Source organism: Streptomyces sp. NPDC051109, assembly GCF_044455885.1.
In the GTDB taxonomy this organism is placed as follows: Bacteria; Actinomycetota; Actinomycetes; order Streptomycetales; family Streptomycetaceae; genus Streptomyces.
This window is the reverse complement of the sequence record NZ_JBITFF010000018.1, coordinates 115,344-157,242: the sequence shown is the minus strand read 5'-3', so window position 1 is coordinate 157,242 and position 41,899 is coordinate 115,344. Positions and strand designations below refer to the sequence as shown.

Below are 41,899 nucleotides of genomic sequence, written 5' to 3'. Positions count from 1 at the left end.
CCTCGAATACTCGCCTCACTCGACCGGCCGTTCGTCATCGAGCGCCCCGATGAACTACGCGACCTCGTCATCGCGCTCGCCGATCGCCTCACGTCTTACGCCCGCCAAGCTGACAGCGAGGAACCGATGTCATGAGACGGCACAGCTAGACCATGCTGGCCAGCACCGCGGCAGCACCAGCACTACGGCTGCTCTGTTGATCCCCGAGGCCGGAGTTAGGCCAAGGTGGGGGCGAGTTTGAGTCTTTGGGTGCGGCACGCGGGGGTCCGCCCCGCTTCGCCGGCCCGGGTCGTAAAGGCCCGTACGGCGGCCGCGGAGCCGGGCACGACCACCACGTCCGGGCGGGGCCCGGAAGCCTTCCACAAAGGTATCCAAGCCCTCACCCAGTACCTCGAACGCGAAGGCAGCGGCACTCCCGGACGGGCCCACGTCGAGCACCTCCCAGACGGGACCGCCCACCGGACCGGGGTATGGATCGACAACCAGAAACAACGCCGCGACAGGCTCGACGCGGCCCAGCTCGCCGCCCTCGCACGGCTCGGCATCGAGTTGGCACCGACCACGACTGCCACGCCTGGTGGGCACTCCTCGACCCCCAACCCCATCCGAAGAAGCATCTGGCATAGCGACACCAGCCGGCAACGGCGGGACTACGGCCGGCTCTGAGGCTGTCCGTCCTGCCCCGAGAGTGGGGCCGGTGTCAGGCGTAGAGCTCGGTGGCCGACCCGGTGCGGTGCGGTCGGGCGGTGGGAGTGGTGTAGGCGAAGTTCAAGACGGTGCGGCGCAGGCCCGTCCGACTGAGCGGGGTGACGCGGTGTGCGGTGGTGTCGCAGCGCAGGAGGTAGGCGTCGCCGGCGCGGTGGTGGGCCGTGCGGGCGCGGTCGGCGGCGTCCAGGTCGTACAGGGAGCTGGCGTGGGGGAGGAAGTGGAGGAGGCCGCCGTCGGCGGGATCGTCGGGGGCTTCGAGGAAGAGGACCAGGGCGTAGGGGTAGTCGTCAGTGTGCGCGCCGTGGGTGTCGCCGACGCGGTGCAGGATGTTCAGCACGTGCCGCTCGACAGGGTCGTCGATCTCGGTGACCGGCTCGCCCGCCGCCCGCGTGAGCAGCCCGACCAGGTCAGGGTCCCGGTAGAGGGCCGGGATCATGTCGGAAGCTTCGACGATCACCTGCCCGCCGAGGGTCGTCATGTGACGGGGTGAGTCGTCCATGCACTTCATCGCGAAATCACGACGCCGCGCCAACGCCTCCATGCCGGCCGCTTCCTGGTGCAGCAGCACCAGACCGTCGGCGGTAAGCAGACCCGGCAGGGGCAGGTACCCGTCCGCCGCGAGCGGGCCGGCACTGTCCGGTTCCGGAGGGAGGTCATTGGTCTCGAAGAGCCGGGGCACAGGGACCTCCTGTTGGTCGCGGACCGGTCCGCCCTTGGATCCCCGGCACTGTCGCGCCCCACTCCCCCACAGGGCCGGACAGCCCAACATCACCTCCCCCAACGGCGGGCAGGGACGGGAGGGGCCGGCAGGATGCAGGCCGGGCTGCGGTAGGTAAGTGCGGCGGCACCGGGACCACCCGATGCCGCCGTCCCCGACCCGAAGCAGGCCGCAGACGAGCCGCGCGGCGCACGGCGCAGCCTGCTGCACGGGCTTTCAGACAAAGGCCCAGGGCTCGCATTCACGGTACGCAGCAGGCAAGCCGCCGTACCCCGCCACTGGCCTACGGCCAACGGCGAGACAAGTGGCAGCCTCGGCTGGCGAGCAGGTCTACGGGGCCGGGGCGAACTCCACCTCCGCTCCGCCCCATCCACCGCAAGACCCACAGCATGCTGCGCCCGAGCCGTCCGGACGGCTCGGGCGCACTGCCTGGTACTCAGAGGTGGGCATCGAGGAAAGCCGCCAGCTGGCTCTTGGACAGAGCCCCGACCTTCGTCGCCTCTACGATTCCGTGTCGGCCAGGACCAGGTGAGGGCCATCGAGCCGGAACCGAGACGTACGGCGCCCGGCACCGACCACGACCAGCGAAGCCGACGGCATGCACGGAGCCGGGCAAGCCCGATAGGGCGCCTGCGCGGCCTGGTCAGGCGGAGCCGACCAGGCCGCGCCATCGCTGGCGACGTCTACGCGGCGGACGAAGTTTCGAGTGGACGTCCGCTCAAGCATTTACCGCAGGCATAGCGTCGGCCAAAGAGGGGTTCGTGACGGTTGCTGCGGTGCGGCCTGATGGATTTGGGCGCCTTCGGTGGGCAGATTCAAAGTCCTGTCGATAGACGGGCGGAACCTCATGACCACACCTGCGGGCGCCGCGGCCGCGCTGAAAGCCACCTCGGCGCTGCTCACGGCAGCATGCGCCCTGATGGGGCAGGCGCCGTCGGCGGAGGCTGCAAATCAGGCCCCCACCACGGACCCGGTGCTCGACCCTGGTGGGCTCCTGAGCCAGGCGCGTCAAGCCAAGCGCAGCTACCAGGCCACAAGCCGATGGATTCTCGCCGCCTTCGCGACCGTCGGTCTCGTCCTCTTCGGCTCGCTGCCTTTCTCGAACATCAACAAGATCAGCGGGTTCGACGTCGTCCTCATGGGCATCGGGCTCGGCTGCGCGGCGGCTGGCATCGCCCTGGCGATCTGGGCAGTGTCGCTCGTCGCCGAACCCCTAGACGCGAGTCTCGGCGCGCTGGAACAGCGGCTAGAGCAAGCTATGAAGGACCTGAATAAGAACCCGAACACTCACTGGTACACGCACCCCGCCGTCGTGCCGAGATCCAGCTGGCAAAGATGCTCAGCGGCGATGAGAAGGAGGCCCATCTCGGCCCCGGCATGACAAGCATCTCGCACCTCATCAGAGAGCTGGGCGAACTGGGGCGAACCCTGCTGCGGCAGGAGACCGAAGCAGCTCGGCGCGACGACGTACTCAAAGCACTGGACGGTGCGGTGTCGGCGCATCTGGCCACGCTGGTCGAACTCCGCCAGCAGGCGGACGATGTAGGCCGGCTCGCCAACACCAACGCCAACAAGCCGCGACTGATCGACGAGCTCGACCGGCGGATCCAGCGCGAATCAGCCGCCTACGCCGCCGCGGTGAACGAACGCGCCCGGCGAGCCCGCCAGCTTGAAGAGGACGAACGCGTCGCCCGGCAGGCCCCCCAGCTTGATGCGGCGGCGCAGGGCGCCACCGCCGCGAGCAACACTCCGCCTGCCGGAGCGGTCCCCCAGGGCTCCCCGCCTGATGACGACACTCTCAGCGCCACGCAGACACGACTCAACACCTACTACGCGCACCGGGCGATGGTCCTCGTCCAGTCCGCGATGATGCAGATGCGTGGAACCTTCCGCCTCGCACGTATCCTGATGGTTATCGGTGCCCTTCTGACCCTCGGCGGCGGCAGCCTCTACGCTTACGTCCTGCCGGCCGAAGCGTCCGAGAAGAGTTCGACACAAGGCACCGAACGGCAGCCAGCCACGGCAGCAGCGGTAACCGTCAACCCGGGCACGGATACCGCCGCCCAACTCCCCGCGACCTGTGTCGGGCGTCCCCTGAAGGCTCTGCGGCTCGATCCGAAAGTCCCTCCCCGCAACGGGCCCTTCGAAGTGGTCGTCATCGACCCCGAATGCCCTGGAGCCCTTACAGTCCCGAGAGACCAAGGCTCCATCGACTCTCCCGCCGCTACCTGAGCCCGCGAACAACCCGCCATCAGGAGGTAGCGGGGCAAGCAGTTTCGCCACCGCCCTGAACGGCGTAGCGAGTGCGGCGCAGACCAGGTTGTCAGTCATCAGGGCGCCGACCTTCGTGTGACTTCGTTGTCACGCCTTCTGATCGAGCGTCCCAACGGTGTGGATTCCCGCGTTAGCGTTCCAGGCATGCGGCACGCCCGATCCGGGCCCGGCCGGGCCAAGTCCACGCCGGCGGCTCCAGGTAGCGGTCGGAGAGCATCGCTCGATGTGGTGTGGGCGCTACACCTGTTGCGCCCGCCATGGTCGTCCATACCGGCGCTGAGCTGTCTGAAGACATCTAACTTTGCCTCGCGCCGCACCTCCCACCCCAGAGAACCCGCTGTGCGCGTCGTGCAAGGCCGCGCGGCAGGCGCAGTACGGGAGCTGAGCGTGTCCGTCCTGCCGCCCGACCTCCCCCGGCTGCGGACCCTGGTCACCTACCTGCGCGGCGAACTCAGCCGCACGGAGCAGGCCCTGGCCGCCGCGGAGGAGCTCGAGGCCGCCACCACCCGGCAGCAGCCTGCGCCCGAGCCTCCGGCGTGGCTGGTCGAGCGCGGGATAGGCGCGGGCCGGCTCCCGGTCCGCCTCCACACCGGGGACTGCTGGGACACCGGCAAGCGCTGCGTCCCGGCCGCGGCCGAGCAGGTGCGCCGGCTGCTGGCCGAGGGTGTGCCGGCCTGTGTCCACTGCCGCCCGGACACCGCCCTCGGAGTGCTCGAATGACCGGGTACCGGCACGGTGGAGGGATGAGCCCTGGACTGCGCGTCATCGTCTACCCGCCGGACGCCCAGGGCGGGCGCCGCGTCCGCGTAGACGGCGAGATCCTCGGCCGCGCCCTCGGCCCCGGCGATCTCCTGGAGTTCCTGCGCCGGGCCGGCCTGGACCCCGACGACGTCCGCCTGGACGACGCCCTGCTCATTGAGTGGCGCGGCGGTGGGCCGGCCGTGTGGAGTCCGGATACCGACGGAGCCTGAGCGCAGCAGTGCGGGCCGCCACCCAGCGAGGGTGGCGGCCCGCACTTGGCTCTGTTCATGAGATTGGGTTCTGGCTCAAGTTCCGTGATCTGCGCACGCTGAGTGACGGTTCGTGGTCGTGTTGGGCTCCTGAAAGTCGCCCGAAAGTGGTCAGTGGTGACCTCGGGTACCTGACAGTTCGGGACCGTGGAAGAAGTGGTCCTCCGGCTGGAGGAGTTGCTGTTCCCGTCGATCGCGGACGTGTCGGTGGTGTCGGTGGACGTGAGCAATGAGACGATACGAGTCGAGGCCCGCAGCACAACGACGGGTTCGGCATGTTCGGGCTGTGGGAACTGGTCGATCCGCGTTCATAGCTCCTACCTGCGGTTTCCTGCGGATGTTCCCAGCGCGGGGCGCCGGGTGGTGCTCTGTCTGCGGGTCCGTCGCTTCGCCTGCCCGGTCGCTGCGTGCGGGCGACGGACGTTCGTTGAGCAGGTGCCCGAATTGACCCGGAAGTACGGCCGGTGGACCGAGCGTCTGCGTTCGACGCTGGCGGCGGTCGGCCTCGCCCTGGCAGGCCGGGCGGGAGCTCGGATGGCCGGCGTCTTTGGGGTGTCCGTCAGCCGCAGCACGGTACTGCGGCTCGTCGAGGCTCTGCCCGAGCGGGATCTACCAGCCCCGAGAGTGGTCGGCGTCGATGAGTACGCGACGCGCAAAGGCCGGCACTACGGCACGGTGCTGGTCGACGTCGAAACTCGACGGCCGGTGGACCTGCTTCCAGACCGAGAGGCATCGAGCCTGGCCGCATGGCTGGCCATGAGGCCAGGGATCGAGGTTGTCTGCCGGGACCGGGCTCCCTTCTTTGCCGAAGGCGCCACCGTCGGGGCACCGCAGGCAGTGCAGGTCGCGGACCGCTGGCATCTGTGGCACAACCTCAGCGTAGCCGCCGAACGGTGCGTCGCCGACCATCGGGGGTGCCTGCGAGGCACCGCACCCGAGCCATCCCAACAGGTCAAGGAACCAGAAGAACCAGCTGCCCCCGCTGGCTCGCCGTGGCCCACCGGCCACCGGTTCGCCGACAGGACCCCGTCCAACCATGCCGCCGTCCACGCCCTGCTGTCGGCCGGCCACAGCCGCCGCGCGATCCAACGCCAGCTCGGCATGACCTACCGCACGGTCAAGCTCCTCGCCGACGCCACCACCCCGGAGGCCCTCTTCCACGGCCAGTGGCAGGGCCGCCCCTCCGTCCTCGACGAGTACAAGCCCTACCTGGACGACCGCTGGAGCCAGGGCTGCACCAACGCATGGAAGGCATGGGAGGAGATCGTGCCGCTCGGCTACAAAGGCAGCTACCAGCGACTTCGCGCCTACTTCCGCATCAAACGCCTTTCGGTCGATCCGGTCACCGCACCCCCGCCCTCACCCCGCACCGTCGCCGGCTGGATCCTGCGCCACCCCGACTCTCTCTCCGAGGTCGAACAGCTCCGGCTCAAGGCCGTCCTGACCCACTGCCCGGAACTGGAAGCCCTCACCGGACATGTCCGCTCCTTCGCCCAGATCCTCACCGAGCGACAGAGCCAACGGCTGCCCGAGTGGCTCGACGCAGTCCGCCAAGACGACCTGCCCGGTCTCCACACACTCGCCGCCGGCATCGATCGCGACCGGGCCGCGGTCATCGCCGGGCTCACGCTGCCCTGAACTCGGGGGTCGTGGAAGGGCACGTCAACCGCATCAAGATGCTCAAACGCCAGATGTTCGGCCGAGCCAGCTTCGCACTCCTGAGGAAACGAGTACTCCTCGCTCCATGACCAATACACGTGAAACGCTTCCGACATCGACCAACCCACCACAGGAGCCGCGAATGTCCAGGACCGCCGACATCGACCTCGTCTTCGCACGAGCCGTCACAGTGGACGCCGTGGTGCGAGCTCTGGCCGGGGAGGGGTGGTCGCTGCAGGAACCGCTTGGAATCTCCTACATGGTCAACAACGACGACCTGTTGCCCCAGCACTGACTGACATGGCGTGGTATCTGAACGCCCTGGTACCGCCCCTGCTTGCAATGGGGCTGGCCAGCTACGAAGCGAGGGACCTTGCCGCCTGAGACTCGTTCGTCAGCAGCTCGGTCGACATGCGGCAGCACGCATGCTCAGACCGATCCTCGCTGCCTGCCCAGCCGATGTCACTCACGGCTACGCGATCACGGAAGTTGTGCCAGAGCCCCTTCTCGTGAAAGAGCGAACCAACCGCAACTACAGCAGCCAGCGCAGGAACTTCGCCGAATGGTGCGAGGCGATGGGCCGGATCGCGCGGCCCTGCACGACGGCGACGTACGTGGAGTGGGTCGCCGGCCTGATCGCCCGCGAGATGGCTCCGAACACGATCCGGACGTACATGTCGGGCGTCCGTACGTGGATGCCGGAGGACCAGCGGCCGGGGACGACCGAGGCGCGCGGAATGCTGGCCGAGTACCGCAAGGAATGGGGCAAACGGAACCGTGTCCGCAGGGCCCAGGCCATCACCGAGCCGATGCTGCGCGCCATGGTCGACGCCTGTGATCTGCGGACACCGGCAGGGCTGCGGGACCGGTGCGCGCTGCTGGTGGGCCGCGGCGCCCTCAACCGCCGTATCGAGCTGGCCGACCTGGACATCGACGACGTCGAGGTCGAGGACACCGGGGTCGACCTCTGGATCGCCTACTCCAAGACCGACCAGGAAGGAAAGGGAGAAAGCACGTTCATCCCGGCCAACCTGGCCGGCTCTCCCCTCTACGATCCGGTGTCGGCCGTACGGGACTGGCTGAGCTGCCTCCACCGGATGGGCATCCACGAGGGCCCGTTCATGCGCGCGCTCACCTCGAAAGGCCGCCTCCAGAACCGGGCAGCCGCAACCGTCCGGGGCGAATACGTCACGGGTGACGCCCTCAACGACTGGATCCGCCACCGCGCTTATCTGGCCCGGCTGCCCGGCTGGCACCTGATCACCTCGCACGGCCTGCGCCGCGGTGGCGCCCAGGAAATCGCGGACGCCAGCGGCGACCCCACCCACCAGGGCCGCTGGAAGCCCGGCTCGGCAACGGTAAAACGCGAATACCTCGACCGCGCCCAGTCCCGCTCCCAAAACCCCTGGCACGAAGTCCAGGCCGCACGCCGCAGCGCACGGGAAGAGACACAATGAACGTGATCGGGCGGTCGCCCGGCACAGCAACGGTCCTCGCACTTCACCAGCTCGTGGCGCAGACGCGAAGGGTGGGGGAGGGCTGGCACCCCCCGAGCCCCAGCCCCTCACACCGGACGGACCTGCTTCGGCAGCTCATACGAGAAGCCCAGACGGTACTCCATTAGCGTCTGAGAGCCCGCGCCCAGGATGATCCTGCGCTCATGAGTCGAGGGTTCGCACACCACTCTCAACGGCACGCGATCCTCGCGGGTTGGGGGCGTCGCCCAATTCCTGGATGACGCTGCGCTGCCCTTCTCACCTACGCAACGACCGTCCACCTCGACTACAGAACTCGAAGGCCAGGTGTACGAAGAAAGTGGTCCATGCCCGCCCACTCGAACAGACATGCGCCAAGGATGGCATGTGCAGTTGGAGTGGGGAGTTCCCAACTTCCGGCTCTCCGTACACCTTTGAGCTCACCGCTATCCGACAATTCGATACGCAATCCATTGACCGAGAAGGCCAAATCAACCACCTCCCCAAAAAGTCGGACTGAGCGTTTCGACCGGGAAAGAGCCGAGTGAGTTGCAATTTGGCACGCCTTGCCATCCAAGACGGCCACAACACCTCTCCGGAGCAACTTGCGCGAAAGGAACCCAGGAGATGCAAGTCCGCAGACATTCAATCTAGGACCCCCCGCAAGAGAAAGGACCCAGTCCTCCCATGCGTCGGCGGCGGACTCAGGATTGCTGCGATCGCCTGGGCCCCGAGCCAAGGAGACCCGACCAAGAGGCGTGCTCGCGCTGGCATAGAAACCCTCTCGGTGGGCTGGCGCAAGCCAAACAGCCGAAGAGACTTCCCGTATGAATTGCAATTTCCTCAGCCTCCGCTATATCCGCGCCTCACGGACGCCACGGCTCGTGAGGCGCCCCGGCCGGCGGCACTCACTCCCTGACTGATCCCACGACCGGCAGCCGTGGCCCCTCTCCAGGCCAAGAGTCCGCCGACAACGAGAGGACTCCTCCCCTCATTCTTGTACCGGAAGGCGCCTTGGAAGGCTCCACTGGACGCCGATTTGACAAGGTACCCGACTGCTTCCCCGCCTGTTGTCTCATGACCCATCGCCTTATCTGCAATCAGATGGGCCGGAGTTCCAACCATCGCCCCCACTACCGCACCCGCGACGATGCACCCAAGTCCCGCCGTACCAGCACATATCGCAATAGCGGCAGTACCCGCAATAAATGCGACACCGAAGTTGATGGCCTGATGGATTATAGCGCTCTTATGTTTCTCCCACCAGCTCTTCTTACTGTCTGTCGCACGTTGGACGGCTTTCGCCTTGGCTTGCGCTACGGCTTTCGCATTGTAGTGATAGACCTTGTAGTGAGCCGGGTTTGCCCGGTAGGCCCGATACCGCTGTTGAGAGTCGTAGTCCTTGCGCGGACTCTGATGCCAGATCCAGGTGCCGCTCTTGTAGGTGTAGCCGGCGCTCATACCACGGTCATTTGCCCAGCGTGCATCGTTGTACGAGGCGCCGCCGGCCGGGCCGTCGGGGCGGAGGCCGTCGGGGTCCGACTTGGTGACCGGGTTGTTGTGGGCGTAGCTGTAGGCGTTCATCTGGGCGGGGTCGCCGATGTCGATGACGGGGTCGACGGAGAGGAAGCGGCCCAGGGTGGGGTCGTACTCGCGGGCTCCGAGGTGGGTGAGGCCGGTGGGGTCATTGGTGCCGCCGACGAAGCCGCGGGGCCCGAAGGCTGAGGACTGGCTGGTGCGGAGTTCGCCGAACGGAAGCTGCTTGCGGCGGGTGACGGCGAGCGTGGTCAGAGCGATCGCCGTCATCGCCGTGCCCTGGTGATCGGAGATGAGGTAGGAGACCTCGGATCCGGCGCGGACCGCGACGGTCTGGCCGGCGTGGGTGTAGTAGCGGGTGCCTGTCTTGGCTCCGGTCGCCGACGCCTTGAGCTCGTCGCCGTTCGGCAGGGAGAGGATGCTGCTGCCGTCCGGGTTCTTGGCCACGAGCCGGTCGCCGTCACTGTCGTAGAGGTAGCTGGTGGTCTTGCCCGCTTCGACGAGGGTGTTGAGGTGGCCTTCGGTGTCCCAGGTGAGGTCCTGGGTCTTCGTGCCGATGACGCGCTGGGTCGTGTTGCCGACCTCGTCGTACTTGAAGGTCGACGTGCGGCCGTTCTCGGGGCCGCCCGTGACGGTCGCCTGCTGGACACCATGGGGGAGGCCCGTATTGGGGGCCGGGTGGGTGTACGTAGTGGCAGCGCCGGCGAGCTGGTCGGTTTGGGTGGTGCGGTTGCCCAGCTTGTCGTAGCCGTAGGAGAGCCAGTAGGCATCCGGGCCGCCGACGGTTCCGGTGGCCGGGGCGGACGCGCAGTCGGTCTTGGCAGTCCACGCCGAGGTCAGGCGCCCGAGTACGTCGTTGGTGAAGCACTGTCGGTCGGTCGAGGCGTCGGCGTCCTGGCCGCTGACCGTGGTCGTACCGGTGATGTTCCCGGCCGGATCGTAGGTCCAGGTGGTGTCGTCGACCCGTTGCGGCGCCATGTCACGGTCCACGGTCTGACCCGTGGGCCGCCCCGTGTGCTCGTCGTAGGTCTGAGTCTTGTAGACCTTCTTGCCCAGGGTTGCGCCGAACTCGGTACGGGTGGGGCGGTCGAAGGTGTCGTACTGGGTGGAGTTGACCAGCGTCAGGGCACCGGCGGTCGTCTTGTACGGCAGACGTCCGTCGACGAACACCGTGGTCACACGCTCACTGGGCACGTCACCGACGGCCGGGTTGAGGGTCCATTCCAGCGCCCCGGTCTCCTCGTCGTAGCCGTAGCTCCAGGAGTAGGTGCCTGCCAGGGGGCCAGCTGCCGAGGGAACCGTCAAAGTGCTGGACGTGGGCTGGTAGCGATCGGTGTACCCGTTGGTACTGGTGGTGTAGGCAGCGCCGCCGTCATAGCGGGTGGTGGAGCTGAGCTGCCCCTTGGCGACGGTGTCGTAGGTCCAGTCGGTCAGGGTGGTGCTGCCGTTCTTGACGGCGGTCTTCCGGCCGAGCTTGTCGTAGACGGTGGTGAGGGTGATGCCGCGAGCGTCCTTGGCCGAGGTAGCGCGCCCCTCGTCGTCATAGGTGAGGCTGGTCAGCCCCTTGTCGGGGTCGTTGACGGCAACCTGCTGGCCGCGGTTGTCGAAGGTGTAGGTCCAGATGTTGCCGGCGGGGTCGGTGACAGTGGCCGGCTCGTCGTACTTGCCGTAGGCGTACTTCGTCGACTGGTAGGCGGTGCGCGCAGCATCGGTGTACTGCCGCAGTTCGGTCTTGCGGCCCTGGGCGTCCGTGATCGTGGTGGACGCGGTGCCGCCCTTGGGCGGTATGACCGTGGTGCGGTCACCGTCGTACTGGGTGACCGTGCGCCACTGCTCGGTGCCCTTCTTCAGGGAGAGGGCGTCGGTGACCCGGCCCGTTCCGTCGAAGAGGTTCTGTGCGGCGGACGGGATCTGGTTGACGGAGGTCGCCGTGTAGAGGGTGGCGGAAGGGGCGACGGCGGCGTAGTAGCTGCCGTAGCTCTTCCAGGCCCAACCCCGGGTGTCGTAGTGGGTCTCGGTCAGGACGCTGTTCGCCGTGCCGGTGGCAGGTGCCTGCGTCTGGCGGGTGCGCAGCAGACCGTCGTAGAGGCTGAACGTGGTGCGGTAGGTGCCGTCCTGTTGGAGGGCCTTGGTGGTGACGGCGTTGGCCTCGGTCTGGGAGATCTTGTACGCGTATTCGGCCGAGGGCTGGGTGGCATGGTCGGCCTTGGACCAGCCCGGCTGCCACACCTTGAGGGTGCGGCCGAGGCCGTCGTAGACCGCCTCGGTGCGCTTGCCGTTGGCGTCCGCCTTGGCGAGGGCGATGCCCCGGAGGGGGTCGTACTCGGTGGTCGCAGTGTGCTGGAGCGCGTTGGTCACGGTCTGGGAGGCGGGCGGCGCGCCGGTGGCCGGGGTGTAGGCCGTGGTGGTCGTGTTCCCGAGGGCGTCGGTCTCGGTCAGCTCCCGGCCGTACTGGTCGTACGTGTGCTGGGCCGTGGTCAGGAAGCCGGTTCCGGCAGCGTCCTGCTCCTCCAGCCGGGTGACATCTCCCTTGGTCGGGGCGGCCGTGAGCGTGCTGGCGCCGTCGTAGTAGCGACGCTCGGTGGAGATGAGGTCGTTCGGCAGGGACGGCGTGGTCCCGCACGGCTTGGCAACGGTCTTGATCTCGGCCGGCAGTGCGATGAGATTCAGGGCAGTGTTGGCCACGTAGGTGGTGGTGGTGCACTCCTCATCGCCGGTCAGCGCCGTATCGCCGAGGCGGGACTCGGTCAGGACGTGGCCGAAGTTGTCGAAGGTGCGGACCGTCTCGGTGGTGCGCCATCCAGAGCCGACTGCGGTACGGGTCTGCTCGACCTTGCCCGCGGTGCTGAGAGCCTGGCGGTCCGGCAGTCCCTCGGAGCGCTTCTGGATCGCAGTGGGCGCGGAGAGTCCGGGCTCGAAGCTGGTCGCGGTCTTCAGGGGGCCGCCGTCACCGTCGTAGGTGGCTTCCTCCCTGGTCATGCCTGCGAAGGCCTGGTTGTCGGCGACAGCCTTGCCGGTGCCGTCCTTGACGGTGGATCCGTCGATGCCCCGGAAGTAGCGGTACTCCTTCAGCGTGGCCTTGTCGGGGGCTGCACCGGTACGGACCTGGACTCGGGCGTAGCCCTTGCGGTCGCTGTAGGTGAGGTGCTTGGCCTCGGTGAACTCGTCGTCCTTGGCCATGGCCCATGCCATGCCGTCGAGGTAGGCGTAGTCGGTCTCCTTGGCGGGAGCGCCGCCGGTGTTGTCGCTCTCCAGGATCTGGGTGACCACGTACGAGTGGAACCAGTCCAGGTAGGGCTCGTAGTTGGCTTGGGGTGCGTCTGGCGGGGACCACTTGACCGGGTAGCAGCGGCGGGTGTTGGACGCCGGTGACGGGACGTCGCCAGCCTTGCAGTCCTGCGGCGAGTAGGTGATGCCGAGGGTGCCGCCGGTCTCGGTGGTGATTCCGTAGACGCGGTATCGCCACATCGCCGGGACCGGATCCGGGCTTCCTCCGGTGGTGGCGCCCTCAACGCGGTTGGGCAGGGTCCGGCCCTGGAAGGTGACGGCAGGGAGAGAGGTCTCGCCGGTGCCGGTGTAGCCGGTACGGGTGATCGAGGCCAGCCAGAGCGGGGAGCTGAGACTGTCACCGGTCGGCGGGAACTGGTGGGTGAGGGACCAGGAGTCGACCGGCTTGAAAGCGCCGCCGGAGAAGACCGCGGTGTCGATCTTCGTCAGGCGCACCTTGGTCCAGAATGAGGGCGAGTAGAGGTTCTTGCACTCGCTGCCGTTGGCGCAGTACTGGTCGAACGGAACGTCGGGCCAGTTCTTGGCGTGGGCCGCGTCGAAAGTGCCGCAGTCGCTGAGGCAGCGTTCGGCGTAGGTGAAGTCGACCTTGGCCGTGGGCTGGGCGTAGTGGTTGTCGGAGCGCAGGCCGTACTCGATGCGCTTGAGGTAGCCGCTGCGGTCGTAGCTGGTAGCGGTTGCCTTCCCCGTGTTCGGGTCGACGTTGCGGCCGTAGTTGTTGGTCTCTTCGGCCCAGTAGTAGGTCATGGCGTCGCCGTGCGGGTCGACCACGGCATCGAGGTTCCACCGCCAGGCCTGCTGGCACCATGCGTCCTTGAAGGCGCTCTTGTAGCAGGGTTCGCCGGAGTGGTTACCGAAGACCGGAACGGTCCAAGTGGAGCGGGTCTCCTCCTTTCCCGCGGTCCAGCCGGGTGGACGGTTGAGGCCGAAGAAGTACTGCGTCCCGTCGGGGGTGGTGACCTTCCAGTGCTCGCCGTCGTTGTCGCCGTTGTTGTTGGTGGTGCTGTTGATCCGGACGATCTGGGTACCGTCGTCGGACTCCAGGTGCCAGGCGCCGGTGGCCGTGTCGCGGATCAGCTGGTTGGTGCGGCCTCCGAGATTGATGACGGCGTTGTCCGTCTTCCAGCAACGGTCGCCGACCTTGGCCGTGGTGTTGTTGCTGCCCGCCTTGTCGTCGGTGCACGAGGCGTACTGGCGCTCGATGTAGCCCGGCTCCATCGACCAGCCGTCGCCAAAGGCGTTGGCCTGGTTGTTGGTGGTGGCGGTGCGTCCGTCGATGGACTGGGAGCTGTAACCCAGTTGGAGTTTGGGGCCGACGTCACCCGGTACGTCGGGGGTGGCGATGTCGTAGTTCCAGGTGAATCCGCCATTGGAGCCGCCGGCTGCCCAGGCACCGGATGGTGCGAGCGAGGTCGCCTTGAAGTCGCCTGCGGACCCGGCTGCTGCGGCGGTGGCGGCCAGCAGGGTCGGGGCCCCCGAGGCCTGGAGCGGAACCGTAGCCGCGAGCGTGGCGGAGGCCGCGTCGTTGGTGGTGGGAAGTTCCCGGGAAACCGCACAGCCCGGAGCCTGAGGTGTCGTCTGGGCACAGGCCGGGAGTTCACGAAGGTGCAGCCTTGACGCCCAGTCACCACCGTAGGCGTGACGGAAGCCCTGGTAGTCCAGCTCGACCCTGACGTCACCCGCGTTCTGCTGCGGCTGGACCGCCAGGACCACGCCCTCTACCCCGAGGTCCCGGGTCGCCTTGCGGTCGAGGACGCGCACCTGGACCTGGTCCCCGGCGCCAACCGTGTGACTGCTCTTGGAGACGCGGACCGGGCCGGCGCCGAAGCCTCCGGCAGCAGGCGATGTCTGGGCTCCTTTGAGCAACGACGTCTTAGGTGCGCCAAGCGGCTGCCTTGTGGTTCCGGGCTGAGGCCAGGTCACATCCGGGGCCTTGGCCGGGACAGTACGCGGCTTCCCCTTCGAAGGCTTGGGCGAGTCCACCGCTCTGGAGGGCACGCGCTCCACCGGTACGGGATCCGGCTTTTCCAGTTTCGCCAGCGCAAGTTGTGCGGCAGCAGCCATCGGTGCACCTAAGAGCCCAGCAAACAGAAAGCTCGTCAGCAAAACACCAATCGCTTTGAACCAGATCTTTTTGCGCACCACCGGCGCGCGCCCACTTCGAACCATGGATATCCCCCCAGAGATCGCACGAATTTTCGGACAATAGCATCGCCCACCGACAGGAGTAGACCTCAAAGCCCCTTCACCTCACACCAATCCGGCCGACAGGTACGCGAGAATCCCTATCCAGATGACCCATCTGTCCGAATATCAGCCTTTTACATCCAGATAAATCCAGCCAATTCCGATCACCAGAACGATCGGCGTGGCGCGACAACTACACGTCTCGCAGCGCGCAGCAACCCCGATCGCGACGTCCACCCAGCAGGCCCCCATCCGACAGAACCTGGTCGCCGAAACAGCAGGAGCCGGGCTACATTGCCCCTTCGAAGGTTCATGTCCGCCAGACCAGGACGTGCACCACGCCCCTGCAAGGCCGTCGGGGAGGAAGTGCGGTCACGTGGGGGAAGCAACGCCGCTTTAAAACGGCTAGCAATCCGGCAGCTCCTACTGCCATCGGGGGGATCCGCATCAAAACGAAGCCATCCATTGCGGGCGGATTCCTTTCCACACAAATCGAAATAAGATTTGCGAAAGGGAATCTAGTGGCAAACAAATCCAAGCAGCCCTTGCGAGGGGGCGGAAATCGCCGCCAAACGCTCGGCCTGACGATCATCTCGGTCGCAGCCGTGCTCGCTCCGGCCTTCTGCGCCATACCGGGTTCAGCGGCTACTGCAACCGAACGGCCTGCGGCCCCACAGAAGGAAGAAGCTCGCGCTGTCGCCTCGGCCGCGGCCACTGGCCAGCGAGTGGAGGTCCTCTCCCAGCGCAGCGAAAGGGCTCAGACCTTTGCCAATCCGGACGGCTCCTTCACCCGCGACAGCTTCGCGGTGGCCCAGTTCGTCCGGCAGGACGGCAAGCTGCTCCGGTTCGACACCCGACTGAAAACGAACAGCGACGGCTCCCTGTCACCTCGGGTCGCCGCCGTCAAAGTAGCCTTCTCCGGCGGTGGCACCGGGCCCCTGGTGTCGGTGGAGCGCGACGGCCGCAGCATGTCCTGGAGCTGGCCGAAGCCGCTCCCGAAGCCGACCGTCGAGGGCGACAGCATCACCTATGCGAACGTCCTTCCGGATGTTGACCTGAAGCTACGTGCGGGCACGGCCGGGTTCAGCCAACTGCTCGTCGTCCGCACGGCCAAAGCCGCGGCCCTCCCCGATCTCGCCATCGTCAAGTTCCCGTTAACCACGAAGGGGCTGAACGTCCGTACCGACGACGGTGGCAACATGCGAGCCACCGACCCCGCCGGCCACGAGGTGTTCACCGCCCCCACCCCGCTGATGTGGGACAGCACCCCACAGCCGTCGGCCGCCGCGCTCGGCGCGAAGTCGGCCCCCGCTCTGGCACCATCACAAAATGAGTTCGAGGCTCCGCCCGGCGCCCGTGACTCCTCGATGGCGGTGAAGGTCGGCGGCGGCGAACTCACACTGACTCCGAACCCCGAGGTACTGAAAGGGGCGGGGACCACCTACCCCGTCTATATCGACCCTGCGGTATCCGGAGCCCGCGAGGCCTGGGCGATGGTCAGCAACCAGTACCCGAACGGGTCCTTCTACAACGGCAACGGCTGGCAGGAGGGCGACGGCGACAGTGTCACCGACTACGCCCGGGTCGGCTCGCCGGGCGACACGCTGTCCCGAGCGTTCTTCCAAATGGACACCAACAACCTCTGGGACACCAACAAGACCATCACCAGCTCGGTCTTCCGCATCCAGAACAGCTACTCCTACTCCTGCCAGGCTCGATCGGTCGACGTCTGGCGCACCGGCGGCATCAGTTCCTCCACCACGTGGAACAGGCAGCCCAACTGGGAGATGTACCTGTCCAGCGTCAACGAGTCGAAGGGCTGGAGCTCTTCCTGTCCAGGCGGCAACCTCGCGTTCGACGTCACCGCCGGCGCCCGAGACGCCATTGCGTACCGGTGGAACGCGCTCACCCTCGGCCTTCGCGCCGGCAACGAGAGCGACGCCTACGCCTACAAGCGCTTCGATGCGCGCACGGCCGTGATGTCCACGACCTACAACACTGCGCCCAACACTCCCACCTCTCTGGACACGGTTCCGAGCACGGGATGCAAGACGACGGCACCCTTCGGTCTGGTCGGGGACACCGACGTCTACCTGACCGCCTTGGTCTCGGATGACGACGGCGGCACCGTGAACGCGCAGTTCCGCCTGTGGGGCGACAACGACACCGGCTGGGGCGGGATCATCGTCGACCAAACGGTCGCGGCGACGTCGGGTACCGTCGCCGCACTCAAAATCCCCAAAGCCACCTTGGAGGCGAAGGAGGCCCTTGCCAAGGGCGTCTTCCGCTGGTCGGTCCAGGCCGGCGACGGAATCACCACAAGCGCCTGGGCACCCAGCGGGACCTGCGGGTTCCTGTTCGACTCCCACCGTCCGTCCAACCCGCCTTCCGTGAGCTCCGCCCAGTTTCCCAGCGGATCCGGTGGGTGGCCGCTTAACACCGCCCAGATCCGTACAGCGGGCACGTTCACCTTCGCCGCCAACGGCGTTGAAGACGTGACCCGGTACGAGTACTGGACCGACACTGACACCACGCACCGGTTCGTCTCACCCACCGCCCTCGGTGGCAGTGCCACTGCGAAGATCACTCCCACGGTCGTCGGAGCCAATCGCCTCTACGCGGCCAGCCGGGACAAGGCCGACAACATCTCCGATCAGCAGGTCTACCTCTTCTACGCCAATGGCCTGACCGTGCCCGACAAGCCGCGTGACATCAACGGCAGCGGCGGCGCAGACCTGTGGGCGATCAGCGGCTCAGGTCAGCTGACCCGCCACTTCGGAGCCTCGGACGGCAGCCTCACCAAAGCAGCAGAACCTGCAGCCGCAGGCGACTGGAGCGGTGCACAGATCACCCACTACGACGACTGGACAGGCGACGCATTCGTCGACCTCATCGCACTCCAGAAGGACACTGCTTCCGGCACCCAGCGCTTGTGGCTATACGAGAACGACGGAAGCGGCGGCGTCTGCGCCACCAGCTGCCCCGCACACCCCCGCACCGAGCTCTCGGTCTACAACCAGGCCAACAACCACTGGAAGAACGGGGTCAAGCAGATCCTCGCCATCGGTGACATCGATGGCCCGCTCGACACGGACGGCAACGGCACTCCCGACGTCCCCGGCTATCCTGACCTGGTCGTGAACGACGGCACCAACCTGTGGCTCTACTACGGCGCTCCCGGCAACCGGCTCGACTCCACCCGTGATCCGCTGCTGCTCGCCGGGCCGAACGACCCGATCGGGGCCGGCTCCACCTCCCTCAGCGAAGTCACGCTCATGGCCGTCGGGGACTTCGACAGTAACGGGCGCAACGATCTCGGCGTCCGCTTCGAGTCCGCCGGCATCGGCAAGCTCTTCGTCTACTGGGGCGGCGACAAGACCGGCGCGGGCATGGCTGACCCGGCCCACCGCGGCCAGTACGCCGCGCACCTCAATTGGAGCATCGAAGCGGCTCCGCTGATCACCGCGGCTCCCGCGGCCAGCAGCCTGGGGAAGATCGGATACTGGGTCACCACGCCCGCCTCGGGAAATCTCCGCTTCCTGACCAACTTCACCCAGCCCACGAGCGCCTTCACCGTCGCCGCGACGGACTTCGCCGGCTACCAGCGCCTCAGCTGACAACCCGGGCACGGGGCCGGGGCCTGCCGCGTTCTCGTAGCCCCGGACCCCCTCCCTTTCTCGCACCACAGGAAACCCCAATCACATGTCCAAGATCATCGGGTACGCATCCGGAGTGTTCGACCTCTTCCACGTCGGCCACCTCAACCTCCTCAGACAAGCCCGATCGCACTGCGACCACCTCGTTGCCGGGGTCCTCACTGACGCGGCTGCAGGCCACAAGGGTCACGCCCCTGTTGTCCCGCTCCCCGAGCGTCTTGAAATCGTCCGTGCCATCGCGTACGTGGACGAGGCCGTAGTCGACACCACGCTGGAGAAGATGGAAGCCTGGCGGCAGATCGGCTTCCATCGCCTCTTCAAGGGTGACGACTGGAAAGGGACGCCCCGAGGCAAACAATGGGAGCGGGACTTCGCAAGCGTCGGAGTCGACGTCGTCTACCTCCCCTACACTGCACACGTTTCGAGCACCAGCCTGCGCCGCATCGTCGATGTACTTGCCATCTCCCGGCGGTGACCGCTCTTCAATACAGTCAGCCCCTGCACAGGCTCTTCCGGGCCGTGCAGGGGCTGACAAGGGTCCCCAGACATGCGCGTCCAGGTTGCCTAACACCCACTTGAGTACGGTGGCTTCGTTCACGTCTAACCGCAGCGTTTGTCCACGGGTTTCGGCAGCGGTTGGTCATCAGTCGGCTCGTGGATGCTCACGAGAAGTGACTTTGGCTCACTTTCCGTGGAGGTCTGACTGATTCCCGCTCGTTCTTGTCAAGGTTATGGAGACCTGCGCGGACGTTGAGAGGGTCTGAGCGGCTGAGTGCGTGGCTGCCACGAACGCCGTTGTCAGAGGCTTGTTGGACAATCCGTTCCGTGACCGCCGCAGGGAGACCCGCAGTGCCGGGTTCGGTGTGGTCTGAAAGTTCACAAGGAGGACGGATTGGAAGACCAACGGGCAGCGGATGATCTCACCCTGCGCCTTGATGAGCTGGCGGCCGGACTCACGGATCCGGACTGCGACCTCGACGACCTTGCAGAAATCGAAGAGGAGCTCGTAGCCGCCCGGTGGGGGGAGCTGATTCCGCACCTGGAACGGCATCTCTCGGCAGCCGTGGAGGCGGGCAACTGGTACGCCCGTCATGTGCTCGCCCGGATTCTGGCCGAGACCGCCGGCCGCACGTCCCTTGCCGCCCTGTTGCGGGCCTACTCCCGCAATCTGGGTGACGACCAGGACTCTCTCTCGACGAGGCTCCATGTACTCGCGCAGGAGGACCCGGCCGCCGCGCGCGAAATCCTCCTGCCGTGCGCCGTTGGCAACGATGAGGACCTTCGCAGGACGGCAATCTGGCTGCTCGGCTTCGTCCCCGAACCAGCCGATCTCGACCTGCTTGCCCACGCTGCGCAGGACTCGGACGAAAGGGTCCGCAGCGTCGTCGTGGGCACGCTCGGCAGCCACGGGACAGAGCCAGCGGCCATCGACATGCTGTTGAACCTGCTGGACGACCCTTCCCCGCAGGTGCGCATCTCCACCCTCAGCTCCCTCGGGTTCCTTCAGCAACCCAGAGCCCTGCCGAAGATCCGCTTGCTTGCGAACGACGACAACCCCCGCGTTCGAGCCTGGGTCGCGATCACCTTGGGCCGATATCCCTCCCTAGAGCCCGCAGACCCCGCAACCTCGGCCGTACTCGACCAGCTGGCAGCAGACGCTGACCCGTACGTTCGTGACCAGGCAACCGAGGCACGTCAACGCAAGCCCCTCCGCGGCTGACGAGGCGTGCGCTTCATGCGGCGCCAGCCAGGTCCGGTTGCGGTGGCTGGGCTGTCCATTGACGTTGGTCGCGGATGAGTGCCCACAGAACGTCGAGGCGTCGGCGGGCGAGCGCGAGGATCGCCTGCTTGTGGCTCTTGCCCTCGGCTCGCTTGCAGTCGTAGAAGGTCTTCGACGTAGGACAGAAACGGGCAGCGATCTGGGCGGAGAGACAGAAGACGCGCAAGAGTCGGCGGTGGTAGCGGTGTGGCCAGCGCATGTTGTTGCCGCTGATGCGACCGGAGTCCCGTGGGACCGGAGCGAGGCCGGCGACACCAGCGAGGCGGTTGATGGCGCGGGTTCGGTCTGCGGCGAGGTCGTAGCGGCGGCCGGTGAGGATCTTCAGGTCCACCGCGATCTCGTCCGACTCCTGCAAGGGCTGCAGATCCCGACGCATCCGTGCCTGGTCGGCGATGACGTAGGCATCCTTCGCGTCGGTCGTGCCGTCTCCGCGCTAGCCGCGTGAGGCGTGGTGGGCAGTTCGGCCAGGAATGTAGAGCAGCCGCTGACCATGGCTGGTGAGGAGGGCGATCAGAAGTGCGCCCCCGCCGGCGTTCAGGTCGACAGCCCAGGTCACCGAGCCGTCCTCGGCCAGTGCCAGGACGTCGCCTATTAGCTCCAAGAGCTCCGGCTAGTTGTTGGGCACCCGACGCGAGAGCACCTTCGTTCCGTCCGTGTCGATCACCGTGCAGTGATGCGCGGCCTTGCCGGCATCCGTCCCCGCCCAGAGCTCGGGCACCCGAGCTGGGGCTGAGGTGATCGACCGGATCATCAGTCGCGGCGACGTCGTCATTCCCGCGCCGACGATGGCCGAGGCGTTGGGTGTGTGCGGGCGCCGGGGCTACCGGCGTCCGATCGAAGACCTGGAGGCCGACCTGGTCCAGCTCGGTGTGAAGGTCGAGGCCTTCACCGAGGCCGACACCATCCGGGCGGCCGAACTGTGGCACCTCCCGCCGGACCGCCGCCGTGACTCGCTCTCGTTCGGCGACGCGCAGTGCCTTGCGGTCGGCGAGCGCCTCGGTCACATGATCGTGACCGGGGACGGGTACTGGGAGCTTCTGCACAAGGACGGACAGATCCGCGTCCCCGTGCTCCTCTTCCGCTGACCCTGGCCGATCCCGGAGTGCCCCGCCCCCTTCTGGGGGCGGGGCACTCCCGCATTCCCAACATGGCCCGGTGGGTGGCGGCGTGCTCGGCCCGCGTTCACCGCGGTGCCTCGGCTTCGACCCGTCGGCCCCGCCGTTGCGCGCGGACCCGGAGTGGGTCACTGGATGGGGGCGGCAGGCAGCGCTCCATCCGGATGCCGCAGTCAGGCTCGAATCCGGCGGATTGCCGGCGCCTCCGCTCCCTGAACTTCCATGAACGCTTTGATCAGATCTTCAGCGAACCGGTCCGCGTCCTGATCCGGTAGCGCCCTCCACATGCTGTACGTGCGTCGTACGACAGCAGCCGCACCTTCCGCGTTCCAGGTTCTGCCCATGCCTGGGGGGGGCAGGAATGGGCGCGTTACACACATCGGGGAGCGTGCAGGCTGCCGTGGAGCATGCTGAGCACGCCCCGCAAGAGCCCCGGGGAGTTTCAAATGGCGTTACCCGTATGGCTAACGATGTTGAACCAGCATCGCTCCCGCACTGGACGTTCGTTTCCCTCCGGCGGTGTCGGCGGCTCCTGGTGCTGCTCGCCGTCACCCCGGGCACGCTCGTGATGTTTTCGTCGAGTGGCTGTGGACCCAACCCGCGGGGGAAGACGGGGACGTGCACCGCACCGTCGACCATCGACCGGCGGATCTCCGGCACCGTCGTGTCCGCCCGCGCCGAGCACGGGGTGCGGATGGAGGACGGCGTCGGCCGCCTGGCCCGCAACCGGCTCGAGCAGCTCGTGAAGGAGATGGAGGAGCAGGGGGAGACCCGCGGCCGCGGGCAGGCCCCGCCGCTGCTCGTCGAGCACCTGGTGAAGATCAGCGCGGCCTGCCCGGACAACCTCAGTACCGCCATCGCCGCCGACGGCACCCACCACACCGGCGCACCCAACTACCCCACCAGCACCGCTCAGCCCGCACCGCGCGAGCCGAGCAACGGGACGACGCCCACCGCCAGGACCAGCTCGCCACGATCACGGAGTTCGCCGCCGCCCTCGACGCCCACCGGTCGGCCATGTTCCACCGCGAGCACGTCACCCTGACCGGCGCCGGACCGGAACCGGAGCTGGAGGCGCAGACCCGGTCCCACGAGACCCGCACCGCCATTACCGCGCCCCACATCCGCCTGCAGATCCTCGTCCCCGAACTGACGGGACCCGCCCAGCACGCCGCAGACGCCACCTACGCCCTGCGCAAGGCCACCGACCAGGCCGACTTGGACGACCGGCGCCGCGCCGCCAAGGAGGCCGCCACCGTTTTCGTCGCCGCGGCCGCCGCGCGGCTCAGCCCCGGCAGTCGCTGAACGGGCAGCAGGTACAGCTCCGAACTCCGGTGCCTCGCCGCCCGGGGAAGACGTGGCGCGGAGAACGAGAAGAGCCGGTACCTGCAACAGGTACCGGCTCTTGAGCGGTCGTGCGCCAACACCGGCCCGCGTTTTCCCTGCTCATGCTGTGGTCGGAGCCAATAGCGATCAGGGTTTCCTCCACGCAGGCCGTGAGGCCCGTGCCAGGGTTCGCATGGTTGCAGGCACCCTTGCTCGCAAGCAAGGTGCACTGGGGCGCCCGCGCATCAACCCTCCGCTACCACGAAACGGCGACATTGGGAGAACCCAGGCGCGCGGCGCGTCGCGGCAGCTCAAAGAGCTGCACTCGAACGATGGGCGAACGGGTGGGACGGTCTTCACGATTCGACACGCGAGCCCGGCATGCATCAAAGGGCGTCGACATAAGGTCTGTGTGACGGAGCTCCTTCGCAGGGCTGCCACCATGTATGTCCACAGACCACGCCGAGGGTGGCGCCAACCACCACAGTCCGTGATCAGCGGGGCAGGAAGCCTCCTACGACCGCCAGTGATGTGCCCAGGCCGAGGTGCGCAACGATCAGCAGCACCCACTCCACGGGAGGCATACGCCACCGGCTGAGGGCTGTCAGTCGCCACTCGTACGTCGCGGAGCCGACGGCAAAGCCGAGCAAGGGAACCCAGAGAAAGGTCCACCATGACCAGGTGTCAGTGAGGCGGAGCAGCAGGGACAGTGCGCCGATGAGCGTCGCAGTCAGGAACCATCCCGGCTTCTGCTCCCTTTGGCCGGCGCGCGGCACGGCTGAGGAGGTGTTCAACGTCGCATGTCCTCTCGGGTTCGCGGATGAGGTGCCGCAAGGGCGTGCTGCAACCGCAGTTGCAGCACTCCCTCCGATCAATCGGAGATCAGCTTGTTCGTCAGTGGAACATCTCCCAGATGGTGTAGAGATTGCCGGCGGCGTTCATGGCGGCCAGCGGAGCCTTCCAGTACCAAGACAGGCCGTTGTACCAGGCCTGGAAGTCGCTGAACTTTCCGCCGACGGCCTTGGCGAAGCCAGGCACCTTCTTGAGCAGCTTGACATGACCACTGGTCGCGTGAACGCCGACGAGGTCAACGTGACGTCTCCTTCGCCGCCCATCTCCAGACCATATGTGGCCGTCATCTCCCCGCCGGCCCGCACTGACCGCAGGATGCGGTTGGACCGCTCCAGCCGACCGGTTGCTCGATCATGGGCCCCGGTGACCACCCGGCGATGGCCGGGAGCGTTGACGCGCCCGGCCATTGCCATACATGTAGCGCCACTCTCACCGCGAGTCCGGGCCTCGTCAGCTCCAGGGCGATGCGGTGAGCCAACTGCTGTCCTGGGCCCACGAGGAGGTGGAGTCCCAGGCGTTGGAGCCGCCATTGCCGGCCAGGTAGGCCGCGAAGTTGTAATGGCGGATGTATTTCGTCGGGTAGTTGACGGACCGGAAGGAGTTGCCGACCCCGCTGTTGCCCGGGGTGGGGCAGAAGGTGGCGTCCTGTGCGAACGCGCCGCCGCCGTCATCGGCGCTCACGTTGAGCTCGTAGGCATAGTGGCGCAGGAAGCGGCCGGGAACATTGGCGGACTCGAAGGTCAGACAGGAGGTGTTGGCCAGGCCGGCCCGCACGATCCAGGTGGCGTCGGCCTTGTCGGTGGCCGGGCTGGAGGAGTTGATGGCGGAGATGACGACCTTGTTGTCGGCGTCGTCGTGGCGCAGGTAGTGGGAGGTGCAGCACCCCGTCGTGGCCTGCAGGGAGACCCGGGAGCCAGGGGTGAGGGTCCCGGTGCCCGTCGGGGCGCTGCTGTAACCGACGGCGGTGATGTTGGCCTGCACGGCGTTCTCGGTGGCGTCCGAGGGGTAGCCCGAGGTCATGACTCCTTCATAGAAGGTGCCGGCGCCGGAGATGCTGTTGTCACCGCCGATGCCGAGGATGATCGCGCCCTGCTTCTTCATCGGGTTGTAGCCTGGGACGTTGGGGCGTACGCCGCTGTAGTAGGTGGACAGGGGGCCCGACTGGGCGTTGCCGCCGCGGATGGCCCACTGGTTGGAGCCACCCTTGACCATGGCGGTCAGGAACCGGTTGTCGACGCTCGGGTCGTTGGCGTTGAAGTGCTGGTTCACTCCTGAGAACAGGCCGTTCTCCAGGTCGGCCATGACCCAGGGGCCGTTGCCGCTGCCGTAGCCCCAGCCCTTGTTGTTGCCGAAGTAGATGGCCTCCATGGTGCCGTTGCCGTCGTCGTTGCCGGTCGTCTCGGCGTTTCCGTAGTCGAAGCAGCAGCCGCCGTTGAAGTGGGTGCCGTCGAGGATCGCGTACATCCCCTCCGGTTGGTCGCCGGTCGCGATGCCCGAGGTGTGGTTGTTCCGGTAGCCGGTGCCGGGGGCCACGTAGACGCCGTATGCCTTGTGCCCGCCGGCGGTGACAGGCGCCTCGAAGGCGTTGGCGAGGTTGTCGCTCCCACCCGCCGCCGGCCCGGGAAAGTGGCCCCTCGGCGCCTGGGCAAGGTGATTGCCCTTTCCGGACTCGTCATAGATGACGGTGATGACGCAGCTGGTGCCGGCGCAGAAGGAGTCTTGCGCGGCGGCGTTGGCGTATCCGCCGGTGCTCAGTACGCCGATGTCCTTGACCGTGTTGTCCGAGGCGCGCCTGACCTGGTACAGCGGACCGTCGTACGCCGCGTACAGGGCGCGCGTGGTGCTGTGCGCGGCAACGCAGGGAGTGCCGCCCGCGGCGTAGATGTCGCACGGCCCCTGGCCTGCGGCCTGCGAGGCGGTGGCCGTGGCCGTGGCGCTGAGCAGGCCGGCGGCGAGCGCGACGGTGCCACCGGCCGCGAAGAGCGCGCGTCTGACGCGGCGGGTCCACGGTTGCTCGATCATGAATGACTCCTTCGCTGGGGGTGGAGCTGGATGTGAGCGTCGACGACCCGACCGCGCCGCGGCGGCCGGACGGTGTGGGTGATTCGACGCCTCCGGGTTCGGTGTGGCTTCGGACGTCTCCGGCCGGCCTGCTGGTCAGCTCCGGGGCGGCGGGGCTGGCTGCTGTCCTGGCGCCGCGGCGCCGTGGAGTCTGAGGCGTTGGTGCCGCCATCACGTTTGTTAGCGCTAACAATTTTGGTTAACCGCCGCTCACCGCGATGCTGTTCGGATGGGGTCATCACTTTCGACGAACTCCGGAATGACGTCAAGACATCGAACCGATTCGCCTTCGTCCACTACGTCCCGGGCGCCGGCGCCGGCAGGGCCTTGCCGTCATCGAACGTCAAGTCGGCGGCCCGATAGCCAGGCCCTGCAGGGACCAGGGCGCCCGGGACGTCGGTGTCGGTGTCGGTGTCGGTGTCGGGGTAGTCGTCGTGCACGTCGGTGGGTAGCCAGCCGAAGGCCCGCACATCCGCCGGTGGCCGTGGGCGACGGACCTGCCGTGACGGCCGGGCTGGTCGCGCAGAGCTTCCGTTCGGGGAGCGGTTACTGTGACCGCTCCCCGAACGCGTCTCGTAGCGGGTCCGGGCCCCGTTTCACCCCCTACCCCTGTCCTTCCGGCTCCGCCTCCAGGACCAGTCCGCTCCGCGGGCGGATAGCGGGAGAGGGGTGCGCGTGGAGGAGATGGCGCAGGGGTTGCCGCACCCTCCTGCACAAGACTCAGGCCGGTATCGCCACAGTCGCATTCGGAGGGTGGGGCGGGTTAAGTTGCTTAATCCGTGTCCCTTCGGAAGCAGCTGGAAGAGGTGTACTTGGGGAGGTCGTTGCGGAAAAAGCGGATCGTCTGATCGGGTGGCTGTGGATTTGTCAGCTCATTGACTGCGGCCTCGGAAATGATCAGACAGAACTTCTTAACCAAGGGCTTTTGGGACCCTGAACGAATGAGCTCCAGAGAACCTTCGTACCGGCCCGCCTGGTACATCCAATCGTTAGCCCGGAACTCGAATGAAGGCTGTTGAGGTTTATCCTGACTAACAATGAAAGGGGCCGGATCGCCACTCCAGCGGTTATTGACCGTATCCGTGGATGGGTCGTAATACCATACGACGCTCTCTCGCCAGTAGAAGACTGGATGCTTCGAACGAGAGATGGAGGCAGTTGGGGTGAGCTGTAGGCGCGCGTCACGGACTACTTCTACATCCTCGCTCTTGACTCTGGTGGACATCGTCGGCTGGACATAGAAACGCACACCATTTCCGAGCTTCTCAAGACGCAAGAGGTGAGGAAGCGCCAGCTCGACGTCCGGCTGACGCTGCAGCTCGGCGAAGTTAAAGCACGAAATAGCCAGGGCCACGACAGCAGTAGCCGTAGCAGACCACTTGTGCACGGCCTCGAATTGTGTCCTCCTACGAGACCTCGCCGGCCTCCTCACAGCCTCTTCCATTCCCCCACTCTGCCCGCAGGGCCCAGAATTTAGTCTTCTACGTTACTCCGGATGGTCGGCTGCCCCTCCATCCGACCGTCGGTCTGACTTGTCCGGTCGCGACGTCCTCGCCGCTACTTCTGCCCCTGGGTATTCCGCGACGACCGCGTCGGATGGCGCCTCATCAGCACGCGTGGGTGAAGGTCGCCCGGTCACAGCCGTGCCTCAGACTCCGACTTCCGGAACAGTTCCGTCTCTATGCTTACGCTTAATTCCCAAGCTAGATTCACTTTGGGATCGAGGTACCTTTGCAGCACCCTGGCTCGCTGTGCTCTCATATCGCAAACCCTGAACCTGCGCAGCACGCAGAAGCATGGCGACAGCTCAACTGCAGTGCGTCAGCTCGGAGGACGAAGCTCACGCAGGCCGTAGTCCGGAGCCCTCCGCTTCCGCACCGCACCCAGCGCTTCACCCGGCCGGCATGGGCCGGCCTGGGGCGGCCACAGGCGCCTGGCACGTTCATCGAGGACGTGGCCACGCCGCGGTGCGTCAATGCCTGCAGGACGGCCGGACGCTGAGCAGCTCGGTCCGCAGCACGGGTGTGCCGTCGACCGGTGCCGGGTCCTCCGCGGTCGGCTCGATGCCTCCGGCGGCGGCTTTGTCGAGTGTCGTCAGGCCGTCGGCGCCGACCGTGCCGAAAACCGTGTAGTTCGGTCGCAGCGCGGAGTCGCCGTAAACGACGAAGAACTGTGAACCGTTGGTGTCCGGACCGGCGTTGGCCATCGCCAGCAGGCCGCGCCCGTAGAGGCGGCGCGCGCCGGTCGGGTCGGTCGGTGCCGGCGGCAGGTCCACCGGCAGCTCGTCCTTGTACTTGTACCCCGGCCCGCCCTCTCCGGTGCCGGTCGGGTCGCCGCACTGCAGGACCTTCAGCGTCGGATACGCCGTCAGACGATGGCACACCGTGCGGTCGTAGAACCCATGTCGTGCCAGGTGCAGGAAACTCTGGACCGTGCACGGCGCCTTGGCCCGGTCCAAGTGCAGCGGGAGCGGGCCCTGGCTGGTCGGAACAGCCATGTCGACCGTGCCACGACTGGGGGTGCGCCGCGGGTCGGGCGGTAGCGGAACAGAGCGCGCCGGCGGCTCGTCCGGGGTCTGCGTGTACTGGCAAGGGCCGTGCGTGGTGCGCGGCGGAGCGCCGTCGGAAGCGGTGGCGACACTCCCCCCAGCCACGACTAACGCCACGGCCGCGAATGCGCTGATCAGTACTCGGTTCATCTCGCACGCCCTCCCGATGATCGCCAGGTCTTGGAGCGGTCGCAGTCTAGGGCGTGGGTTGGTCCACGGGAATGCTCAACGGCAGGAGGCCGGCACGGCCAACCCCGACATCCTCGCCCTCCAGCCGACGTCCCCGAGCCAGGAGGGTGGGGGCTCCACCCTGTCCCCCATACGGTCATCCGACCCAGAAGGAGACGAACCGATGCCTCCGACGTGGTTGCATCGCCGACGAAGCGGCCGACAAAGAAGCGCCGCGTACGCCTTCTCGGCCTCGGCGGGCGGCCGGGGGGCCGGTGGCGGTCAGAGCCAGCCGCGTTGGGCTGCCTTGAGGGTCCGCAGCGACCTCGCCTAGTCCATGAGGTGCGCTGGGGAACGGCGGCGGCGGGACTGAGCGGGTCTCAGACGTCCTGGCACCGCACGGCGTTCGTCGAGGAGTTCGCCACCGCCCGGATCACGCCCCCCGGGATGGAGTGGGGGGCGGCGCCGGCCGCACTCTCCGGGCGTGCTCTCGGGGGCTCTGGGGGCTCCTGGGCCAGCACACATGTCCTCCGCGCGCGAAGGCTGGCCAAGAGGCGCGGGCTGTGCCAGCCTCGGGCTCGCCTCTCCATCATGTGGCCGACATTCGGGAGTTTCCGTGTCGTTTCTGAGTGAGCCGAAGGCCATGATCATCGCAGCCGTTATCGGGGCGGCCGCCATCCTGATAGCCGCCCTGATAGCCCTCACTGGAGCCAAGGGCGGGTCCAGCAACGCATGCACGGCAGACAACAGCGCCCACCAACAGTGCTCCAACACGAACACCGGCACGGACAAGGGCCCCGGCCGGTGACAGTGGTCGTGTCTCGGCGCGGCCGGCACCTCGCGGCCCTCTTCACCGCGTTGGTCCTGCTGGCCGCGCCCCTGACCGCGTGCACCACCAACACCTGCGAGGGCGACCGGGGCGGCTCCACCGTCTGCGTGAACAGCGGCTCCGCCCCCGACGCGGACGCCAAGTACAAGCAGCAGGTGGTGGCGGCCTGCGGCCAGCTGCGTGCGGCCTCCCAGTGGGACCCGCCCGCGGACCGGGAGAGCGGCCGGCTGGCCTACAACAAGAAGAAGGTCCTCGCGACCCTCCGCAACACCTACGCCGAATATCAGGGGGCGCTCGACACACTATGGCGGCAGGCGACGCCGGGACCGTTCAAGGAACGTCAGTTGACCGCGAAAGCAGCGGGCGACGCATGGCTCGCGGACGTGGACCGGTTGTTCAAGAGAGCGGAGGTCGAGCTCCCTGACCCGATACCGATCGACGGCTACTACGTACTCTCCGACGCCAAGGAGACCGCCAGCCGACAGGAATTCCTACAAGCCATGACAGCGCTCGGCGAGAAGGAGTGCAGCCTCGAAGCGGCAACCGCGTCGTGATGCCACCTTGACCGACTGGAGTGTCCGCTTCGCTCTCTGCTGTCCACGCCCTCCGGCTCCGTCGGGCCACAGCCCCGCTGACGCGGGGCCAAGGCCGGCAGCAGGAGGGTCAGAGGGGGCGGACCTGCTCCGCTTGCGGACCCTTGGGGCCTTGCGACGTGGTGAACTCCACCCGCTGGTTCTCCTCCAACGACCGGTAGCCGGAGCTGTCGATCGCGGAGAAATGAACGAACACGTCCGGAGTCCCGTCATCCGGCGCGATGAACCCGAACCCCTTCTCCGCGTTGAACCACTTCACAGTCCCCTGAGCCATACCCGAACCTTCCGCATCAAGAGCCAGGCGCATGATCGCGCCAGTCACAGACTGAAGCTCCCCTCTCCCCGGTCCGGCAAACTAGGCCGTCCGGGCGTACCCCGTGCATCCGTCACGGCCCGCCCTGGCTCGTTCCGGCGTCCTGGGAGGCGGGCCAGCACGTGGGCGTCCAGGAAGCCTCGCTCGGAGGCCGGGTCGTGGATCAGACGGGCGAACGGGACGAGTCCGGATGCGGCCAGCAGCTCGGCGAACCGGTCCACCGGCCAGCTGTAGGCGGGCGTCACCTTGTGGTCGAAGCGGACCGGGTCCGGGGCCTCGGTCGCGAAGAACGAGACCAGCAGCAGGCCTCCTGGTGCCAGTACGCGGACCTGTTCGGCGAGCAGCGCGGGCAGCTCTGCGGGTGGGGTGTGGATCATCGAGTAGTGGGCCAGTACACCGCCGAGCACGCCGTCCCCGACCGGCAGGGCCTCCATGCGCGCCTCGTCGAACCGCAGCCCCGGATGCGCCCGCCGGGCGTGGTCGACCATGGCCGGGGACAGGTCGAGCCCGAAGGCGTCCAGCCCCAGGTCGTGCAGCATGGCCGTCAGGTGTCCGGGCCCGCACCCGACGTCTGCCGTCCGCGGGTTCGCCGTTTCGCGCACCAGCTCGGCGAAGCTTGCGATCATGGCCCGCGCGAACGGCCGCGTCTCCAGACGATCAGCGAACATCGAGGCATACAGCTCGACGACCCCGTCGTAGGCCGCCCTCGTCTCTTCCTGATGCTCCACCACGGGTAGGAAGCTAACACCGGCACGTCTCAGCCGTTCCCCGGCTTCAAACCCGCATCAGGTGTCGGCGATCGGCCGTCCGGTTTGTCGGCTCCTCGTTTTGCTGCCAGGCAGGTTGCTGAGGTGCTCCCCCGTCGCCGTACCCCCTGAGTCTGGCCCAGGGTGGGAGGTGTCCCGGGCGGGCCCCACGGCTCGTTTCCGGGTCCCGTTGACGAGGAGGAGCCAGCCGATGCCGGACACCCTGAAGGCCGCCGCCAGTGAGCCCGCCCTGACCCCCCGCGAGCGCCAGGTCCTGGTCCTGCTCGCGGGAGGTGAGACGTACTGCCGTATCGGACGGAGGCTGGGCATCAGCCCGCACACCGTCGACACGCACCTGCGCCGGCTGCGCGACAAGACCGGCACGGCCAACCGCACCCAGCTCGCGGTTTTCGCCCTCCAGCGCGGTTACGTCTCCTGAGCCCCGGCAGAGTCTTCGCTTTGCCTGACTCTGCCGGTATTTGCGGAAATCTGAGCACCCTTCACTTTGCGGTCACGCACGTTGGTGAAGGGGCCGCTCCCGTACGTACGCCATCGGGCTGCGCCAGTGTGGTCCACGCACCGCAGCCACACCACACACCGCACCGGGCCCGCTCAGGCGGGCGGGCCCCCGCAATGTCCCTGGGGAAAACCATGCCGAAGCGCCTCGCCCTGCTCCTCACCGCCGTCGCCGCCGCAGCCCTGCTGGCCCTCCAGCCCGCTGCTCCCGCGTACGCCGACGACATCGACTGCGGTCACATCGTGCTCCAGTCGACCGGCGCCTCCCTCACCGGGACGGAGTTCGAGGCGGGCGGCGACGGCCGGATGGAGCCGTGCGACACCTCCTGGGGCGGCTGAGGCCTGGGCGTCAGGTCGGTGAGCACGTACCGTCCTCCGGACGTCAGCTCCACCGACCAGGACCAGCGGGCCGGGATGTACAGCACCTCCCCCGAGCGCAACCGGCACTGGAAGCCGTCCGCGCCCGGGGCGCCCTCCTCACCGGACAGGCGCCACGTCCCCGCCCCCTCGACCTGATGGACCACCCGGTGGGCGGCGGGATTCCCCGTCCCGCCGCTCCGGGCCACCAGGTGCGCACCCGGGCCTAGTTCGAGGGCCAGCCCGTCGAGCACCTGCGACCACTCCGGGGCGCTCAGGGCCGGATGCTCGAACTCGGGCCACAGCACACCCGGCGCCCGGTCCAGATGGACCGACAGGAACAGCACCAGCTCCCTGAGATGCACCGCGCTCTGCGCCGCCGCCCAGGGCGCCATGGTCCCGCCGCCGTCCATGCGCCGCCCCCGCTCCTCGTTCAAGACGCCGGCCCCGCAGACGTCCTGCCCGGGCCGTACGACCAGCATCGGGCACCCGGCACCCCCCGACCAGCCGCGAAAGTACGCTCCCGAGAACACGCGACCCTAGGGGGTGCCCGGTACGGGTGGCGGGTGTTCTTCGGGGGTGACGGGCGTCGTCAGCAGTCCTTGGGCAGCCGCCTGGGCGCCTGCCTGGAAGCGGCTGGCGGCGCCCAGCTCCTCCATGATGTCGGCGATGTGACGGCGTGCCGTGCGCAGCGACATCCCCAGCCGCCGGGCGATGGCCTCGTCCTTGAGTCCGGCCGCGAGCAGCCGGACGATCGTCTCGTCGATCTCCCGCGAGACCTCTTCGAGGCCCTGGTCGGCAGCGTCGGCGAACGGAGTGGCCCGGTCCCAGGTCTGCTCGAAGACCTCACACAGGTAGGCGACCGTGGACGGCTCCCGTATGACGACGGCGCCCCAGCTGCCGTCCCTGACCGGGATGAAGGCCACCTCGCGGTCGAACACGATGAGTCGGCCGAACAGCTCGTGCGCGGTGCGGTACTGGCCGCCCAGCGCCGACGCGGCGGCCACGTAGGCCTGGCTGGGCCCGTTGAAGCGGGCCGTGTGGTGGTAGAGCGTGCGGAGCCGGACCCCGCGTGCCAGCATCGCCCGGTCCCGTACCAGCCCCTCCTCCATCGCCTCGGGGACCCGCGCGCCGCCGCCGGGCTGGCTGGCCAGGACCTCCATGCGGCAGCGGTCCGAGGCCTGGTTGAGGGTGTTGCGGACGTCCTGGACGTTCTCCAGGAGTTCCAACCCCTCACCGCGGGCCTGCCGCTGGTGGTAGCGGGCGACGAACGGGCCGAGGTCCTCGCGCATCCCGGCGAGGCCGGCCTGCTGCTCGCGTATCCGCGCCTCCACGGGCGCGGCGAGCTGCGCCAGCGCCGTCTCGGGCGCCACCGCGAACACCGTCTGCGAGCCGCCGGGACCAGTCTGCGCGTGCAGCAGTCGGGCCCGGCCCAGCCGCTCCAGGCTCGCCGCGGCCTCCCCGGCGGTGATCCCGACACCCCGGGCAACGGCCTCCGTCTCGCCCGTGCGCTGCTCCAGCACCCAGCCGTACACCGTCAGGTCGGTCTCCCCCAGGCCCCGAGCCGCGTCGAACTGCCCCGATTCCCCCTGCACTGCCACCCCTTGCCGCTTCGCGGCCGGCCCGACAGGTCGTGCCGGCCGCCGGCGCATCGGATGTACGGGCCAAGGATAGGCAGAAGAGATCACCGGAGGGCAGACGGAAAGCCCCCGACGCCTTGGGCTCGGGGGCTTTCCATCTGCCCTCCCCAGGGGTCTGGGGCGTCACACACCACGCATGGCGTCACGGGCGAGGGCGACCAGCGTCCGGGGGGTCACGGCGTCCACCGCGCGGCGCTGGTGCTCGATCAGCGTCGCGGCGGCCTCGGTCAGCTCCCGGTCGTCCAGCGGCCGGCCGGGGATGTCCGCCCCGTCGGCGAGGATCGCCTGCAGCAGGGCGTACAGGTTCGCGGTGCCGGCCTCGCGCACGGTCAGTGACAGGTGCGCGGACGGCGCGTCCCCCACGGCATCGGCGCGGTGCGCGAACCCCCGCGGTACGTACAGCACCTCGCCCGGCCGCAGGACCGTCTCCAGCAGCGGCTCGCCCGGGTCGCCGTCCTCACGGGCCGGCTCCCAGTTGCCGTCGCGCGGTCCGCCGTAGACCTGCCAGCGCTTCTCGCCGCCGATCTGGATCGCGAGGACATCGGCGTCGTCGCGGTGCAGGGGGCGGCCCTGGGTCCCGGCCGGGGTACGGAAGAAGAACGCCTCCACCTGCCGGCCGAGTTGTTCGCCCAGCCCCGCGGACAGCGCCCGCACGCCCTGGTGCCACTGGTCCACGTACCGCAGGAGAACGGTGGCCCGCTCCTCCTCGACCAGGCGCCGTACGAGGTCCCCGTCCGCGTAGTCCTCGACGAGCTCGCCGAGCACCACCCTCGGGGTGCAGAACCGCTCGACGGGCACGTGCCCGTCCTCGTGGACCAGCCCGATGTACGGGACCTTGAGCAGTCCGGCGTCCAGGAGGGCGTCCGTCTCGGCGGTGCCGATCACGTCCACCGGGGGGCATTCGGGACGCAGCACGGCCGGTGCGCGGCGCCAGTGCGCGGTGAAGAACTCCTGCTCGTCGCCCACGCATCGGGTCAGCCAGTCCATCGTCGGTCTCACTCTCACTCTCGCTCAAGCCGTGGGGCGGCTGCTGTAGGCGTGCAGGCGGGCGCTGTGCACGAGGGAAGGGGCGTCGGCGGCGTCGAGCCGGTCGCGTACGTGGTCCAGGAGGGCGGCGGCCGTCGCCGTCAGGTCCTCCTCGCCCAGGGGGCGGGCGGGCAGGGAGAGGCCCTCGGCGAGGAAGGACCGCAGCTCGGCGCGCAGGTGGTCGGCCCCGGCCTCGCGCAGCACGATCGTCAGGTGCAGGGAGGGGCCGTCGGCCGTGGCCTGGGCGGTGTGGGCGTACCCGTTGGGCACGTACAGGACCTCGCCGGGCCGTACGACGGTGTCCAGCAGCGCCTCGCCCGGGTCGTCCTCCCGCACCGGCTGCCAGTGCCCGTCCGCGGGCCCTCCGTAGACCTTCCAGTGCTTGGCCCCGCTGAGCTGGAGCACCAGGATGTCGCCGTCGTCGCGGTGCACCGCACCGAAGCGCCCGGGTTGCGAATAGAAGAGGAAGGCCTCGACGAGCCGGTCGAGCTCCCGTGCCAGTCCTGTCGTGAGCTCCCGCACCGGCGGATACCAGTGGTTGACGTAGCGCAGTTGCAGGGTGGCCTGCTCGTCGCGGATCAGGGCGCGCACCCGCTCCGCGTCGAGCCACCCCTCCAGGTACCGGCCGGCCACCACCCGAGGGGGACAGTAGGCCGCCTCGGGCACCGCGCCCGCCATGGTGAACAGTCCGGCGTACGGCACCTTCAAGGTGCCGGAGTCCAGCAGCGCTTCCAGATCCGCCGGCCCGAGGACCTCGGTCGGCGGATCGGCCGGCCGCATCAGAACGGGTCCCCGGCGCCACTGCGTACGCAGGAAGCGGTCCGCGTCGGTCACACAGCGTTCGAGCCAGTCCACGGCTCACTCTCCTAGCTCTGGCCCGGCTGCGGGGCCCGCCGCCCGTACGGTGGGCGGGCCCCAGCAGCAGACGGTCGGTCGGCGGGATCAGATGACGTCGGGGTAGCACTCCGCGCAGCCGGCCACGACGGCACTGCCGGACGGCGCGGCGCCGGCGTCGGCGGCGAAGGCGCTCGGCGCGAAGAGCGCTCCGCTGACGACCGCGGCCGCGGCCACACCCAGCGCGGCCTTGCGGGAGAGGTTCAGGCCGGTCTTGGCGGGGGCGTCGGTGTTCTGCGAGAAGTCCATGTCGTCTCCAGTCGAGTTCGTGTCCCGGGGCGTTTCCCCTTGACTGATCTCAATCCTGTCGGCCCCGCCCCCTCACCGACAGTGACGACTTCCCGCTCCCGCGCCCCCGTGACCCGCACCCGTGTGACCCGCGTTCCCGTGACCCGCATCTCCGCGGGCGGTCGGGCCGGACCTCGCCCGGGAGCGTGGGACCCGAGGACGGACCTCGTCCGACGGATCCGGGGTGGGGCGGTGGGGGGTGTGCCTTTCGCATGAGGCGGCGGCTGCCGGACTACGGGGTCGGTACGCCCGCTCGGCCGGCTTCCGTCCGCAACGCGCGGGCTCGCTCGGCCGGGTCGTAGTTCGGACCGACGCCCTCGATCAGCAGCAAGTCGCCCTCGATGTGGTCGGTACGCAGATGCAGGATGGCCCGGTAGGCCGGAGAGTCGTACCAGGCGCGGGCTTCGGCCAGGCCGGGGAACTCGATCAGCACCATGCTCCCGGGCCACGTACCCTCCACGACCTCGGTCGGCGGACCGTGGATGACGAAGCGGCCCGCGAAGGGGTCCAGGGTCGCCTGGATGCGCTCCAGGTACTCGATGACGTCCGCGTGGTTCCGGCGGCTGCGGAGATGGGCAAAGCCGTATGCGGGCACCGCGGGGCTCCTTCGTTCCGAGGGCGTGAGCGAGGACCGCGAACGTAGCCGGGGGAGTTCGGGCGGTGCGATTACCCCGGAGGTAATCGCACCGCGGCCACTTCCGTGCCGGGTGTCCCGAACTCGGCGTTGAGCAGGCTCGGCTCGGGACTGGCCGCGCAGCGCCCGTGTTCGGCGGCCAAGGCGACGACCGCGCGGTCAGCGGCCGCGGACGTGCAGTCCGAATCCCGTGCTGCCCGCGGGCTCCAGTCCCTGCTTCAGGTGGAGCGAGGGGATCTCGTAGTCACCGAAGTTCTGCCGCCGGAACGGGATCGGGTCGGTCGAATCCATGGTGAGCAGGCGCTGCTCCCAGGCTTTGGCGACGTCCGGGTAGTCGTCGGCGGTCATCCGGTCGGAGCCGTACAGCACGAACGGGGGCAGCACCTCGATGCCCGGGTAGTAGAGGATGCCGTGCTGGATCGGGAACAGCAGGTCGTCGATGGGGCCGTTGATCCCCCGGGCGGCGTAGTGCGACTCGGGGCCGCCGACGGTCACCGACAGCAGCGCCTTCCTGCCCGCGAGGGTGCCTTCGCCGAAGCGTTCGCCGTACTTGGTGTCGCTGTGTTCGCCGACTCCGTAGGCGAAGCGGTACGTGAGGACCCGGTCCATCCAGCCCTTGAGGATCGCGGGCATCGTGTACCACCACAGCGGGAACTGGAAGATGATCGTGTCGGCCCACAGCAGCTTCTCCTGCTCGGCGAGGACGTCCGGGGTCAGTGTTCCGGCCTCGAAGGCCCGGCCCGAGTCCAGGGCGACCCTCAGGGGATCCGAGGCGTGGGGGCCGTAGTCCGAGGCCTCCGCGACGGCCTTCCAGTTCATCGCGTACAGATCGCTCACCCGCACCTCGTGCCCGGCGCCCTCCAGCGTGGACACCGCGAGGTCCTTCAGCGAGCCGTTGAGCGACTTCGGCTCCGGATGGGCGTGGATGATCAGCGTCTTCACGGGAACTCCTTCGGATCGGATGCCTTCGATCCTGGCCGCCGCGGCGCCCGGCGTTCAGGGGCTCCTCTTCCGTCGGACCGGACTTCCTGGTACTGGCAGGGCCACCTTCAGCGGCTCCGGCGAAGCCATACTGGGGGGATGGACGATCTTGCGGGCTTCCTGCGCACCCGGCGCTCCCGAGTCGATCCGGCCGTCGCCGGCATCCCCACCGACCGCCGCCGCCGGGTTGCGGGGCTGCGCCGCGAAGAGGTCGCGCACCTGTCCGGAGTCAGCGTCGACTACTACGTGCGCCTGGAGCAGGGCCGCGCGACCCAGCCCTCCGAACAGGTTCTCGACGCGCTCGCCCGCGTGCTCGGCCTCGACGAGACCGAACGCGGGCACCTCGACCGGCTCGCCAGGCAGCCCAGCCGCCGGCCGAAGGCGCCGAGCGGACGACTTCGGCCGGAGCTGCTGCGCGTGCTGGACCTGGTGACCGACGCACCCGCGCTGATCATGAACCACCGGCTGGACGTGCTCGCAGGCAACCGCCTCGCCGGGCTCCTGTTCGGCCGGCCGGTGCCCGGCCTCAACATCGCCCGGCACCTCTTCCTCCAGGAAGCCGAGCACGGCCTCTACGCGGACTGGGACAACTGCACCCTCGACGTGGTCGGGCACCTGCGCCTGGCCGCCGGAACCTACCCCGAGGACCCCCGCCTGGCCTCACTCATCGGTGAGCTGGCGATGGGCAGCGAGCGCTTCCGCCGCCTCTGGGCCCGCGCGGACGTGCGCGCCCGCGCACACGGACGCAAGGCGTACCGGCACCCGCTGGTGGGACTGCTGGAACTGCACCAGGAGAACTTCGCGCTGCCGGACCCGTCCGGCACGGAACTGCTGGTGCTGTCCGCGGCCCCCGGCACCCCCGCGGAGGATCGGCTTCGCCTGCTCGCGAGCCTGGGCACGGACGGCGGTGGCGCGCCGCACGCCACGGTCGACGCTCAGGTCCGCGAATCGACGGACCTCGGGTGACGATGCACGGGCACCGAGGAACCGTCAGATGCCGTGCTCTCGCTCTCCTGACCGGCTCGGCACCGCCGATGCGGGTGTGAGGTGCGGGTGTGCGGCGGGCCTCGTCGCGGGAGACTGAGGCCATGACGCACTCCTCTTCCCGCGCCGTCGGAGGTTCCCCGCTCTCCTTGTGGTCGCGGGACTCCTTCCTGTCGATCGGCTCCGTGGGGTCCGTGCTGTCCATCGGGTCGGTGGGCAGCGCGCTGTCCGTCGGATCGGTGGGGTCCGTGCTGTCCGTCGGCTCCATCGGATCCGCCATGTCGCTGGTGTCGTGCGGATCCCTCCAGAGCATCGGAAGCGTGCTGTCCGTCCAGGCCCGGTGGTCTCTGATGGCCGCCGGCCCGAGCCGCGCGTTCGCCGTGGTCGGTGTGGGCGGCCTCGGGCTGGCGGGCGCGCTCGCCCTCGGTGCACGAGGTGTCAGGCGATGGTCGGGGCGGTAGCCGGTCCCGTACGCCGCGGGGTCAGGGCTGCTCGGTGTGCGGGGCGCTCAGGGAGTTCAGGAGGGCTGCGGCTCGTTCGGCGTCGTCCACGGTGACCGCGAAGTCCTTGCCCTTGGAGCGGATCACCAGGCAATCGCCGCTGCGCAGCATCACCGTCGTGCCCAGTCCGCTGAGTCGGTAGCCCCAGCCGCCGACCTGCGCCGGGGTGCGCTTCTCGGCGCGGGCCCCGTCGATGTCCGCCGCGGCCCAGCGCCGTACGGGCCAGCCGAGGGGGCCGAAGGCCACGTCCAGGCCGGGCTCGGCGATCCGTACCCGTACCGAGGAGCAGGCCAGCACCGTCATCGAGACCGCCGTGAACGGCACGATCAGCAGCCACATCGGCTTCGTCGGATCGCTGCCGGCCCCCGCGAGGAGGGCGGTCAGGGCGACGAGCCCGGTGACGGCCGCGAGGAGGGTCAGCCAGGGGTTCGTGGTGCGGGCGAGCCATACGCGGCGTTCGCCTGCGGGGATGTCCATGCGCGGGCCCTGGGCGGGCGAGGCGGGGGTGCGGGGCCGACGGCTCGCCAGCACGACCGCGAAGGCGGCCACCGATGCCGCGACGACCGTGACCACGGCCCCGACGGTGACGGAGTCCGCGTCGTGCCAGTCCGCGTGGTGCAGATTCGCCCGTACGATCGAGATCTGCTCCCCCGCCAGGAGCACCCCGCACGAGACCAGTACCGCCCCGCGCCACCGGCGGGCCGCCCGCCAGAACACGGCGCCGGTGACGAGCACGATCCAGACCGAGGCCGGCAGCAGTACGGCCGCCCAGAGCGGAAGCGAGCCGTCGGGTTGGCCGAAGGCCCCCCAGTGCGTCGCCAGTCGGTCCCGGAAGCCCTTGCGCGCCGCCAGTGGCAGCGCCACGAGCAGCGCGAGGATCCCGGCCGCCCAGGCGGCCATCCCCCACGCGGCCCGGCTCTTTAATCCCCCACGGTCCCTCACTGTGCCTCCTCGATCATCTCTATGAGATCGGCCTTGCCGTACCCCAGGCGCGCGCCGTCGGCCACCAGCTCCCGTACGCGCACCAACAGCGCCGATCGCCCGTCCGCCCCGCCGGCCACGGTGACCCCGCGGCCGCGCCGGAACTCCAGCAGCCCTTCGTCGCGCAGTGCGCGCAGGCCCCTCAGGACGGTGTTGGCGTTGACGCCCAGCGCCTGTGACAACTCCCGCGCGGGCGGCAGCCGGTCGCCCGGCCCGCACTCCCCCTCGGCGATGGCGCGCCGGACGGCGCCGGCCACCTGTTCGTGGAGGGGTCGGTTGTCCGCGATGTTCAGCCTCAGCAGCATGATGCCAATGACGCTAGCACCATTCACTTTATTCGTCAGCAACAATCCGATCGACATCCGGAACGCGGGGGTGTTGGCTTGGCGTTGTGCCAGAGCTGCGTACCGATCGTCTTCTGCTCCGCCGCTGGCGGGAGTCCGACCTCGAACCGTGGGCGGTGATGAACGCCGACCCCGACGTACGGGAGCACCTGGGGGAGCTGCTGACGCGGGAGCAGAGCGATGCCGTGGCGGCGCGCATGCAGGCCGAGTTCGACGGGCGGGGTTTCGGGTGGTGGGCGCTCGAACGGCGGGAGAACGGTGAGTTCGTCGGACGCGCCGGCTTGGACGTGGTGGACGAGGGCATGCCGTTCACGGGGGTGGACGTCGGGTGGCGGTTGACGCGTGCGGCGTGGGGGCACGGTTACGCCACCGAGGCCGGTCTGGCCTGCCTGGCCTTCGGATTCGAGACCCTCGGACTGCCGGAGATCATTGCGACGACGACCGCCGCCAACGTCCGTTCCCGGGCCGTGATGCGCCGGATCGGCATGACGCGGGACCCGGCCTGCGACTTCGAGGACCCGAGCGTGCCGGAGGGGCCGCTCCGCCGCTGCGTGCTGTACCGGGCCTCGCGGGGGGGCCTGGAAGCACGGCCCCATGACGCGTGACCACAACTGGCGGTGCCGGGAGGTGGGGCCGGCGGCTCCTCCGTGGTGCCGTGGGTGGCCGAGCGGGCCGGGCCCGGGCGGGCGGGCAGTGGCGACCGGCATCGACACGTCCTGGGCCTCCCGTGGCACGGGGAGGGCGTCGAGGTGCTGCGCCACGACGTGGGCCGCGACGCGCCGCCGGGGAGCGGGTTCGACCTGGTCCACGCGCGGTTGGTGCTGGTGCACGTGGCCGACCGGGAACGGGCCCTGAGGGCGATGGCCGCTGCGGCCGAGGACGCCGGTCCGGTGTCGTCGCAGCAGCTGATTGCCTGGACGCGTACGGGCCCGAGCAGATGCCGGCCAACAGGTGGAGGGCCGCCTTCCGCTCGCTGCTGACCGCTCGCGGGGCCGATCAGGCGTAGGGGCGCAAGCGGCCCCGGCTGCTGCCGGGTGCGGGGCTGGCCGACGTGGCCGCGGAGGCCTGCTTCCCGGTGGCCTCCGCCGCCTGCTACGTGTTGGAGTCGGCGACGGTCAGGCAGGTGGGGAGGCGTACGACGCCGCCATCGACGGCCCCGGCTTCTTCGCGCCGCCCGAGCTGACCGTCGTACGGATGGTCGGGGAGGGCGACGTGGTCATGGCGGAGCCCACCGGGGCGGTGCGGCGCGAGACGGGCGGGGTGACGCGGAGGTCGATGGCCGAGGTCTTCCGCATGCGCGACGGGAGGATCTGCGGGCGGAGCGCCTGGGTGAGCGAGCTCAGGGAGAACGACTACCGGTGAGGCACCTCGCCGCCCGCGCTGACGGCCTCGGCGGCGAGTACCGGGTCGATGTGGCGGTTGCCCGTGTGGACGCTGCGGATGATGGCGGCCAGTTCGTGGGCGGAGACCGTCTTGAGGACGAAGCCCCTGACCCCGTGGGTGAGGGCGCGCTTGAGCTGGCCGGGCAGGCCGTGGCCGGTCACGATCACGGTTTTGCAGCTCGGGAGGATCTCCGTCAGCTTCTCGACCACCGCCACGCCGTCCTTGCCGGGCATCTGCAGGTCGAGTACGGCCACGTCCGGCCCGTGGTGCAGCGCCAGCTCGATCGCTTCCGGGCCGGTGGCCGCCTCGGCCACGATCTCCAGGTCCTCCTCCAGGGAGAGCAGCGCGGCGAACGCGGCGCGGATGAGGTGTTCGTCGTCGGCCAGGAGGACGCGGATCATCGGCTGCTCCCCGTCGGCAGGTGCACGGTCGGTCAGTCGGCCGGTGCGCGTGGCCCGGGCGTCCTGGCCCGGGGGTGCGCACAGGGGCCCGAGGCGATCGACGGGGCCGGCCGGGCCGGCCACCCCGCTCG

General features: G+C 68.6%; 40 protein-coding genes and 4 pseudogenes. 20 read left to right on the top strand and 24 right to left on the bottom strand.

The window, feature by feature from the left end; all coding sequences use genetic code 11:
* Nucleotides 1-700: 700 nt before the first annotated feature.
* The gene (locus ACIBAD_RS28400; protein ID WP_398909390.1) at nucleotides 701-1,387 is read right to left on the bottom strand and encodes a hypothetical protein; all 687 of its coding nucleotides are present in this window, start codon (nucleotides 1,385-1,387) and stop codon (nucleotides 701-703) included.
* A gap of 475 nt (nucleotides 1,388-1,862) precedes the next feature.
* Nucleotides 1,863-1,943, bottom strand: a pseudogene (locus ACIBAD_RS28395) (thiol reductase thioredoxin); the annotation flags it as partial.
* A 330-nt stretch (nucleotides 1,944-2,273) separates the two neighbouring features.
* On the opposite strand from ACIBAD_RS28395, the gene ACIBAD_RS28390 reads away from it, so the two are divergent.
* The 7 genes from ACIBAD_RS28390 to ACIBAD_RS28360 all read left to right on the top strand — a co-directional run bounded on the left by ACIBAD_RS28390 (nucleotide 2,274) and on the right by ACIBAD_RS28360 (nucleotide 7,826).
* Entirely contained in the window at nucleotides 2,274-2,807 is a 534-nt protein-coding gene (locus tag ACIBAD_RS28390; protein WP_398909389.1) for a hypothetical protein, read from the top strand.
* The gene (locus tag ACIBAD_RS28385) at nucleotides 2,762-3,658 is read left to right on the top strand and encodes a hypothetical protein (RefSeq protein WP_398909387.1); all 897 of its coding nucleotides are present in this window, start codon (nucleotides 2,762-2,764) and stop codon (nucleotides 3,656-3,658) included. Before ACIBAD_RS28390 ends, ACIBAD_RS28385 begins: the two co-directional genes overlap by 46 nt.
* A gap of 429 nt (nucleotides 3,659-4,087) precedes the next feature.
* A complete protein-coding gene (locus ACIBAD_RS28380) occupies nucleotides 4,088-4,420 on the top strand; it encodes a DUF6233 domain-containing protein (protein ID WP_398909385.1) in 333 nt (110 codons plus the stop codon).
* 23 nt (nucleotides 4,421-4,443) lie between these two features.
* Complete coding sequence (locus ACIBAD_RS28375; protein WP_398909383.1) at nucleotides 4,444-4,671, top strand: hypothetical protein; 228 nt, start codon at nucleotides 4,444-4,446, stop codon at nucleotides 4,669-4,671.
* Nucleotides 4,672-4,857: 186 nt separating this feature from the next.
* Nucleotides 4,858-6,348, top strand: a complete 1,491-nt coding sequence (locus tag ACIBAD_RS28370) for an ISL3 family transposase (protein ID WP_398909381.1) — start codon at nucleotides 4,858-4,860, stop codon at nucleotides 6,346-6,348.
* Nucleotides 6,349-6,511: 163 nt separating this feature from the next.
* Nucleotides 6,512-6,664, top strand: a complete 153-nt coding sequence (locus ACIBAD_RS28365) for a hypothetical protein (protein WP_398909379.1) — start codon at nucleotides 6,512-6,514, stop codon at nucleotides 6,662-6,664.
* A 214-nt stretch (nucleotides 6,665-6,878) separates the two neighbouring features.
* A complete protein-coding gene (locus ACIBAD_RS28360) occupies nucleotides 6,879-7,826 on the top strand; it encodes an integrase (protein WP_398909377.1) in 948 nt (315 codons plus the stop codon).
* Between the two features lie 861 nt (nucleotides 7,827-8,687).
* Here the strand turns inward: ACIBAD_RS28360 and ACIBAD_RS28355 are convergent.
* Entirely contained in the window at nucleotides 8,688-14,426 is a 5,739-nt protein-coding gene (locus ACIBAD_RS28355; RefSeq protein ID WP_398909375.1) for an RHS repeat-associated core domain-containing protein, read from the bottom strand.
* 947 nt (nucleotides 14,427-15,373) lie between these two features.
* Here ACIBAD_RS28355 and ACIBAD_RS28350 point away from each other — a divergent pair.
* From ACIBAD_RS28350 to ACIBAD_RS28340, 3 genes are all read left to right on the top strand, one after another.
* Nucleotides 15,374-18,469: a VCBS repeat-containing protein gene (locus tag ACIBAD_RS28350; protein WP_398909373.1), complete on the top strand. Its 3,096-nt coding sequence runs from the start codon at nucleotides 15,374-15,376 to the stop codon at nucleotides 18,467-18,469.
* Between the two features lie 85 nt (nucleotides 18,470-18,554).
* Complete coding sequence (locus ACIBAD_RS28345) at nucleotides 18,555-18,983, top strand: adenylyltransferase/cytidyltransferase family protein (RefSeq protein WP_398909371.1); 429 nt, start codon at nucleotides 18,555-18,557, stop codon at nucleotides 18,981-18,983.
* A gap of 417 nt (nucleotides 18,984-19,400) precedes the next feature.
* Nucleotides 19,401-20,228: a HEAT repeat domain-containing protein gene (locus ACIBAD_RS28340; RefSeq protein WP_398909369.1), complete on the top strand. Its 828-nt coding sequence runs from the start codon at nucleotides 19,401-19,403 to the stop codon at nucleotides 20,226-20,228.
* A gap of 13 nt (nucleotides 20,229-20,241) precedes the next feature.
* On the opposite strand, the pseudogene ACIBAD_RS28335 reads toward ACIBAD_RS28340, so the two are convergent.
* Nucleotides 20,242-21,039 (bottom strand): annotated as a pseudogene (locus tag ACIBAD_RS28335) (transposase).
* Here ACIBAD_RS28335 and ACIBAD_RS28330 point away from each other — a divergent pair.
* The 3 genes from ACIBAD_RS28330 to ACIBAD_RS28320 all read left to right on the top strand — a co-directional run bounded on the left by ACIBAD_RS28330 (nucleotide 21,023) and on the right by ACIBAD_RS28320 (nucleotide 22,708).
* Nucleotides 21,023-21,373: a PIN domain-containing protein gene (locus ACIBAD_RS28330; protein WP_398909367.1), complete on the top strand. Its 351-nt coding sequence runs from the start codon at nucleotides 21,023-21,025 to the stop codon at nucleotides 21,371-21,373. The pseudogene ACIBAD_RS28335 and the gene ACIBAD_RS28330 sit on opposite strands and share 17 nt — an antisense overlap.
* 490 nt (nucleotides 21,374-21,863) lie before the next feature.
* The gene (locus ACIBAD_RS28325) at nucleotides 21,864-22,448 is read left to right on the top strand and encodes a hypothetical protein (RefSeq protein WP_398909365.1); all 585 of its coding nucleotides are present in this window, start codon (nucleotides 21,864-21,866) and stop codon (nucleotides 22,446-22,448) included.
* On the top strand, nucleotides 22,421-22,708 hold the full coding sequence (locus ACIBAD_RS28320) for a hypothetical protein (RefSeq protein ID WP_398909363.1): 288 nt from the start codon (nucleotides 22,421-22,423) through the stop codon (nucleotides 22,706-22,708). Before ACIBAD_RS28325 ends, ACIBAD_RS28320 begins: the two co-directional genes overlap by 28 nt.
* A 515-nt stretch (nucleotides 22,709-23,223) precedes the next feature.
* On the opposite strand, the gene ACIBAD_RS28315 is transcribed toward ACIBAD_RS28320, so the two are convergent.
* From ACIBAD_RS28315 to ACIBAD_RS28290, 6 genes are all read right to left on the bottom strand, one after another.
* Entirely contained in the window at nucleotides 23,224-23,523 is a 300-nt protein-coding gene (locus tag ACIBAD_RS28315; RefSeq protein ID WP_398909361.1) for a hypothetical protein, read from the bottom strand.
* Between the two features lie 100 nt (nucleotides 23,524-23,623).
* Entirely contained in the window at nucleotides 23,624-23,767 is a 144-nt protein-coding gene (locus tag ACIBAD_RS28310) for a hypothetical protein (protein WP_398909359.1), read from the bottom strand.
* Nucleotides 23,768-24,031: 264 nt separating this feature from the next.
* Complete coding sequence (locus ACIBAD_RS28305; RefSeq protein ID WP_398909357.1) at nucleotides 24,032-25,603, bottom strand: alpha-L-arabinofuranosidase B; 1,572 nt, start codon at nucleotides 25,601-25,603, stop codon at nucleotides 24,032-24,034.
* A gap of 335 nt (nucleotides 25,604-25,938) precedes the next feature.
* Nucleotides 25,939-26,082, bottom strand: coding sequence for a hypothetical protein (locus ACIBAD_RS28300; protein ID WP_398909355.1), 144 nt, complete (start codon nucleotides 26,080-26,082; stop codon nucleotides 25,939-25,941).
* Nucleotides 26,083-26,414: 332 nt separating this feature from the next.
* A complete protein-coding gene (locus ACIBAD_RS28295) occupies nucleotides 26,415-27,029 on the bottom strand; it encodes a hypothetical protein (RefSeq protein WP_398909353.1) in 615 nt (204 codons plus the stop codon).
* Between the two features lie 585 nt (nucleotides 27,030-27,614).
* On the bottom strand, nucleotides 27,615-28,139 hold the full coding sequence (locus tag ACIBAD_RS28290) for a peptidylprolyl isomerase (RefSeq protein ID WP_208329177.1): 525 nt from the start codon (nucleotides 28,137-28,139) through the stop codon (nucleotides 27,615-27,617).
* 835 nt (nucleotides 28,140-28,974) lie between these two features.
* Here ACIBAD_RS28290 and ACIBAD_RS28285 point away from each other — a divergent pair.
* On the top strand, nucleotides 28,975-29,166 hold the full coding sequence (locus tag ACIBAD_RS28285; protein ID WP_134076369.1) for a hypothetical protein: 192 nt from the start codon (nucleotides 28,975-28,977) through the stop codon (nucleotides 29,164-29,166).
* Complete coding sequence (locus ACIBAD_RS28280) at nucleotides 29,163-29,741, top strand: hypothetical protein (protein WP_398909350.1); 579 nt, start codon at nucleotides 29,163-29,165, stop codon at nucleotides 29,739-29,741. The genes ACIBAD_RS28285 and ACIBAD_RS28280 overlap by 4 nt, the downstream gene beginning before the upstream one ends.
* 109 nt (nucleotides 29,742-29,850) lie before the next feature.
* On the opposite strand, the gene ACIBAD_RS28275 is transcribed toward ACIBAD_RS28280, so the two are convergent.
* Together ACIBAD_RS28275 and ACIBAD_RS28270 are read right to left on the bottom strand one after the other, a co-directional pair.
* Nucleotides 29,851-30,054 (bottom strand): cold-shock protein, encoded by a 204-nt coding sequence (locus tag ACIBAD_RS28275; protein ID WP_134076367.1) that lies wholly within the window; start codon nucleotides 30,052-30,054, stop codon nucleotides 29,851-29,853.
* Between the two features lie 44 nt (nucleotides 30,055-30,098).
* The gene (locus ACIBAD_RS28270; protein WP_398909347.1) at nucleotides 30,099-30,824 is read right to left on the bottom strand and encodes a methyltransferase domain-containing protein; all 726 of its coding nucleotides are present in this window, start codon (nucleotides 30,822-30,824) and stop codon (nucleotides 30,099-30,101) included.
* A gap of 226 nt (nucleotides 30,825-31,050) precedes the next feature.
* Here ACIBAD_RS28270 and ACIBAD_RS28265 point away from each other — a divergent pair, with 226 nt between their 5' ends.
* Nucleotides 31,051-31,278 carry a helix-turn-helix transcriptional regulator gene (locus tag ACIBAD_RS28265; protein ID WP_134076365.1) on the top strand — a complete coding sequence of 76 codons (228 nt, stop codon included), beginning with the start codon at nucleotides 31,051-31,053 and terminating at the stop codon, nucleotides 31,276-31,278.
* 173 nt (nucleotides 31,279-31,451) lie between these two features.
* On the opposite strand, the gene ACIBAD_RS28260 is transcribed toward ACIBAD_RS28265, so the two are convergent.
* The 8 genes from ACIBAD_RS28260 to ACIBAD_RS28225 all read right to left on the bottom strand — a co-directional run bounded on the left by ACIBAD_RS28260 (nucleotide 31,452) and on the right by ACIBAD_RS28225 (nucleotide 37,136).
* Entirely contained in the window at nucleotides 31,452-31,595 is a 144-nt protein-coding gene (locus tag ACIBAD_RS28260; protein WP_398909345.1) for a hypothetical protein, read from the bottom strand.
* Nucleotides 31,592-32,194, bottom strand: a complete 603-nt coding sequence (locus tag ACIBAD_RS28255; RefSeq protein WP_398909343.1) for a hypothetical protein — start codon at nucleotides 32,192-32,194, stop codon at nucleotides 31,592-31,594. Before ACIBAD_RS28255 ends, ACIBAD_RS28260 begins: the two co-directional genes overlap by 4 nt.
* Before the next feature lie 57 nt (nucleotides 32,195-32,251).
* On the bottom strand, nucleotides 32,252-33,307 hold the full coding sequence (locus ACIBAD_RS28250) for a LuxR C-terminal-related transcriptional regulator (protein WP_398909341.1): 1,056 nt from the start codon (nucleotides 33,305-33,307) through the stop codon (nucleotides 32,252-32,254).
* 168 nt (nucleotides 33,308-33,475) lie between these two features.
* Complete coding sequence (locus tag ACIBAD_RS28245; protein ID WP_398909339.1) at nucleotides 33,476-34,339, bottom strand: JmjC domain-containing protein; 864 nt, start codon at nucleotides 34,337-34,339, stop codon at nucleotides 33,476-33,478.
* A gap of 24 nt (nucleotides 34,340-34,363) precedes the next feature.
* Nucleotides 34,364-35,233, bottom strand: a complete 870-nt coding sequence (locus ACIBAD_RS28240; protein ID WP_398909337.1) for a JmjC domain-containing protein — start codon at nucleotides 35,231-35,233, stop codon at nucleotides 34,364-34,366.
* 87 nt (nucleotides 35,234-35,320) lie between these two features.
* Complete coding sequence (locus tag ACIBAD_RS28235) at nucleotides 35,321-35,521, bottom strand: hypothetical protein (RefSeq protein ID WP_134076359.1); 201 nt, start codon at nucleotides 35,519-35,521, stop codon at nucleotides 35,321-35,323.
* Nucleotides 35,522-35,792: 271 nt separating this feature from the next.
* Nucleotides 35,793-36,155 carry a DUF1330 domain-containing protein gene (locus tag ACIBAD_RS28230; RefSeq protein ID WP_398909335.1) on the bottom strand — a complete coding sequence of 121 codons (363 nt, stop codon included), beginning with the start codon at nucleotides 36,153-36,155 and terminating at the stop codon, nucleotides 35,793-35,795.
* Between the two features lie 198 nt (nucleotides 36,156-36,353).
* Nucleotides 36,354-37,136, bottom strand: coding sequence for an NAD(P)H-dependent oxidoreductase (locus ACIBAD_RS28225; protein ID WP_134076357.1), 783 nt, complete (start codon nucleotides 37,134-37,136; stop codon nucleotides 36,354-36,356).
* A 138-nt stretch (nucleotides 37,137-37,274) separates the two neighbouring features.
* Here ACIBAD_RS28225 and ACIBAD_RS28220 point away from each other — a divergent pair, with 138 nt between their 5' ends.
* Nucleotides 37,275-38,141 (top strand): helix-turn-helix domain-containing protein, encoded by an 867-nt coding sequence (locus ACIBAD_RS28220; protein ID WP_134076356.1) that lies wholly within the window; start codon nucleotides 37,275-37,277, stop codon nucleotides 38,139-38,141.
* A 122-nt stretch (nucleotides 38,142-38,263) separates the two neighbouring features.
* Nucleotides 38,264-38,620: a hypothetical protein gene (locus ACIBAD_RS28215; RefSeq protein ID WP_134076355.1), complete on the top strand. Its 357-nt coding sequence runs from the start codon at nucleotides 38,264-38,266 to the stop codon at nucleotides 38,618-38,620.
* 21 nt (nucleotides 38,621-38,641) lie between these two features.
* Here ACIBAD_RS28215 and ACIBAD_RS28210 read toward each other — a convergent pair whose 3' ends face one another.
* Complete coding sequence (locus ACIBAD_RS28210; protein ID WP_134076354.1) at nucleotides 38,642-39,559, bottom strand: DUF1648 domain-containing protein; 918 nt, start codon at nucleotides 39,557-39,559, stop codon at nucleotides 38,642-38,644.
* Nucleotides 39,560-39,597: 38 nt separating this feature from the next.
* Complete coding sequence (locus ACIBAD_RS28205; protein ID WP_398909331.1) at nucleotides 39,598-39,945, bottom strand: GntR family transcriptional regulator; 348 nt, start codon at nucleotides 39,943-39,945, stop codon at nucleotides 39,598-39,600.
* 86 nt (nucleotides 39,946-40,031) lie between these two features.
* Between ACIBAD_RS28205 and ACIBAD_RS28200 the strand changes: the two genes are divergently transcribed.
* Nucleotides 40,032-40,589 carry a GNAT family N-acetyltransferase gene (locus ACIBAD_RS28200; protein WP_398909329.1) on the top strand — a complete coding sequence of 186 codons (558 nt, stop codon included), beginning with the start codon at nucleotides 40,032-40,034 and terminating at the stop codon, nucleotides 40,587-40,589.
* A gap of 7 nt (nucleotides 40,590-40,596) precedes the next feature.
* A pseudogene (locus ACIBAD_RS28195) lies at nucleotides 40,597-41,110 on the top strand (SAM-dependent methyltransferase); the annotation flags it as partial.
* On the opposite strand, the gene ACIBAD_RS28190 reads toward ACIBAD_RS28195, so the two are convergent.
* Complete coding sequence (locus tag ACIBAD_RS28190) at nucleotides 41,100-41,279, bottom strand: hypothetical protein (protein WP_398909400.1); 180 nt, start codon at nucleotides 41,277-41,279, stop codon at nucleotides 41,100-41,102. The pseudogene ACIBAD_RS28195 and the gene ACIBAD_RS28190 sit on opposite strands and share 11 nt — an antisense overlap.
* A 78-nt stretch (nucleotides 41,280-41,357) precedes the next feature.
* Nucleotides 41,358-41,768: pseudogene (locus tag ACIBAD_RS28185) on the bottom strand (response regulator); the annotation flags it as partial.
* Between the last annotated feature and the right edge of the window lie 131 nt (nucleotides 41,769-41,899).

Bases quoted from the DNA above. Each gene is read 5' to 3' on its own strand.
- ACIBAD_RS28205 (WP_398909331.1), bottom strand. From the start codon at position 39,945: ATGCTGCTGAGGCTGAACATCGCGGACAACCGACCCCTCCACGAACAG.
- ACIBAD_RS28215 (WP_134076355.1), top strand. From the start codon at position 38,264: ATGACGCACTCCTCTTCCCGCGCCGTCGGAGGTTCCCCGCTCTCCTTG.
- ACIBAD_RS28235 (WP_134076359.1), bottom strand. From the start codon at position 35,521: ATGGACTTCTCGCAGAACACCGACGCCCCCGCCAAGACCGGCCTGAAC.
- ACIBAD_RS28220 (WP_134076356.1), top strand. From the start codon at position 37,275: ATGGACGATCTTGCGGGCTTCCTGCGCACCCGGCGCTCCCGAGTCGAT.
- ACIBAD_RS28325 (WP_398909365.1), top strand. From the start codon at position 21,864: ATGGCTAACGATGTTGAACCAGCATCGCTCCCGCACTGGACGTTCGTT.
- ACIBAD_RS28365 (WP_398909379.1), top strand. From the start codon at position 6,512: ATGTCCAGGACCGCCGACATCGACCTCGTCTTCGCACGAGCCGTCACA.
- ACIBAD_RS28275 (WP_134076367.1), bottom strand. From the start codon at position 30,054: ATGGCTCAGGGGACTGTGAAGTGGTTCAACGCGGAGAAGGGGTTCGGG.
- ACIBAD_RS28320 (WP_398909363.1), top strand. From the start codon at position 22,421: ATGTTCCACCGCGAGCACGTCACCCTGACCGGCGCCGGACCGGAACCG.
- ACIBAD_RS28385 (WP_398909387.1), top strand. From the start codon at position 2,762: ATGCTCAGCGGCGATGAGAAGGAGGCCCATCTCGGCCCCGGCATGACA.
- ACIBAD_RS28245 (WP_398909339.1), bottom strand. From the start codon at position 34,339: ATGGACTGGCTGACCCGATGCGTGGGCGACGAGCAGGAGTTCTTCACC.
- ACIBAD_RS28375 (WP_398909383.1), top strand. From the start codon at position 4,444: ATGAGCCCTGGACTGCGCGTCATCGTCTACCCGCCGGACGCCCAGGGC.
- ACIBAD_RS28390 (WP_398909389.1), top strand. From the start codon at position 2,274: ATGACCACACCTGCGGGCGCCGCGGCCGCGCTGAAAGCCACCTCGGCG.
- ACIBAD_RS28210 (WP_134076354.1), bottom strand. From the start codon at position 39,559: ATGGCCGCCTGGGCGGCCGGGATCCTCGCGCTGCTCGTGGCGCTGCCA.
- ACIBAD_RS28345 (WP_398909371.1), top strand. From the start codon at position 18,555: ATGTCCAAGATCATCGGGTACGCATCCGGAGTGTTCGACCTCTTCCAC.
- ACIBAD_RS28290 (WP_208329177.1), bottom strand. From the start codon at position 28,139: ATGGCTGTTCCGACCAGCCAGGGCCCGCTCCCGCTGCACTTGGACCGG.
- ACIBAD_RS28190 (WP_398909400.1), bottom strand. From the start codon at position 41,279: ATGCGGAAGACCTCGGCCATCGACCTCCGCGTCACCCCGCCCGTCTCG.
- ACIBAD_RS28255 (WP_398909343.1), bottom strand. From the start codon at position 32,194: ATGCTGGTCGTACGGCCCGGGCAGGACGTCTGCGGGGCCGGCGTCTTG.
- ACIBAD_RS28305 (WP_398909357.1), bottom strand. From the start codon at position 25,603: ATGATCGAGCAACCGTGGACCCGCCGCGTCAGACGCGCGCTCTTCGCG.
- ACIBAD_RS28265 (WP_134076365.1), top strand. From the start codon at position 31,051: ATGCCGGACACCCTGAAGGCCGCCGCCAGTGAGCCCGCCCTGACCCCC.